We start from the raw sequence: 55986 nt of genomic DNA on the forward strand, positions 1-55986 counted from the left end.
CGTAGGTAAACCTTTTGCCTTGGTGATTTCAGGCATCAATGTTTCAACTGCATTGATCAACATTGGGTCATTTTCTGCTGGCATTTCACCTTGTGCCATTTTGTTGAACAAAGTCGCCGCCTCACCTAAAGCCTTGCCAGCATCACTACCAAGAATGTTGTTCACATCAAATTGAGGGTTTTTAGCTACATAATCTGCAAACTCCGGCGTCTCCATTAAGGAAAAATCGCCGCTGGCAATCGCCTTATCAATCGCTGGAAGGAAGATTGTTTGAAAACCTTCTTGGCGTTCCATAAGTGTTTTCTTATGGTTATATTCTTCCTGTTGCTGCTTAAATGTAAGCTCTGCTTGCGCCCACTGCTTTTCTTGTTGTTTTCGGCTTTTGGCTTGCCAATCTAGATCATCTTTACGCTGTAACTTTTGTTGTTCTCGATCTTCAAGCCCTTGCTGCCAACGAATATCTTCTCGCTGTTGCAAGATTTTCTTTCGTTCTCGGTCTTCGTTGTGCTCCTGTCTCCACAACTCACGATCTTGCTGGCGGTTGTGTAGGTCAATTAATCCTGCACCAACTCGAACGCCTTCATTAAAACTACCAATAACGTTTGCCATGAAAAAAACCTCTAAAAAAACGACGCAGCTAGACCACCAAGAACGGCACCAATTGCACCACCAGCAACAGTACCAACGACAGGTACAACACTACCAATTGTTGCACCTAGAGTTGCACCAGTACCGATACCTGACGCAATACCTTGCTTGTATTGCTGTTTAAGCTGCTCGTTCACTTGTTTGCGCTGTTGCTCCTGGTTAGAAAGATTTCTATAAGTATCAAGCGAACTTCTCGCGTTATTTCGACCAATATCAATTAGACCGTATCCCATATTAACCCCCTAAACTCCACCAACTGAGTTAATTAAGTTTCTGCTTCCTGACGAAACACCCGTCATCAATCCGACTTGTAAATCGTTTATAGCTTGGCGAGTGTTGTTATTAGTTGAAGCTAGCGCAAGCGCGTTATTCATTTCCAAGTTTCGTTTTTGCTGATCAGTTCGAAGATCACCTAAACCATACTTTCTAGTTGCATTTGCAGCATTGATATTGGCTTGTTCTAAGTTCTTCGTGGCATTTGCGTTATTTCTATCTAACTGCTTATTTAACAACTTATCGGTCATAGCAAGATCGATAAGTTGATTCTCATATTGCTGGAAGCGCTTTAGATAATCTTCGTACTGCTTTCTCGTAAGATTCGCGTATATGTATTCAGGATTACCAGAAGCGTTAACCATCATGTTTGAAAGATTATCGCTTTTAACACTGGCGGTTGGAGCGGTTGTGGCTGGCGCGGCTGAACTGCCAGTATTTGGATTGTAATAACCTAATTCACCCTCTTGAGGCATGATTATTTTCTCCTAACGTTTAACTTAAACCGTATGAACTAGCGCCGCCCATTGGCGCAAAGCCACCGTCTGATTTCATACTTTTGTAAGTATCTGGTTTGAAGTAATTACTTAATCCCTGTCCAGCGCTTGATAGCATCTCTTTGCCTGTATCGGTGCCAGTAAGTAAAGAGGCACCAGCGCCAGCAACCGCCGCCGGAATAGATACGGCGTTAGCTTCATCAATTGCAGCTTGGTTGGCCTTACGCGCTGACGCCGCCGCGATATCGTTAAGCCCTGCCGTGGCTTGAGTCGCCTGACCTCGCCCCATTGCAACTACGTTTTGAAGATTACCAGTAAAACGCTCGGTTACGTTGTGTTGGCCTTGCGCAGTAGTTTGTACCTCGTTGGCATTGGAGCCTGAGATTATGTCGTTTGAAGCGCTAGACGCCTTACCTGAACTTGGATTAAAGCCAGATGCCGACAATTGTTTTTGAGTCTGATTGACAGCCGAACTCGTTGCACTATTCGACGTTGTATTGGCCGCTCCTGCTATTTTCTCGTAGTTTGCCTCGTCCCCCATTTTTTCGGTGATACGCATATATTCGTTTTCAATTGGAACAAACACCTCTTGATATCTATTCCACTCTTTAGCCGCCACCTCTGCTGCTGCAATCTGATCGGCAGTTGGTTTTGCTTTTTCTGGCCCTTTACCCATTGTTTACCAGCCTTTTCTCAAACCTGATTAAACCTTGCTCATTGTACCCTACTTTTTTAAATCCGTGAGCGCGCCAAAGCCTGTACACACCTGCTCTTCGAGCCAATGAAACAATCTTTTCTGCTCCCACATCTTTAGCAAGTTGATAGTACGCATTGATGTAATCTGATATGCCATGCCCGTTATCAGACCATCCAAAAACCACATACATAACTATCTCGTTATCTTCGTGCGTCACCTCCAAAACTGCGCCACAACGCTCACCAACAAACAAGTGTGCATCACCACTATCCAACTTACTGATCACCTCTTTCGGCAAATCCGGCAAATCATCACGACCAGCCACGTAAACAAGCTTTCTCACAAGCATGTAGATATAATTGTTGTGATCAACTTTAGCGAACCGCACTTTTTACCCCTGAACGATCTAGAGCGCCTTAACAAAATGGCGCAATTCCAAAAGCACTAAACCTAAGCTTTGTAGGTGAGCACTAATCCAGATGAGTTCCACACATTCCAAGAATTGTTTTCGTAGTTTCTTATGCGCAAACTAACCTTATAAGCCTTACCAGCCGGAAGGCTATGCCGCCAGATCGGTGAGTTTTGAGCGCTCATACCACCAATATCTTGACTATGAACAACCTCATCATTAATTAAAAAATCAAACCATGCACCGAACGCAGTCGCATACACACTCCCCCAAACAACCTCGCGATCCCAAGTAGCCATTGGAACATTTACTGAGTAGAGCGTCTGAATTAGTCCTGCACTACTGTCTGTCTTCATAACCGAGTACGGATAAGGTTTTATTACATCACCAACGATCTGATTAACATTGAGACGACCTTGAATATCGCAAGAATCAGTAATCGTAACGTTCCTTAGCACGCCAGAAGTCGCGGTAATTTTCCCCGAAACATCGGCACCAACCATTTTTGCCACACCAGCCGCGCTCACATAGAACTTGCTGTTCGGGTCATTAATCGTTGACGCTCGTAGCGTTACGTTTGCGATCACTGTATTTGCTTGCACGCTTGTTGCCACTACATCACCAGCAACCAGATCTCTAATGTCTGCAACCTTGATTGATGCAGTGTCTATTGCGAGTACGTATTTTGGCGGAGCTGTACCAACTTGGCCGCCGTTAACCCAATCCTGATAGGCTGGGTTTTTGATAGTGCCAAACACCGGAACGATGCTGTTGCTACCTGTACCACCAGTATTCTTGTCGTAAGCGACCTTAAAACCTGCGTTCTTAACAACAAATTCTGCGTTTGCTGTGCTCGTATCAGTGGAAGACTTGGCTATAAGAGCAACACTAGCCGTCATTCCACCTATGCTTGTTTTAACGCCCCACAACGCAGAATAGCCATCATCAAGATCGGCCAATGCTTCACTAATCTGTGTGACTGAAGACGAAACGCCGTTAACCGTTGCATTAACTTTTCCAATCTCGGTACTAATCGCCTGATTGGTTTGCGTCTTTGTGTAGTAGTTCTTGGATAGATTCGAGCTAACACCATCAATTGATGATTGTAGCGTCAAAGCATATTTAGCAATGGCCTGATCGGTTTGCGCTTCAGTGTAATAGTTGTTGGCTAAGTTACTCTCAACCTCTCCAATTTTTGAAGACAATGAATTGGTTGCAATATTGATCGCCTTTTCAGTATCAACCCACGTTTTATAGTTGGTTGATAGATTGCTCTCAACTCCTTCAATTGACGCTGACAACGACGTATTTAATTGAGAAATTGCTGACGTTAGCTTGGCGTTCGTCGCGTAGTTTTGCTCAATGCCTGAAATCGAATCACCTAACTGAGTTTCGAGATCTAACTTGGCTGTAGATATAGCCTTATCAAGCTCAACTTGAGTCGCAAACTCTTGGTCTACCTGCGCAAGAATTGACTCCCCATTAGACTGAATTTCTGACTTAACAGACTCTCTTAATGCCGATAACGCGCTATCAACTTCAACCTTCGTCGCGTACTCTCGTTTGATCTGAGCAAGAATTGATGTCTCGTTTTCCTCGATCTGAGAAGTAACCGACTCTCTTAAAACCGCCATTGCCTTATCGGTTTCAACTGCTGTGTAGTAGTTGGTTTCAATCTCGGCCCTTAATGTCCGGTTCTCTTCTCTGCGAAATGCGCTTTCCTTATCAACGGTTACAGCGTTTTGCATAGCTGCTTCCGCTAATAATACGTCGATATTCTCAATAGTTTCTGCGTCTGGAATGGATGAAAAATCAATGCCTTCTAATGCCTCCGGTAAAGGAATTAGTTCGGGATGTTCTTCCATCTCCTTAATGATCAGGTCAAGGTAATATTGAGGGTCAACAACGCTCTTTGCATGAGTACCATTAATTGAGTTAATCGCTGAACGTTCGCCTTTTAGGTTTACGAACTTGATCCAATAGTAATAATCACCTGTAGGCTCAATCGGCAATGACGCAACGCTAGACGGAGTTGTTTGCACCACAATAGCATTTGCAAATACGTTATCTCTTGCTTGATAAATTTCGGTGTAAGCATGGCCTTTATATGGCGCGGTATCCCACGAAAGCAGTGCGATACCAAAGCCAGATTTAACCACTAAGTTTTGTGGTGTAGTTGGCGTCTGAACTTCCTCACCAACAATCGGATCACCACTACCGCCGTCCGAACTTGGGATACTAATTGTGCTCTGTAATTTGCCATTTCTGTAGTCAGCAAAACCAAGCTTTTTCATATCTTCCCAAAGGACGGCTTTTTTGCCGCCCTCGCCACGCATACCGATCAACTGTTCCAAGTTGTCGGCAACCGCATCCATTACAGCGTCACTTCCTTTCTTGTGGGGAATAGATTGGAATTTACCCTTTAGCTTTTTGCCGCCTTGTAATGTACGAACTGCCATTTACCCGTAAACCTCTGCCATACTAGAAGCAATGATCACCTCTTCTAATATTCCAGTGCCATAAACTTCAAATTGCCATGAGTTGCCCCTTGCTGGTGGAATGCGTATAGGTCGATCAGTTAACGTACCTATCTCGTAATCTTTGATGACGACTCCATCAACGATAATTTTCATTCCAACCAATGCCGGATCTTCCGCTCGGATATACAGCGTACTAAGTGTTGGATACATGGCGTAATACTCTTTAGAACGCCAAACATACGCTTTAGGTTGGCCCTTGTTCCATTCAGCCAATTTTGTTCCATCTTCGCTTCGAACATAAAGCGTACCTGTCACTAAGTCAGTAAATCCAAGGTTTGAACCTATAGAATGGAACGTAATACCACCCGTTTTAGGGTCGAATATGAACGACTTATCAAGCGCCTTTCCGTAAAAAGCCAAATACTTTCCATCGTAGTAGTAAGCTTCAATGGTTTCTGGCTCCAATGCTTCCCACTGCTTAGAGTCAATAATATCTTTGGTAATTAGCTCAACGTCTTGACCAGTGAACGCACAAAGGCCATGAGGAGACGCATAGATAATTAGGTTGTCGATATTTCTCATAGAGCGCTTGGAAACACACGCTTGCATAGACTCAAGCTTTCGCCCACTAATCGCATCACTGGTGATACCTTGGAACACCCAAGGGTAACCTTTCGTGCCAACCAATAGCATATTGCTCACTGATTCCATTGCTACGATTTCGTGCTCTGTTGTGAGCTGATAATCTACAGGCCATGCGTGAAGCAAATACGGCTCACTAAAACAAACAGTTCGGTCATAGCCACCAGCCATAATTCCGTTAGGCATTAGGGTTAAAAACCGTAGCTTTTTGTTAGGCATTTCGTATTTTTCACTTTCCAACGGGAACCCAAGATCATCGGCTGACTTATCATCCACAAACGTATTTTGTGAAATCGGAATTTCCCCAACCAGATAGAAGTCAGAAACACCACCCTCTGTTGACGTTCTATAGATTCGACGTTTAGTGATATTGCCGGATAAAGCACCTTCACTGTGAAATGTCAGCGTAACCGTACTCTCTGGGAACTTAATTTCAGCTTGATTGCTGATCGGAGATTGCGCCCCTTCCTCTTCTTGTTCGCTAACAAGCGTGTAGACATAAAAACGAGTTTCGTCGTCGGTTGCTTCGTCTTCTTCTGGCAGAGGATCTGGAGCATTTACTTTTGCTGTCACGCCATGCTCTGGCGCTGGCACTCCTAATGGATAAGAGTCAACGGGAAGATCACCAACACCATTAAATATCTGGTTATTGGTAACGCGAACTCCGGTATCACTTGTAAAATAAACACGATTCCAAGGGTCACCAACAATTGGCGACACAACCACATCAACATCAGTTTTCCACTTGAACCACCAATCTAAAAACTTATAAACCGTTTTATGGCTTTCCGTTAAGCCTTCAGTAGTGTCCTTCAAGCCAAGGTAAGGCTGAAGGTTTCCAACCGGAAACTGACAATCTACCGCTTTTGTGGCGTATTCATTTGGTAGGAGTCTCGGCGTCTGTTTTGGCCGTTCTCCAAAGAAAGTAGCGACGTTAATTCTAGGCATTATTTACCTGCTCTCTCTTTGTAATCAGCAACGGCTTTCAATCCGGCAACATCAGCCTGTAGAGCGCTGATATCTTGGCGAATATCTTTTACATCAGTGCCAATGTTTTGTTGAGTCGTCTCGATACTGTTCAAGCGATAATTCATCACATAGCCAGTCCCAACTATCGAAGCACACAACATCACAACGCCTAGTGGATTGTTGTTTAGTAACTTCTCTAACATCTTTCGCCCCCTTCCAATTCGGGGCACTTTCGCACCCCGTCATAAACTGCAATGCTTGACCAATAATAACTCGGAATAAAAACACTTTCTCGATTGAAAACAAAAATCACCAATCGAGAATCTTAGACTTCTAAAAATTCGAATGGAGTTTGCATATCCCCCTCTGTCCAAGTGGCATATTGATTAAATAGCTTTTCCAATCGAATCGCATAAGCATCTTTAATTTGTTGGATTTGATTGTACGTCAGTCTTACAGGTTCATTATTTGCTGCAATCCAGACCGTCTCTTTATCCAGCATATTATTGCGCTCTGCATACCATAGCGTTTCATCCATGTTGTTCCGGTCAACTTGGCGAACTTGGAATTCATATCCATGAATAAAGATGTTTGATAGTTTTATTTCATCTCGCAAAGCTTGCGCCTTGTTCCGATGAAACTCCGCGATCACATTGTCAGGCTTTCTCTCGACAACTGGCGTCTTGGTAACGGTAAATTCTTCGTCATTGACCAAATAATCGTATTCACCATTATGAGTGTAATAATTAGCGTCGTATGGCACTTCAATCACTTCATAAACGGCGCGGCGATTTTGCATATCGATCACTGGCCGCGCTGGTGGCAACGTGGCAACTTCTTCACCATCTTCACCAATAGTGATTTCAGGAACAAAGTTCTCTACATCCACCAGCCATTGAAGATACTGATCGTGGTTTACTTGAAAATCTTCCCAAGCAATTGCTCGTTCAAGCTCTGGCTTAACAACTTGCTCCCAAGACTTACGCTCACCGCGTCTTTGGTTTACATCATGAAAAGTAATCTCTTCAGGCTTATTAAGAACAATGACCGTGTATTGCTCGGTTATAGGGGAAGGTTCCTCCCCCTCTGTGTAGCCAATCACTCGTTCTCGAATATCTTCAGCATAGTAATGCCGGATATTCTCATCAATATCGGTTAAGGCCGTGTAGTCGGTATCAATGATCATAAATCCACCCCACTGACTTGAGAACCAGCACGAGCTTTATTCTTTGTGTAACCGTATGGAATGGCCAGCTCATGCGTACCATATAGACAAGTATCACCATTAAGGTTTATGAATGTTCCAGCACCGTCAATGATTCGAATTGTTGAATCGTCGCCCCAACCGTCACCTGTATATAGTTGAATTGTACTTACTGCATTTGAAGACTTACTTTTTATCATATTGTTTGCGTCAACATAGTAAGCAGTATAGTCCACTGGAATACTAGCCTCATTACCATTCCAAATAACGAGTCTGCCATTCAATGCACTTCCAGCAACGTCAACAAGATAAATAACACCACGCTTACGAAGCATTTGAGCACCAGTGTCAACAATTGGATTGGTGAACGGCTTGTAAACCAACTCATTCCAAGCAAAGTTTAATGAGCACTGTTGATTATTCGCAGTTTGATACCATAGAGCTTTAACTGCTGGAGAGTCATTGTTAGGGCGAGGTTTATCAAATGGCTCTACTTTTTTAAGGTCACCAACATGAATTTTACCATCATGCTGAATTGGTATATTAATCCAGTCAGATAAAGACATGCCGGCTCCACCAACACTTGAAGTTGGCACTTTGCCAATGAGAGATTCAACTAATAACGCCCCCCAAGTAATGGCATGAAACCCACCACTCTGTGCAACCGCACCTAATCCACCAGCACTATTCAACACAGGTTTGTTAGTAGAACCCTTAGTCTGTTTAGCAAAAGCTGTGTAAGTGAATGTGTATAGAATAGTTTTATCTGATGACCATCCACGGGTAGAGCCATTTAAGATTGAATTAAAGTTAGGCATTTCTCCAGAAGACCACGCGCCTGATGGAAGCTTATATATTCTAGTAGGAGTGCCTACTTTTACTTTGCGAGTAAAATCAATATCCCCAGCAGGTGCAGAGCTAGGCATGCCAGCCCAACCACCTAACCAACCATTTTTAAAAGAACCTTCATTCAAGATGACTGAAGGTTCAGCAAATAAATCTACTTGAGTGAAGTCACCTGATACAGGGATGTTAGATTCAATTGTTACGACTAAATGGGCATCACCCGCAAGACGGTTAAATGTATCTAGTACATCAATAGCACCATTACGTATACCAGTGATTGTAGTGGTAACTAAAACTTGCTTAGTAGCAATGTCATATAACGAAACTTTACCCCCTACTTTGTAGAGATCCATAGTGTTAATTTCAGTGGCAATACTTGTAGCTTGAGGGGATGGAGTCTGCGCAATAGCTGGACTAATCCAAGTCCGTACTGCCAGTTCCTCACCTCGGTAAGTACCATTCACTACTTTCTGGAATATCTTAGAAGCTTCTTCTTTAGAAGACACATCCCAAGCAGGTAAACGGTAGTCAATTACACCACCTTGACCTGAAGCATAGATAGCATCATAGAACTTACCATCAGGACGTTTATTCTTACCGTGACTAATACGACCTGAACCCGGTGTTTTAGCAATTTGAGTAGTTGCACTTACTTCAGTAAAACACTTACCGGCACTAGTAATTCCACTTACTACGCGAGAATCATACCAAGGTAAGTCAGCAGCAACTCCCCACTTATGCCAAGCAGCGGCACCCATAGGATTAAAGCTAGGATGATAAGCACCTTGGTTCAATCTAGGAACTACACCGCATACATCGAAGTAACATTCATAATCCACACAGTTAGATGCATGTCTTGCAGTAAATACACCAAGTTCGGGCTTATCGTTGTATTGTTTTAACTGGTAAGAAGTAAAGTAACCAGTAGAACCAGTCATTACAACATCACCACCTGCTTGTGCTTTAACACGAGTGCCACCATCCCAGTTAAGGATATTTTCAGCAGTAGTTACACCAATACCAACAGGATTAATATTTCTCCACTTACCATTGCCAATACCAGCAATAGTACGTTGACGTACACGCCATTGAACAAGTCGGCCATCATCAAGTAAATAAATGTTGTGATCAGTATTAGAGACCAAAGCTCTCTTTTGATCATCAGTTGCAGCCCAAAAATCAACGCCTTTACCCTTCGAGGTTGTATCTCCATCGAATACCGAATAGTAGGTAATAGGACGATTCGATTCTTTTGTTGCAATCCCTTCGATGCTTGTTAATTTTGACTGAATACAACCATAAGGATAAACAAATGGATTGGCCTTGCTGATTTCTTCTAAGAAGTACTCAAAACCAAACATATCTACACGGTTGATTACTACTTCTTCTGTTAGTGGCCGGATATCTACAAGATGAACCAACATACTTGCAGTAGTACTACCTTTTGGCTGAATCAACAAAGAACGTGCAGCAGTAAAATCTAGCTCTACTTCGTTAACACCTTCGTGTAAATCAATTGCCTTATATGTACCAGCTACTGGTTGGTACTGTACTACAGGTCTAGCACCACCCTGCAAATCACTAATGACTATAGTAGCTTTAACTTTAGTTCTAGGGGAATCTGTAGGCGTTTTAGGTGATAACTGACCGTTAATTGAACCATTATTAGTAATACGTAAAGCGCCATTTTCAGGCGTCAATACAGCGTAATTACCATAAGTCCATTCAGATGTACCATTACGGAAATCAGCATTTTTAAGCCACCCCTCAAAGGCACGAGCTACAGCTTCATTAACTGAACCAGCAACGTCACCATACTTAGGGTCTACATCTTTAGTTAGGTCTAGTGTAGCTTTGCCTGAACCACGACAATTACCAGTCGAGTCATAAACAACTGTACCGATAGGAGCTTCAGGGAACTTAATAGCTACTCGCTTGTCTAGTTCATTAATACCAATAAGTTTAGAAATAAAGCCAGCAATAGTAGTTACAGGGAATGGAGTCTTAGATGTACCTGTTTGACCGCCGTCTGTAACACTACGACCCATACGAACTTTATTGGCTTGGTCGGTAATGGCTTCAGTAGTCCACATACCTTCATTGATAATAAAGTTATTAACATTGTTGGTATAACCAGTACCATAATGAACAAAACCACTAGCAGCAAACTCATTAGAAGCTAATGCTCTTTGAGCTTTCATGTTTGCTTCGCTTTGGCAATAGATTTGCCAACCAACATAACTACCGGATTTAATCTCTTCCGCTACTTGCTTTGTTTCATTCGCTAAGGCTTCAGTTTGCGTTTTCAGGGTTTGAGCATCGGTTTTACTTTGTGCTGCGCTTGTAGCTGAAGCAGCCGCTTGAGTAGCCTTTTGTGTTGCCGTTGATGCAGCTTGTTCGGCGCTCTGTTTTAGTGAAGTCATTTCACTAATTGCTGTGGTTGATTGCTGCGAAATGGCTGCTTTTTCTGTGGTAGCTAGATCCGTGATTTCGTTTTTGCTTGCACCAACTAAGGTGTTAATTGCACCCTTGCTCGTATCGGTAAGTGACGTAATGCTATTAGTGCCACCAGCAACTAGCTCTGAAATTTCACTCTTAATCGTTGTTGTAAGAGTTGTAATATCTTTTTTGCTCTTAGTGGCAAGCGCAGTGATCTCCTGCTTGCTAGTGCTTGTTAAAGCTGTGATTTCACCCTTAACGGTAGTCGCTTGCGTATCAATAGCCTTACTAATAGCAGTAGCTTTGGCATCAATTTCAGTTTTTGACGTAGTGACAAACTGTTGAATGTCCGTCTTCGAAGTGCCTACGAACTGCTCAATATCAGTTTTGGTTTGCTGAACTTGAGAGGCTTTTAAATCCACATCGCTTTCTGCTTTGCTCACTAAAGCCAACGTGTCCGCTGCATCAGCCGCATAGCTCTTCGCTGAATACTTACCTGGTTCGACTTCGACACCTTGCGCCGCATTAGAGTATTGACGAACAAGGTCTAGAGCCGCCTGTGTATTATCTAGATCGTTTTTAATACTTTCAGACTGAGCGATCAGGTTTGTGATATCTGACACCAATGTTTGAAGTGGCACAACCTCAATAGTTGAGCCGTCATCGGTGTGAATAAGAACCTTGTCAGCCGTTGATGTGTAATAACCTCGAAGGTCATCAAGCAACACTTGTTTTGAGTTGATAGCCGCCGCGACCATTGCGGCCACACGAGTTGCAATAGTTACTGAAGTATTTCGAATGATCGCATACTCACCATTTGCTGGTGGAACGCCAGTAAATGGCCTGAACAGTGACAAATGTTCGTTATCGGTGATCGATTCGACCTCATAAATACTGCCAGCTATGAACATGATATCGCCAGCTAGCGGTTTATTTCCGGCATCAACCCATAACGTACCAACGCCTACAACCTCTTTTGAGCCGTCGGTTACAGTTACCGTACCTCTTCGATACCAGCTACTACTCATTGTGCTCTACTCCAATTAATTAGCGTGGTTGGTTTTTGATATCAGCGCTCTTTTGTTGAACGATGCTATCTGCTTGGCTCTTGTCGCCTAGCATTGTTCTAAAGGCGTTTAATGCTGTGGTTGCACGAGCGGCGTTAGCGGTAAACTCCGCATCCTCACTAAATGCTCGGTAGACAAGCCACTCAATGATCGCGTTGTCGTACATCGGGTTTAGTTCGCATTTGGTTTCAGAGTCGTAATCGCTTTCAGTTATTGGCGTAGGCACTTTTGCAAATACGCACTCAATGGTTGTTCCAGAAACAACCGGAGGATACATATAGAACGTGGTTGGATTTCTGTCATCGTAAAGCCACGCCTTGGCCGCGCTAGCAAGAGGCTCTGAACGCCATTCAGGGCGATAATCATCAAGCATCTTCAAATCTACATTGCCAGAAATGGCCGCGCCGCCTTTGTTTCGCAGAACATCAACAACAAAACGGGCACCTACTGGAATTGTCTGAGTTGAACCCTCAACACAAACAAAGTCCTCATTGGCCGTTAGCGCATCAGATCGAATTGCTAGGATTGCTCGAACTGCCGAGTTGAACGCATCTACCCAAAACGCTTTATCCCAACGGATCATGTTTTTATCGACAACGAGACGAGCTGCCTCATCGATCAAGTGTTTGACCGGAGTGTTATTAGCAGACATACACACCTCTAGTAGAAATTGTGCTTACGCACTTTGTTTTTGAATGAATTGAAGTTGTCTTTGCTTATTCGGTAAGCGCGGCGATAACCCTCGATAAATTCACGCTCGTACATCAACGCGAGATCAGGGTTAAACCAATTTGTGCCAACCTGTAGTCGGAGTCGGTAAGCAGCGCCAGCCGCTAGAGCCTCACCGTAGTTTTCAACTAGGTATGAATTAAGGTTGTTCTCATCGAAATTTAGCTTTGGTTTTAGTACCGCCGTAACGGTCACCGCATCAAAGTCATTCGTGAATGTGAACTCGTTGGTTACAGGATCAAAAACGTAGTCGTCATTGACGTAAAGCGGAGAACCGCAATTACTCACTACGCTGTCAATTTTTAGAATTGCTGAATCGGTAGGAATGCCAGCAACCGGAATTTGCACACCAGACACAACGGCGGTCAATTTGACCTTTGTTTTTAGGAACTCTGATTTCTCGCAAAACTCGCGGTAAGAGTCGCGCAAGGCGTCATCCATCATGATATCGACAACGCCAGCGCAACGCTGGCGCACTAACCGATATAAATCAGATAGTGCGCTCATCATTAAGCCTCTGGAATACCGTGTTTAGCGTGTAGCTTGTCACGCACTGCCATGCGTAGAGCTGACGCATGTGTTTCGCCTTCTGGAACTTCCAACGCTAGCGGATCAATTGGAAGCTCTTCTGCTAGGATAACGGTTTCAAGTTTCGCCTTGGTGTATTTGGAAATGTTGACGACTTCGCCATCGACCATAACAAGCCAAGTGTTTGCTTTCTCTTCTTCAGCTTTTAGTTGCGCCGCTCGTTCCGCTAGTTGCTGGCGCTTTTGCTCTTCAGCTTGTAGGCTCTCGATTAGAGACTGAGCACTTTCAGGAGTAGCAAAACAAGATTTGATTTGCAGTAATCGGTGCGCCACTTGTTCCGGTACGCTGGTTGGTTCGCCACGGTTAAAGTAGTAGTCACGGCCAAGCGTGTTTACTTTTTTAATTGGCTTTTCACCGATCCAAACAATTTTCTTTTCTGCTGTCATAGTCAATACCCTTATGTGTATTCGATGTGTTGAGCTGCGGCCATTGCCACGGAACATGTAAAAAAGGCCAGCCAATTATCTGACTGGCCTGTTTTTCAACAGAGTGGACTATCTTAGATAGTGCCGACTGAAGTGGTGTAAATCGCTAGACGGATCTTATCTTCCGTAACTGCGGCACCTGCGAACGTTAGAACAAGACACTTATCTTTTTCAGCAACATCTTCTGACGGGAAGTATCCAGCCTCATCAGACGACAACGCACCTTTCGGAACTTCCGTGGCCGTACCGATCACATCTTCTAGCTTGGTGCCAACTTGAGGCGCATGAATACCATCACCTAGCAGCACTTCATTAAGCGATGCTTGTGCAGTCAAACTAGTAACCGCGTCGCCTTTGGTAAGGATCTTCACTTCCACCAGCTTCACGCCAGCCTCAAGGCTTGCTGCGATAACCGAGTCACCATCAGCAAGTGCCGGAACTTCAGCGAACATCACTGAAAGGTTACCGTGAGTACCGTTATAGACGTTTTGCTTAACGGCTGGTGATACTTTAACTGCCATTGCAATTCTCCTTTGATTCCGATGAATAAAGGCTGGCTAGATAGCCAGCCAGTCACTTATTACTTAGATAGACCGCCAACGGCTGTATCTAGCACCATTACGCCGTAGTCATTGATTCGGCCATTCTTCTCTTGGAAGCGAACTTTCTTAACGCCGCTCATCCAAGCGATAGACGTTTCACGACCGTTGCCATGGTCAACCTTCTCGGTGTGCATAGAGAACTGAGCACCGCTTGAAGATTTACCGTAAGCCACTGCTAGCGCTTGGCCGCCAAGTAGGATTGCGCGGTCAATTACTGTTTTTGCTTCGACTTCAGTTTCAGTACCGTTGCCGCTTGCTGCGCCAACTTTCACTTTAGAGCCAGCATTGAAACGTACTGGTTTACGGTATTGACGAACCAAGATGTTGCGCCACATTAGGCGGTCACCTTGGAATAGTGGATGCTTAAAGCCTTGCGAACGGTTAACCGCATTCGCGATTAGCTCTTGCACTTTGCCAGCACCTTGAACGTCAGCCCATAAGTCGGCCCATTGGCGCGGAGTAACAAATAGAACGTAGAAAGGCGATTCGCCGTAAAGCTCATCTGCTTCGAAGCGGATAGGCTTGATTGGGTGTGCCATTTCTTCTAGGTAAAGCGCAATTTCATCGATCTTCGCTAGGGTTAGCGTGTCGGCTGCCACGATTTCCGCAATACCTGTTGCGTCACCACCGAAGAAGTGACGATCCGCTGTAGGAGCGGTAACAGGGTTAACCATGATTTCACCAAACATTGAATGATCCGCAGTTGGAACAATCATGTCGGAAGGCATGAAGTCACCACGCGCACCAGCTAGGTGATACGTTGCGATTTCATCTTGCAGATCGTTGAAGTAGTTACCAAGCATTGTACGAGCTACTTGAAGTAGGTTTTGCTTGGTGCGTTGTTGAGCCATCTTACCGCCTGAATCGACGTTATGACGGCCTTGGTTAATGACTAATTCAAACTCAACTTTTGATAGAGACTCGCCACGACCTTCGATTTTTTTATCGCCCATCGTTGGCATACCGCCCAAGTTGTGGAACAAATCCATTTCAACTGTGTCACCAGCTTGTTTTGTAAGGTCGGTGATCATTACAACTGGCGCACCAGCTTCAGTTTGAGTTTTGTTTCGGTTGCGGTCTGCTGGCACTGCCTTTGGAGCTTTACCAGTTAGCATGTTTACAAAAGTGTTTTGGCGGCGCGTATGAGTAAACAGCGCGGCACCAAACGCTTTAGCAGCTTGAGCTTTAGTGATAGTAGTCATTATGAAATCCTCGACTAATCTAGAGCTATCACCGCTTGAGCTAGGAACTCTTCAACCTTCTCTGGCGACATATTGGCAAGTGATTGCTCAAGCGCTAGTGCGTCTTGATTCAACAATGCCTGATTAGCTGCCGCCGTAGTGTCCAGTGAAGAACCACCTAGACTAGACGGTGAATTAGGTACAACGGTTTGTTTTTCTGCCGTTTGTTGAGGTTGCTGCTGGCCTTGCTCGGCTTGTTTCTGTGCCTTTTCAGCATCAATTGACGCTTGAACCGGATCACCGAAAGCGGCCTTCACTCGGCGTTGCACTTCTGCAAAGCGTTCTTTTAGTGGCATGGCTTGGAACGCTGGATCATTCTTGAGCTTGTTGTCGATAACTAGGGCCATATCCCAACGGTCACGGTCACTCGATTCCCAAGTGCGAAGTTCTGTTAGTTCGTCAGCGTTTAGCGCGTTAGTAACTTCGTTAACTCCGTCATTGGCTTCTTGTTGAGTGGTCGCAGCCTTACTTTGAAAACGCTTAACTAGCGCCGTTAGTAAATTTGCCGCCGTTTCTGGTAACTCATCACGCAGCGCATTGAGCGCATTTTCATCATTCAGCAATTCTTCAGGTAGCTTTTCAGGCGTAATGCCAGCTTCTTCTAATTGCTTGGTGTATAGCTGTAGTTTTTCCTTGGCGGTTGTAGCTTCACTTAACTGTTGCTCTAGCTCCTGCATACGGCTTGACGCTTCGCTCGCCTGATTGCGAGCCTTTTCTAGAACTGCATAAGGAATCGTATGTTTACCGTCCTTACTTGCTACCGCTGCATTGTCTGGATCAACTTCAATGTAGAGCTTGCCGTCAATCTCTCGAACCCCAATGCTATCTTTGGCCGCATTCGTTTTAGGCTCTTGGCCCTGTTCTGATTTATCTAGGTTGGCGTCACCTTTTGGCTGAGTAGTGTCAATAACACTTGGTAGTGCCTCATCTTCCTCGCCTACGCCCATTTCGTTATCAGTCGAATGGTTGTCTTGGTCATTTTCACCGCTGAGAACGCCCAAATCGTCATCTAGGTCAATTTCATCTAGCAGTGCGTCAATGTCTTCGACGTTGCCAGTTAATAGTGCTTGGTCAAGTTCTATAGTCATAATCCCCTCATGTGCGCTTATCGCTGCGCTTGCGTCTGGTTTGTGCTTATCGCCGCACTTGCGAACAAGAAAGCCAGCTAACGCAATCGCGCTAACTGGCTTTTTTATGTTCTCGTGTTGCGTTAGTTTTTCGCCGCACACTCAATTTGCTGATAAATGTACCACAAATTTACGAATGCAAACTAAAAATTAACGTTCGATGATTATCTAGGCGTAGCGAGTCTCACCTGATTTAGTAAACAACAGGATTGCATTCTCTGGTGCATCTTCTGGTAAGTTGAACACATCCAAGTGCAACCAGCTCACACCTTCTTCCATTCTCGTTAGATAAGGGAATCGGTCTTTGTGTTTAATAATCAAATCACGCAACTCTTGAGCCGTGTAATGATTACTAATTAAATCAACAGCTTGCCCTCTGCCATGCGCAGAGAATGGAGTGAAATGTTTGTCACTCGCAAGTCGCAAACCTGAGTAACCACGAGATCCACCAGCTTTCCAGTTGTTACAGATAAGCGCCGCTTTCTTCGGATCGATTTCACTAAGTAGCGTTCGCAGCTCATCAATGGTGATCAGCAATCGAGCATCCATACCAAGCATGGCCTTTTCACCACGCGCCTGATAAGCAGCTTTGCTCACAAGTTCCCAAGTCTTGAACCATTTAGGTCGATAGCTTCTTAGTCGTTTGTCATACATGGCTTTTCTCTCCAAACAATTACGTCTTATGCGCTCATCTTTCTGTAAGCTTCTAGCTTGTAGATCTCTTCGAATGTGTTGTTAAAACTCACTTGTCGGCCAATCTGGTCACGCCAGTTTTCAGGGTCGATACAAGTTGCTGGTTTACCAACAACAACAAAGCCGCCTTTCATCTTGATGCCGCAATACATGAATTTATTACCTGCAAGCGTGACGGTTTGAAAATCAATCTCTTCAATTCGATCAACAATGTCTTGAGGCTTTACACGTTTGCCAGTGCAACCTAGCTCTTCCATCATTTCTTGAATTTCAGTATTCGGCTTAAACTCGGCTGGTAATTTCATTTACTTACTTCCCCCACTTCATAAACTTCATTGGTTGCTTTGTTCGACCTAAGCCCTGCATCATCGTTGAGCCTAGCCAAAACACGATAGCCGTTGAGAACGCGCCCATTACCTGACCTGCGATCATGATAATTAGTTGCTCGTATGATTTTGGAACCGTCCACCAAAACAATGAGCAAAACATACCTGACACCATGACACACAAGATCAGAGTTAACGCTGAAGGCATCCAGTGATCGCCGTGTGCGTCTCTCGCGTCTTGTGTGTCTGTTAGCTGCATAGATAACTGGTTAAGCGCCATTTCTTGCAACTTAACTGCGTGTTGATTCTGAAACTCAATAATCTTTGTTAGAGCTTCAGGGTTTTCTATCAGCTCTTTGATAACGGCGTCCGGTGTATCTTTGACACCAAGAACGCCAGCGATCAGAGTACCTATTGTTTTACCAGTGGCACCGCCAAGTAATGAACCAACCAAAGGGGCGGATTCGCCCACGATGTTTTTAACTTGTTCCCACACTTCTAGTTACCTCTTACATTTAGATTTGAAGGTTTAGCAATTGCTGGTCGATGTTCGCTAATATTGCATTAACTGTGCTATCTGCTTGTGCTTTGACTTCTGCGACCTCCTGTAAAACTTTCGCAGTTTCGGCCTCAACCTTGTTGTCTTTAACGTCTTGGCTTTCTGCATCACGTTGTAGTTTGGCAATCTTGGCCTGTAGTTCTTCAACCTTGGCCGCGCCTAAAGCAACCTCGTTTTGTAGCTGCTGCATTTGAATTTCAGCCATTTCTTGCTGCTTGCGTTGTTCTTCCTGCATAGCTGCTTGTTCTTCTGGCGTCATATCTTCCGGCGCTTTTGGAATGTTTAGAGTTTGTCTGATACGGTTCAGGATCTCTTGCTTGTTAGGTACATCCATTAACTCGATAACCATATCTAGCGTTGCCATTTGAATTTGTGGTGGCAACTGAGCAACTAGCGCGGTTAGTTGTTGAGCCATTTGAGCGCGGAATGTAGCAGTTTGCTGGATTGGAGCTTGAGCAATATGACCTTTCCAACGCTTAACGTCGTTGGTCACTGTGCCGTCGTCATTGGTCACGTTTAGGTGAATGACTTTGCGCTTATGAGCGTCTTGCTTGTTGACCGTTACAGCGATATTGCTTTGCTTCGCTAGGTCTTCGATTAGGTAGGCCATCAACAGATCAGCCACTCGTGTTCTCGAATAGTGATAGTTGTCATTAATCTCTGCTAGCGTAGTCGCGCCTTGTTCTACTAGCGAGTTAATAGCAACTCCGCTGGTGGCTGAAGAGTCTTGGCCCAACATTGCATTGTAGATACCAGCAACGTCTTGGATTTGCTTCATTGAGTCCTGCATAACAGTAAACTGCTGACTCGCAATATTGAAATCTTGCTGAATCTGGATAGCTTCGCTTATTGATTTCTTGTTCTTGCGATCAGGGTTTAACTCAATGTAACCGTCTGCGCGTTCGACCTCTTCTAGCAAGTCCTCGCGGCTCATATTGGTTGCGTCTTGGTCTGCAATGACACGTTTAGCTTGTAGCAACCACGTAAGCTTCATACGACGATAGTTGATCTCATCTTGAGCACTAATCATTCGGCTTACAACACCATAAGGTTGGCCGGATTTATCCATTCGATAACCGAAGAACGGAACAATTGGAAAGTATCCGCTCGGTGCAACTGATTTACGATCAATGATTCTATGAATACCAACAAACCACGCTTCGCGTACTGCTGACCATGTAGCAATTCGTGGTTTAAATGTACCCATTTTTACGCCAACGGCTTGAGCGATATTATTTGGATTGTATTCAACTGTTCGGCCATTCTTTAGGTCGATGACATAACCGCGTCTAAATGTTCGGTAGTAGATAACCTGTAAGCAGATACGGCCACGCGCCTGATCTAACCATTCAGACGTATTTCGATCCCAACTCTCAAATTCATGGTAAGCAGCAAGCAAATCTTGGTCTTGCTCTTCGTAGCTTTCAAGGTTTGCAAAGTCTTCCCAATTATTCATTGCTTGGCGAATGATTTCGGCGTGTTCAGGGAAATGAGCAATAGCCTCGTCAACGTCTACCCAACGTTTACGCAGCAACCATCGAGCATCAGACAAATCGGCCTCTTGAGCGTTCCAGTCCCACCACATTTCCTGACGGCGAACTGGCTTGATGTTGTAGCCACCACCATAGAAAGGATCGTCATTTCTGGTAACTTCTACCCAACCAATACCAGCTTTAATTTGTGAAGCGTAAGCGTCGGCATTAGCGCGATCAGCTCGTGCAAGTCGCCACGCATCTTTAAACTTCTCCTGAAGTGCATCGCGTAGCTCTTCGCCGTCATCGTCATCGGCTGTAAGTACAAGATCAGTTCGTGTTCTTGCTTCCATACCTAAAACGGCGTCAATAGCTGGCGCTATTAGGTTATTGATAATGATCGGTTGTCCACGTTCTTCGTAAACTTGTTTTACTTCCGGCGCTAGTTGGTTGCCGTCGTAGTAATCACAACACTTTTGCGCTGGGTCGCGCCAGTTTGGTTGTGCTTCCACGTTTGAGACTAATCGGCGTAATTGAGCAAGGTTAAAGCCCTTGCCGTCATGCTCCGCATGGTCTTCATTCCAAGCCATAAATTCTCCCCTCACTTAGTACGCCAATCGCTTGATCGCTTGGTGCGTGGCTGTAACTTGGTCATGGTTCTAGGCATTCGAACAACCATTTCTAGCGCAATCGCATAGCTCATCACTTGGTCATCAAATGCGCCTTCAATTGCGTTCATGCTTCCTTTGGAGTCATAAACGTAGGTATTCAGCTCTGTAACTGTCCCGATCCATCGAATGCCCGACGTATTATTGCGCAATTGCTCATTTAAGTTTGAAATAATTATCGGCTTGGATTTACGAGTGGTAAGCCAGCCTAATCGTCCTGTTTCTTCGTCCTCGTCTTCCTTGTCGTGGTGTTCTTCTTGGTAGATTCTGGATATTGGATAGATATCGCGTAGAACGTTTAAAACGGCGTGGCCGTGGTTGTTTCGTTCTGGCGCAGCGTAGGCCGCTCTACCGTTTTTACCTGCGTACATCTTGCCAATGATTGCGATAATCTTTGCAAACTGATCTGTGTCGATATGACCAAACCAATGAGCAACTTGATTGCCAGTTTCGTCCAGCACATCAATTGAACCTCTGTCCCCATGTTCCAGACCTTCCGCAACGTCAGCGCCAAGGGCGTAATCCTTTTCTGGATCAGGCAATTCCCAAATAAGCAAATAGCCCTGTAGTCCGTTCTGCATGTTCTCGCTTTTACCTTCACGGTTTACGCTATCTCGAACATCAAACATTGCGCCTGTCTCTGGATTAACGTCATAGACAAGCAACGGCTTGGAGCAAGCTGACTCCGCAGCCATACAGGAAGGAGCGCTAAATACACGACGGCCTGACGTTAAGAACGCCTCTTGTGGTGTACTTGGATACTCTTGTTTTGTGTACTCTTCGTAGTGGTTATAGGTTTCGACATACCACTGCTTTTGCTCATCCGATAACGGTCTACCCAAGTGACGGATCACGAATGGCTCAATCGACTTAAAGTATTCAATAAAGTATTTGGATAACTTCAATCCGCCTAATGGCAATGGTGAGTAATATCTAGGATGAGTGAACCAAGGAATGAATCTAAAGTGAAAGTCTTTAGCACCCAACTTCACTCCGCTATGTGCTCGTTCCTCGGCTTTCTTACACAACTCAAAAAAGAGTCCTGCCGCGCCTTCTGCCGTCGATTCAATAAAGAGTTTGCAACCTTCGTGAACAGTAGGCATCGAACCTGTTTGGATCTCTTTGGCCTTTTGTGGGTAACCTGCACAAATACGGCCCAACTCTGAAATATGTAGAAACTGCAACGTACCGGAACGGAATGACGTTGCAACACGGATTCGTGAACCATTGGAAAAACTGAGTCGGCCACCGTTAGCGCCACCAGCTCGTTGAACTACACGAATGCGAGAACGCAAGTAATTAGGCAAATTGTTATATGGAAAGACAACCTTTGTCTGGAAGATAGCGCCAGCACTTTCCAAATCCTGCGCGATAATACCTGCGGCATAGTTCTTATTGAATAAACACGAGTCCAGCGCGTACAAGTCGATAAAGGTACTAAAGCCCAACTGACGCGCTTTAAGAATCAATTCAAAGGTATGGGCTGTTTCAAAGAGATCTCTCTGAGCGTCACGCATTCGAAACGTGACAACGCGACCTTTATCATTCTCTATCTTGTAAAGGTTGTTTAAGCGCCATTCCTTACAGGTCATATAGTTCCTGAAGTAACGGCGCTTCTCTGGCCGTGAAAGCGCTTTGAATTGCTGATCGGTAAGCGCTGGCATAACTAGGTTTATGCCACGGCCATTAATAGAATCCTTATACGGCTGAATACCATCATTCATCATCGTTCAACACTCCACCTTTATCTTTGAAGCGCTGAATGATTTCATCGTCATCCAAATCTTGAACTTCATCTAGCAACATACCTAGATCATCATCGTCGCCTAGACCTTCACGTTGTTTCTGGTCGAGATCATGACGAGCAAGCGCAGCTTGAGCCTTAGCCTTGTCAGTATTCGCTTCGGCCAACGCAATGCCTTTGCGTTTAAGGTTGGTATCAACTTCGACTTGTGTGGTTTGAGCGATAACCTTGCTTATTGCTCGATTGGTTAATCGACGGTTCGCCATTTGGCCCTCTAAATACTCAAGCTTTCCGGTGTGGTGGCAAACCATGCCAAAACTCGACTCGATTCGTTTCTCAAGTCGGTCAATAAACTCCTGCTCTAGTTCTGTAGGTTTATCGCCACGTTCTTCCAGCTCTTTGAGGAAGTCAGCTAATTCATCTTTGTATTGCGTGTAGCACTCAAGCGCCTGAAGAGCGGCAAGCTTATGCACTTCTAACTTAAATTCGTCATCGACTTGATGAGAGTATTTAACTAGGTTGCCAAATGCTTTAGTCATCAAGCCATGCACGAAAGCGTTGCTATTTCCCTTTGGAGCGCCAGCGCCAGCTCGACGGCCACCGTGTCCATTTTTGGCACTTGATTGATTCGCGGTTTTCTTGCGTTTGATTTTGGTTTTGGGCGGTGTGATCCCTTTGGGTTGTAATTTTTCGCCCTGAACTTCTTCGTTGTTCGCGTTCTGTTCGCTTGGTTTGTTCTCTTTTCTCTGTAACAGTTTGTTATTTAAGTATTTTCTTGCTGTGGAGTAGACTAAACCATTGCGAACACAAAACGTCTTAACGTCAACGCCAGTTTCTTCGTATTCGCTAAGGTATTGTTTTTTAATGCGTTCCCAATTAATTCTCGCCACTTCTCTAACTCCGAGTGTTCAATTGCGTCAACATATTATCACTGTTCAGTGTTCATTGTTTTCGTTCGGTGATCAAAGGCGCGTTCTAACCAGCCTCTAAGCTGGCCTAAGTTGTCCGATGCAATCTCAATAACAATCCAGCCTAAAAGCTGCGCTTCGTTCATCTTCTCTCTGTCGTTTGCAAAGCCAACGCCGCGAGTGTGACGCCCACTTGAATGAGTACCGCCGTGAACCTCCAAGGCAATCTTTAAGTCGGGCCAAGCGTAATCCATTCGCCATTTGCGAGTCGGATGAAATAGAACTTCAGTTTGATATGGTGGCAAGCCGATAAGGTTGCGCTGAACACGCGCATGTAGCTTCTGGTAAGCCTTGCTAATGTCCCTTTGCTGTTTGGTCGGTGTTTTGGCTTGGCTTTCGATAAAAGCCTTTCCTAAGTGTCTGACGGGGATATAAACGGCCATATCTGTTCTCACCTGTGAACTTTATGACACGAATGATAACAAAAAAAGCCAGCATTAAAGCTGACTTGTTTAGTTTAAATACATGATCGAGGATTATTTTTTACCTTTAAATACACCTCGTTTACGAGCGATGAATACACCCATAAAAAGAATGGCAAAGTATTCCACGGCTATTAAGATGCAATTGAACATTTCTTGAGTCATTGCTTCAGCCTTCATGCTAACAACCTCCCGAACAAATAATTACTCTACATCTACATGGTTCATGTGGAACTCAATCAGATATTCCTCATCTTCTTGGTAGAACTGCAAAGAGTAGTCTGAGCGTTCGATACATTTGAATTTGCTGTTCTCTTCCATATCCGGCGCGTAAAAGTCGTATTTCTTGTTTAGGAATGCTTTCACTCTTTCTTTGCTAGAGAAGTAATTAGTATGCGCTGATAGCGGTTCACCTCGCTTAGTAGAAACGCGCACCACTTCATAGATAGTAATGCCTTGGCGGTATTCTGGACGCTCACACTCAAACACTTCTAGGCGGTTTTGCTTCCAAGCAAGGGCTTTGATTGCGTTCCCCTTAACGGCTTCCAATGCTTCACGCGCTTCGTTCTCTGAATCCCAAGAACCACACCAGCAGTAAGCAATGTCTAAGCAATCTTGTTGGATTGGTGACGCTTCGTTGTAGAAGTTACAAACGGCCTTTGCAGTTGCCTCAACGCCAGATTTAGAAAGATTCATTAGTAGATTGCCTGTTTGCGCCACCAGCTCTTTAAGATCAGCAATAGCAGCAGTAGCCAGTTTGATTTGTTTTTCTTTTAAGTTGGTCATTTTGGTCATCCTCGTGTCGAAAGGTGCAATTTTGTTTGCATGTAAAATATAGCTCCGCCGTTTTCGTTTGTAAACAAAAAGACACGAACGAAAACAAAATATTTTTTGAGGATGATCAAAAAAGGCCGCTATTGCGACCTTTAGGCATAAAAAAACCGCCTCGAAAGGCGGCTTTTAATCATCAGTTTTATAAGAACCGGATGCAGTAGTCCACTAGGGTTTTCTGCAAATCTTGCTTATCACTAATCAAAACCATGGCGTAAACCGTATCTGTCGCATCGTCGTATTGATAGATAAGTTTGAACCCATCAAAACTAAACTGACGAAAGTGATACACTCCAAGCTGAGTTAGCTCATAACAAGCCGGATATATGGCCGGATTGCTCTCAACGTTCTGCTCGAACGTCTCAATCAAATTTTCAACTCTCTCTACTACGCTAGTGGAATCATTCCATTGTGAGTAGTAGTCAATACGTTCTTCTGCTGTGTTAGCGAACGTTTCCGTATAAACAACATTGGCCATCTTATGGTCACCTTATGATTTCTTGGCGGCCAATCTCTCCTTAAACGAACTCGATGACATTGTGCGACCTTGGGCTACGTCCTTGCTACTGATAGTAACAAGCTTCATCAAGGCTACTGCTTGATCGCGCTTTAGTCGTTCTTCGTATGATTCCACCACATAAATCGGCTTACCGTTTTGTGTGATCGTCATCGCTTCATCCAGTGGGAGATCGGCTGCATTTTTCTTTAAGTAGCTTACCGTCTCAGTGCGCATGGTTCTTCCTTCGGTATAAAAAATCATAGAACGCACCTAGATTTGGAGATATCAAAGTCTAGGTTCATTTGTTTGCGTTACTAACTATACACCAAAACCGAGATTAGTCCAAATTTAAACTAAATTTAGCTTGCACCCAACTCAGATTGAACGATTAAGTGCTCTTTATGCTTATTAACCATAAAAACGCCTATTTGAAAGAGCTTTTGCAATAGGTATTGCACACTCATTTATGCCTTATTTTTGGTTATCACTGATGCTAATTAACTTCATTTGGATAAAATTTTCCCTTACCGACAGTTATCCTAGGTAGTCGAAGTAAACTTTTTAAACTATCCGTCATTTTGTAATCCAATACCCATTACCTCTCATTAACCTATTGATTATCAATTGAACTGTAATTGGAAAGGTTGCATGATAGGAGTATGGAAGACGGAAAGCGTTATACGTAGTCAGAGGAAAATAACAAAGAATGAATTGGATACCAGGTAATACTAAACAGGGAACATTCACCATCGTGATTTTCATCCTACTGTTAGTATGTATCCGAGTTGGTTTCTACATAAACGAACCTGCGGAGTACTTTTCAGGAAACCTGTTGCCAGAATTGACTGGGATGCTGATCGAGCTATGCATTATATTGTTCATCGTAGATCGCTGGCAGGAACAAAACCGAATACAGCTTTTAATCATCAAAGAGAAGCGTCTACGTGAGTATCTGATTTTTTTCTTGCGACACGGATTTAAAACATTACCCCGCAAGTATCGTGTAGGTAACTTTTATGGTGAAGAACATAAGCAGAACATTGAGTACCTCGACAATTTGTTCGATTTTATCAAAGCAAATGGCCTAGCTACTCAAGAAATTGATGCCATTCGTTCTCAATGTGACATTGACCTAAATACTTTTGGTAACTTGCTTCCGGTCGCGTCTGAATTAACTGATGGCCACTTCAAAGCATGGTCTCGCATCGTGTATTTCATGGTACGTATATCTAAAGGTTTGGGTGATGATGAAGAGAGTATTAAATATATAATCACAAATATTAGACATTATGAAAACGCATCCCATGCAAGTGGTATATATGTGGGGTCAAAAAGCGTATAATAAAGCGCTTAAGACGGATTCCCATTGCTTGGTATTTTCGGTTTGGTTCAAATTCAACTTTAGTGTTTTCTGCACAATGGTTTAGGTAAGGTGGTAGCGTTGCTCACCACTTACGTTATGTTTATTAAGGAACTAGGTATGTATGAAGAAAAACTCAATATTCCAAAGGGCCATAAGCTTGTCAGAAAAAGTAGCAAAAGTGAGCAAAGAAAAGGTCGTGATACTGACATTTATGGTTATGACGAACTAGATCAAAACGGGCAGCTAATCGCCAAGTATATCGTAAGGGATAGTATGAGCATCTATCCTCCTCAAAGCACTATAGTATCATTCGTCAAATATGATATTGATGGAAAAGAAATTGAAAAAGGCACCTTATGAGAACTAAACAAATATTTTATAACGTTCGTGGGCATGATGATGAAACATATATCTTTCTAGATAGGTTAGATGATGGTACATATCAAGTAAGGCAAGGTACATCGAAACCTGTAAGTCATTTTAAATGGGAAGAAAACAGTACCACTATATCTCTAGATGAATTTCTTGCTCACAATGAGTTATATCGGCCCCGTGTAGAACAGTTGATAGCAGAATTTGAAACAGAATAAACATAAAAATCTGTTTAAGAGCAATTCGCAACGCGTGGCATTTTTCACTATGCGTTGAGTTTAGAGTTTAAGTTGGTATTCGGCAGCTTCGGTATTGCGTTGCTCACACCTTAACAGGACATTAGAGTCTAGGAGAATAAATGGAGGTCCAATTGGAATTCTCTGACTGGGTAGCTGGAGCTGCACTTTTAGTGTCTCTTCTCACACTCTATCGTAGTAGTTATTACTCTTCATTTGTGTTCGGTGCTCGATTAGTTGAGATTAATCGTCGATACAAAGAAAGTGCGGGAACTGTAGTAAAAGATGAGCTCGCTTGTAAGTTTATTATGTCAAATACAGGAAATACATCAGTATTTGTCGATAGGCTTGTTGTTCAACTTGGGGAACACGAAATTGTAAGTTCTACAGAGTTTTCCTATGACATTAAGCAATTACTGAGCCCGGGCGAAACCACATCTCAAACCATTGATTTAAAATCACTAAACTTTTCTGAAGGTCAGTCTTACACCTTTACATTTTCTATCTACAATGCTGCTGTATCAAGGTTTCATGCACAAGATACAATAAAAGTCATGAAGTCAGACCCAATGATGGCTAATGTTACTTTCAATAGGTTCTGTCGATTTAAATTCAAACTCACAAGTTTTTCATTTGTTAAACGTTGGAGAGTTTGGAGAAACAGTAAAAAGTACAACTTACAATCTGTTCAAGAGTGATTTGGCACAGGTGGCATTTTTGCTATGCGTTGCGTTTAGTATTGCGGTAACATCGGTATCGAGTTGCCCACATCTTAACAGGGCTTAAAAAATTTAGGTTGATGAACTGTTTTACAGAAGTAATATTCAAACAAAAGTGGTTAAAAATAAAGCTATGAATTTTGCAGGGCGTAATTGGTATTATAGTTATCGAGAGTTATTCTCAATAGGTACCGAGAAAAAATTCAATAAAGCGTCCAATGATATTGCTAGTCGCTATGCATTACTAACCAAGTCTTGGAATGAAGAGCTTAATTCACAATGGACCTCACGAACTTACTTGTCTACTAAAATGATCCTCAATGCGACTGTGCTGTTAAAGCAGCGAGAGTTTGCACAAGAGTCGAATCTACGTGTGGCTGTTCCATACCTTGAATATTATGCTATTTTGTCTTTGCTTCGTGGTGTGGTTTTTATGCTTCCTGATAAAGATTGGGAAGATGGTAAGCTCATTGAAATTTCTCACGCAAAAGCAATTAGTTTAACGTGTGATTGGGTTGCTAAGTTTGATCAAGAGAAAGCTAAAGAAGTTAAGAGCTTTTGTAACCAGCTAAAAGCTCAGCGAGAACTTATATCATATAGAGCACCAGCTAGTGGAGATGCTAACCTTGGATTTGATTATGATATTGAACACTTTGCAACGTTATTAGCTGAAGTTGCACAGTTTAGCTCTGAACTACTCGAGTCATCTATTAAGAAAAATACTTCCAAGGATGACCATGTTTTGCTAAACAAACATGCAGAGCAAGTATGTAATATAGAAATTGAAGGTTTCGAGTTCCATGATCGTGAAGATCGCCATCGTATGAACTATGTACGACGTAAGCAGCCGCATCCATTAAATTTAGAATTATTTATGACAGAAGGGCAGGTTGAAGATTTCATTGGTGCTTGGGATACTGACAATCATGAAGAAGGAACTGAAGAACAGATGTTTTACTCAGGTTCTCCGTTAAGCTGGCAAGATATATTCGACGTGCCATAAATCCTCTAATAAACTGTTCAAGATGGACTCCCAACGCGTGGTATTTCCGGTTTGCGTTGAGTTCAGTGATTAAGTCACTTTGCGTTAGCTTTTGTATAGCGATCCTGCCCCCTAATGCGTCGCTATATTATTTGGAGACTGTGGTGGGACATCAGTTTAAATTTCACATCGAAAGTCGCTTCACTTGATGGTCAGTATTGATGGTTTCACGCAGTGAGACCATCGCCTTACTAAGTCTACAGGGATAGAACAGCGTACACACCCGTATACACGGTATGTACGCTCTGCATGCATTCGTTCACACGCAAATAGACATGGTTTTACTGAATACTCAATCTCGGTGGCCGATATAACTATCGTTCCAACATGGAAAGTTTGTTTTCGATATCTTTGGCAATGACTTGCAGCTTGCTGGAAAGCCGTGATCGAATGATGCACATAAGAATCTGCTTATCTTTTTTGTACCAAGTGTAAAGCGTATTACGGCCTCGCCCCGACTCGTCCTCAAGGTCGGCAACTGTTAAACCAAACTGCTTTAAATACTCCGCTAGATCGTATCCCATAGGCTCAAACCGTCTTTAGATGCTCATTACACTCTTTAATAACGTCCACCAGCTTCTCTATCGTTAAAGAGCTGGCCGAACGCCCCTCAAATTCAGCAAATAACTCGTGCAATACCATGCACTTTGTTTGCTGCTTTAGAAACTTTGCTTCGTCTAGCATTCGGGTAAGGCGCTTGATTGCCTCTGCCTTGCGAATAACTAACTGAACCGCGCTTAACTTAGGCGCACTCAAATAACCGATCACGGCACCTAAATCGCGCTCTAATTGCTTAATCTCACTCACGCTCATCGGTTTTTGCCTCTTCTTCGATATATTCCGAAACAGTCTCGTTAAAGAACACCGTGAAATCCGCACGAAAATCACTAGGAACGTCGTAACCAAGCTCCATAACGTATTCGCAAGCTTCCGAGAACTTAGGGCAATCTGGATACATCAGAATGATTTTAGCCAGTTCAAAACACGTAATTTCTGCGTTTTTTTGACTGACGGCATGATTAACAAGCGATTGCCAAGCAATGTGATTCGTCACTGAGTAATTGCAAAACTGCGGCTTAGTTTGAATGGCCGCTTTAACTAGAGTCGGCAACGTTCCGGTGCGCTCTGCAATTACGTTCGCCAGAATGGTTTTCATTGAGTCGCAATTTAAGTCAAACCATAGGGCGTCAAGCTCCGCTTGGTCGCTGTAGGCTAGTTGGACGTAAGCGCTTGCAAATTCTGGATTATCAAAACCAAGTACGTCTTGAAAAACAATGGTCGCTGCGTCAATGGTATTCACTACTTTCTCCTTAGCTGTCTTGCTTACTAACTTCGCCTAGTTCGGCCTCTTCCGGTGTAACTGCGTCGATAACAGTTATCTGGCCGGACTCTTCAAGCAACTTACTGAGTCGGGCCACTTCTTCTTGTAGTTCTTTGATTTGGCTTTCTTGTTGCTTGGTTCGGAGTAAGTAATAATTCGAGTTAGCGATACCAAAAGAAATGTTTTCCATAACGATGTTCGATACATCCTCATGGTCATGTAGAAGAGCCAAGGCTTTAGCCGCTGCTAAGGAACAAAGCTCACTAACGCTAACAGGTTGCAGCGTGTTGGCTTCCATCTGTTTAAGTAGTGATCTTGATTTCGAAAGAATCCCCTCTGCTAGTAGCTGTTCTTGCGTTGACAGTACAATCTCGCGTGTCATAGCTGGATATTTCCTCGTTGTTCTCGTAGATAGTGACAGACTTGTACGAACCGACTAGCTTGGCTAGCCGGATCATAAACTCATCAAGGTTTAAGCGTTTCGCATCAGTGAATACGATTTGACGAGCTTGAAGTAGTTCGGATCTTTTCTGCTCCGTCGTCTTTTGATTCGTCGCTTTCATTGTGGTGTTCAGAATCCTTGCATTGGCAATCTTCACAATCGCACTCTGTAAGTTTCACGCTGCTCAAATCCACACCTGCCATCTTTGCAAGAGCAATAGCTGTTACCTTTGGAAGAAGTTGAGGCATAAGCTCTTTGATCACCTCGTTCAAAGCACAACCGATGTGATCAGCGAGATTATTGTTAACCGTAGGAAACTGTTCGTGTTTAATGCCTAGACCTACTCTTTCATCATCCTGAATCTCTGGATTAATGGTTAAGGCGATTTTAAAACCGTCCCTTTGCACAAACTCTTCAAGAAAGTTCATTAGTTCTGGTCGTGTTTTGCTGTTTAGCACTTTTTGGTCGGTCATTTGTTCATACCTATTTGTTGAATTAGCCACAAAGGGCTTAGAAGAAAGCCGCTCGTCATAAGCAGCGTTCCAATCAAAAAAATTATGGTCGATGTCTTACTTGTTAACTTTCGATTCATAGAATCATAGAACGACAACACCGAAATCATAAAAAGAGCGTGACCAACAGAGAAGATCACGAATCCAAACAAAACAACAATCAAGCCTATTTTCCCCTGTGTTTTGTCTGGTAATACCTTGCGTCACTTTGTGTTGCGCCATTGTGCCATAGCAATAATTTCTTTTGTTGGCGCTAGCTGGTGGCGGCCAAATGGGATTTTGTTTTGTCGCATTATCTCGATGACTTTAGGAACTAAGTGGATACTTAGCCCTACTACTCGGTAATGCTCAATCTGTGGAATTGCTCGGCCTAGCTCGAACGCTAGGTACTCAACTGCATCTTGCTCTGAGCAATGTCTATGGATAGAAAGGAGACGAATAGCTGCGTTAAATCCTATTGCCGCGATTTCATCTCTCGGTGAAACTTTGTTTTTGGTCATGTCAGTCATACCTTGCAATATTCATTGAACAAAAATAATTGTATCCGTTCGATGATTATACAAACAAACCTAAATATTGGAATTTATGTTTTCAAAAATGTTGCGTTGCTTCGCGTCCTCTCGCACCAACTCTTCAAAGCTCCATATTCCGGTAAGCTCTCCAATCTGATCGAGCGCTTCTAGTGGCAATTTAGACCACGCATATTCCACCAGCTCTAAATCTGTACCAACCTTGTTGAAGAATAATTGCTTGCGACTACCTAGCGGATCGTGTCGTACTGGTTCGCCTTCTGGTATTGGGTTGCCGCCAGTTGCGCCTCGATGGTGAACGGGACAAAGGCCATAACCAAAAAAGTGAGCTAGTGGCTTAACCGCACCTTTCTCACTCGAATGATGAAACTCAACGTATTCCAACGGTTCAGGCCAATCATTCGGGTGACCAAGCTTATCGCAAGCTATACAACCACAACGTTGAATCACGGCCTGTCCATAGATCTGTTCTGCCTTTGTCGGTTTGCGACCTTTCATTGCTCTTCTCCTGTTTTCTAGGCACAAAAAAAGCGCTGCATTCACTGAATGCAACGCTCTAACTCAAAAGCGATACTCTAAAGCGTCACTGTTAACGCCTCGGCTTGTTCTTTTAGATCTTCAATCATGGCTCTTGGATAGGAACCAAGCTCCTGAATGTTGATAGGCAGTAACGTATCTGCGTCAACTCCTAAGTGATCGGCTATAGCGGCCATTATTTTCTTAGTTGAGTAAGGCTTCATTCTCTGGCTCAAAGCAACTTGCTGATAGCCAGCTTGCGCAAACACGCCTTTTTTGTAGTAGTGATAAGTGATCAGGTAGTAGGTTAATACTTGGTTCGGATTACTCATCTAATGCGTTCCCCTAAATGACTGCTAATGTTTCTTGGTATTTTTTGAATAGTTCTAACACTCGCCCTTTGGCCGCAAATCGCCCTAACTGTCCACCAGCAAACCATAATCCGGTATCTGATAGTGAGAGAAGTTGAATTTCTTTCTTGAGCGCGGCTTTAAAGTCCTCAATGAGCACCATCTTAGTGAGAACGGGGAACGTCCCACTATTCACTGTGATTGGTCTAGTTGGAACGTCATAAGCTTCCACTAGCTCTTTAGCCTTTTGATTGGATAGCCCGTAGTGAATACCCAAACCGGAAACAATCGCATATCCAGCCGGAATAAAATTGCGCTCTAACTCGTCAATTCGTCGATGAGCGTCGTTGGCAGTTTCAATGGCCTGTTTGGTCTGCTTCTCCTGTTCAACTAGAGCCTTTGCTTGCTCAAGTAACCATTCCGCGCTTGTTCGCGGCTGTTCGGTCAATGAATAGGAGCCATGCTTTCGAATATTTGGTAACACTTCGTGAGTGATCCAACGCTGAAACGGCTTACCCTTTGGCGCTTGGCTGGAAAGAATCAAGTCATACATACCAGCCTCGTTTATTACCGTAAGCCGTTGATTTAACTCTAACGTCGAGCAGCTCGACGTTGGAAATTCGGCCATTAATTGCTTTAGCGGCTTCTTATCTTGTTCTGAAACATACCGATTAACCGCATCACGAGCGTTCACAAGGCCAAGCATTGCGCCGACCTCGTTCCCGATAAACCAAGGATCGTTATCCATATCAATGATGACGGTCAGATCCCCAAAAATAGGTTTGTTGAATTTGGTTATGTTCATCAACGTAATTCCTTAAAACATGGTTCTTTTGGTCATACCCTGCTTACACACGAACACGCACTATTGGCTTAACTTCAGTCATGCAATGAATATCAATAGAGTCGCCTTGCGGCGGCTCATAACACACGACTTTGAAATCATTCGGATCTACTGGCTTTTTAGGTCTAATGAATTGGCTATATCTCTTCCCGTTAAGCTTGAAATCGTACTGATAAGGCAAGTCTCGTAATTTCATGCCTACCTCACCAATTTGAGTGATTTCAATCTCGCAACGATTACGCCAGCTAGAAAGTAAATCATCACCGTAAATTCGATGCCGAACTTAGCCAGCATGTAGATCGCTAGTGCGCCGTGTATCGCTACTAGAACGGTTTCACTAAAACGCATAACTCACCTAGAAACGAAAACGATGCTTGATTTGTTGAATGTTGTGGAACACTGGCAAGTGAAGCTTCTTTGCGTAAGCAACTTCAGCGAATGCGCCAACGCTAGTTTTCCAGTTCGGCAAGCAATAAATCGCGTCAACTTCACGAATCATTGCCATTGCTATATCCATGTACCCTTGTTCGCTTAATCCTTCTGGCAACATCAGTGCGTGAACGGGAACGTGACCGATGCACTGAATCTTTAGGGCTGCGCGTTTAAATTGCGCTTCGCTATCAGGCACATCGGTAACGCCACCAGCGATATAAATCTTCATCCCTTAATGCTCTCCATTTCGCGTCTAAGGGCGTTGATTTTTAGCTCAATACGCTCAATTTCTTCGGTACTGGATTCTTTAGTGATTTGATGTTGCAGCTCGGAAATCTCGCGTGGGATCTCTCCTACTCGCCATAGATAAAAATCAAGCTTTTCGATTTTCTTATGTCGGATAGCTTCTAGCTGGTCTTTGTCTACGAGCTGGTAGATCTGCGCTAGCATGATTTCAACGTCAGCAATTTCTTCCATCACTTCAGTGATCGAGCCTTTGCCTTGTCGAAAGTGGTGGTACAGGGCAACGGCCAATTCATTTAGCTCTGAAATGGCTTGTTCAACTTGGCGTCTGCGCCCCATTGTTAACAATACTTGGCAAGCTTTTTGGTCTGGTAATTTGGTCATTGATTGTTACCTTTTGTTTTGTTTCGAAAACAAATATATGATCGAAATTTACGTTTGTAAATTTAACAGGCCGAAAATTTAGATTCTTCTTTTGCGCGGTGAAGAGCCTCTAAAGCAACATCAAACGCTTCAATTTCCATTCGCCCGTATGAGTTACACGTATTGCCGATCATGCTAGCCATGCCAGCTAGTGTTTTTAAGTCCTGTTCTAAGTTCTCACTCAATACTTTGAAGTCTCTTTGCTTCGCTAGCTTGTGAAGGCGATATACGCTCAAGAATGCGTTGCTGGTGGCTTCTAGGTAATTCACTAGCGCTTTAGCAAACTCCTGATCCATTGTTGGCACATCGTTGTTGATTGCGATTTCTTCAAAGCCGTACTCGTGCATTTTGGCGATCAAAATCTTCATTTGCTGCTTGATATCGTTCATCGTTTCATGGCCCTTAGTTGGTCAATTCGATCAGAAAACTCGTGTCGTTCTCCTGAACGTCGATACTCTTCTCGAACCTTGTCACTTACCGAAACTCGACTGTGTACTGGTAGCGCTTTTAGCTCATCCTCTGCAAGTCTCAAGCGGCCAGCTCGTTCTTTAGCGTCTGCATCCCGTAGATACTTGATGAAAAGTTCTAACTCTCCACCAGCTCTAGCTCGTTTCAAATCCCAATCACAATTTTGTGCTACCCATTTCTCGGCTCTCCCCATTGGCGCACGATTCAAAAATCGGTCATAGGCCTCGCGGTATTCCGCTTCGGTTCGCTGGTTAATCTGAGTCATCAACTCACCAAGCGATGGAGGGAAGCGGTTACCGTTGGATAGTCGGTCAAAACAGATCGCTAGTATCCGGTTAAGTTGCAAATCATTCAGGGTCGAAAGGAAGTTTTCCCATGCCGTAGTAATCACTGCGCCATTCATCGTGACCCATGTCTTGCCGTACATTTCCGTTAGCGTGTCCCATAGGGCTGTTAGCTTGGGATTCAATCCATTGGCGCTGTTGTTGTACTCGTGCAAATTTGATTGCTGGCGATTGGTTTGGGTAAATCCGCAACCATTCAGGGAAGATTGACTGATCGGCATTCTCGCCATAACCGATTCCATTGATTTCAAATTTCTGTCCATTGTCGATACCTCTTAGATTCGTGTCGTTAAGCAATTCATCTGTCCAGCGTTCGTACTTGATGTAACGTTCTGGATGTAAGCGATCAAAACCTTGTTGCTGCGCTGCATTGCGTCGCTTTACGTCTTCAGCGAGCATTCGTGCAAACTCGTAAGGCTCGGCCTTTAGGCGCTTGATAACTCGCTTAAACTCATTGAATGCTTGAATCTTCCCAACCTTTCTCATTCCGGCAGTCCAGAAAATTGCAAACGCATCAGAAAGCAATTGGTCTGAATCGTCAGATTCGGCCGAAGTATTTAGATCAGTATTTAGTTTAAGATCAGTATTTAGTAGTGTCGTATTAGCCGGATCTGGCTTTTCCGTAATACGGCTTTCACGGATTAGGCTTTTTGGATAGTCACTCACTTCATACCAGGTTGAACCGTCAGCCTCTTTGTGGCGAAGGCAAAAGCCACGCTCAATAAGCTCTTTTAGTATTACGTAAACACCATCACGCCCCGTTTTCTTCATGGTTCCGGTGGTTACTTTCTCTAAGTGGGACACTTTAACTTCCCAATCATCAGGTTTTGACAACAAGTAACTAAGCAATCCCATAGCTTGAAAACTCAAACAATGGTCTGCATAAACCTCGTTGCAAATCATGGTGAAGTTGCGACTTGCACGTTTACGCTTGATCGTTGCGTTCTTATTTGGTTGTGCCATATAATTACCTCGTCACAGCACTAACATTTGGTGCAAACTTAAAGACCGCCGCCTCACACGGCGGTTTTTTTTACTTAAAATTCACTATTTGTTCGAATGTCTTTGTAGATAGAACTTGCGCGTTCAGCCTGTTCTTCTTCGTTGTATTCGTCTTTAGGTTCAGTCAAACCACACTTTTCAACTAACGCTTGTCTGAGTGATTCAAGTTTCTCGACTGGCACTCCCAATGCGTTGCTGAGTTCATCGACATCTTTCCACCAGTTGAAACTTGTCGCGCTCAAAACGCAGTAAGCTCCTAACTCTTCAAGCGTCAAACCACGCTTAAAAATCATCGTTGGAACGACAGCCATGTTGTTTAGAACGAAAAAGCGATTTTCAGGAATGTTCATGGTTACCTCTCAATGTGCTTTGGTTGAGCGTGGCGACACTGAGCTATTAGCGCCACAAGTGGGTGGCTGATAGGAAATAGCTCCCACGCTCACCAAAACACACTTTTAGGTTATCTACTGTTGAGTGTCGTCAACATTCGATGAATGCAATCATTGATCGTAAACAGCAGAGTTGTCAAATAAAAAATTTTCGACCAATAATCGACCAAAAAAAAGAATTGGTTTATACTTGGTGTGTGAATTTCACATACATATACAAGCGTAATATTTAAACATCAAACAGGGGGCATTATGTCTATGTCTGTGCTTGCTCGGAACATTGAGCAGAGGAAACGGGATTTAAACATAACCAAAAGCATCGACTTGGCAAAGAGATCTGGTGTAAGTCGAGCGGTGTTAACCAACATCAAATTGAATCCAGAAAAAAGTATCATGCTCGATTCGGCTATCAGGCTAGCAGATGCCCTCGATTGCCGTCTTGAGTGGTTAGCTACTGGTGAAGGTTCGCCAACGGCTGATGAATACAAAGAGCTTTCTCGCATTGAACTAGGTGCTCCCCTAGTATCATTAAACTCGTTCGTTGACGTTGACCCAGATGAGTTTTTAAAAACGGGCGTTTCAGAGCGCACTCAACGATTCCCTTGCCCTAGTGGAAACTCAAAGAGTCAATTCGTTGTAAAGGTGAATGACCAAATCAAAAACTATCCTGCTGGTGGCTACTTGTACTTTGACATTGATAAATCACCTGTGTCTGGTCAATTGGTTGTAGCAAACACTGGTAACAACGTGGAGATCATGGAATACCAATCCGCACACGGTAGGCAGTTTTTGAAATCCATGAATGAAGAGTTACCTCTTGAATTGCGTCTTGTAGAAATCACTGGTCAGAAATTAATTGGCACTTTCGCTGCGTATGCGATATTCTAATTTTTGGTGATAGATATCACTCACAATCAGCTTTTAAAAGGATTTCCCTCGCTATGCGAGGGTTTTTTTGTCTAAAATCCCAAATCAATCAAAAGCGAAAACAATAATTTCATTTTTTACCGTTTTCGATCACTTCCAATATTTTCATCGTTAAGTTAATCTTTGCATCGTTCGGAAACAAGCGAACAAAAATAAAACCGCCCATTTCTGAGCGGCTTTATTCACAAGGTATGACCAGACCATTTAATGGTATGACCGTGTTGAAGCGGCGACCAAACCGCTGCAACGCCGTCATAGTATCACAAAAGATAAGTGAGTAAACATGACTATTGACGAAGCAAAAATGACTGGCGAAGGAACTGCCAAAAAAGACCCTCAAATGGAACGTGTGACTAACTTCCCTGAGTTTATCGAGCGTGTAGAGGCTGGCTCGATTGCTAACGTTCTTGGTTTAGCCACATCCAACGTGGCGCTAGCCGTATCTAACTCCGGTAAAGCTGGCGAGATCATCTTAAAGCTAAAACTTTCACCAGCATCTAAAACCGACCCGTCGATTATGAATGTAACCACGGCGATCACGGTTAAAGAACCGAAAGTAAATTACGGCTCGAAAGTCGAAGACTTCAAATATGAAACCGTGGCGTTTGCTGGCTTCGGTGGCAAGTTGAGTTATGACCGCCCAGCCGTTGGCGTCCACAACCAGCTAGAAATTCCGGCTGGCATTAGCAAACTAAGCGTTGGTAAATACTAAGGAGTAAAGAAGAATGTCATTTACTAAAGAATCAATTCAAGAACTTGTAAATAAGGGTAGCGTTCCTGAATTTATTAAAGCCATTGAAGCTAAAAATACGCTTTCCCAACTGATTCTAGTGCCTGACAACTGTTCCCTAAAAGATTTGGAACAGTACCAAGAACACCGCAATAACTTGCGTGGCGAGTTTAATACAATCTCGATCACTGAGTTTGCGAAGTATGCAAAAGACCACCAGCTAGAAGGCTCAAAGACTTTTATTGATGCTGATTCAATGAAAGCTAAAACAATCTTTGACGTTGGTACTAACGACAAAGCTGGTCATCAACTTCACAAGGCTTCAGTATCACTAAAACGCACTGCACCATTTAAAGCGCTGCTAAACATCGACGGCGAACGCATGGAACAACGCGATATGGCTGAGTTCTTGGAAGATTGGAAAGACTACATTTCTGCGTTTGACTCAAACGGCGAACAAATTGAAATGTTCAAAGCGATTGCGGCTGTTCGTGAACTTGATTTTGAACACACTCGCGGCTCAAACCGACAAGTTAGTGATTTCTCTCAATCACAAAGCGAATACGAACGTATTGCGACTAAAACTCGTGAAGATCTTGTGCTACCTGCGGCATTTGTATTCACTTGCGAACCATACTCTGGTTTAGGTGATTTCCGCTTTGAGTTGCGCCTATCAATAATTCGAAATGAGCTTTTAACCCTACGCATTAAACGCATGGAAGAGATTCAAGAGCAAATGGCTGAGAAGTTCCTTGAAGTCGTTAAAGAAGAGTTCGCAAACCAATCGGTAGCAATGCCGACTTACATCGGTACTTACTAATGAGTAATGGTTCCCTCACTCACGAGGGAACAAATCAGATAAGTTGTATTCACAAGGTAGACCAATGACCAACCAAACCCAACCTGTAGACGTTGCTGTTAATCACCTTCTAAACATGGTTCAAAACCAACTTGGTAACGTCCTTTCTCTTGTTGAAACCCAAGCACAATTAGTTTCTGAATCTCTAAACTACGAAACCGATCAGTACAACGAACTAATTGATCGAATTGAAAAGGCTGAGTCTGAACGCGACACGCTTGAACTGAAAGTTATTGAGCTGACCAAAGAGAACGAAGCAATTGAACTAGACCACCTAGACAAGCTCAACAAACTACGCAGCGAATTTAACTTACTAAAAGCAAGAACGGCTGATCTTCCTGCACTAAGAGAAGAAGTTAAGCGTTACCGTGAAATGAATCCAGACGCTTTAAAGCAACGCCTAGCTAAATCACGCGCAACTGCTGACGAGCGCTTAAACACAATCAACCGTTTAAAGAAAGAATCAAGCGACTACCGCAAAGAAAATATTCGCTTGAAAAAAGAAGTTACTCAACTAAGCGAAGCGGCATTAGAAGCAACGCACCTATGCGAAGAGTACAAAGCTCGATTGCATTTCATTGATGGTGACGTAGAAAAGCCATACGTTGGCAAAGACGGTTTAGAGCTATTTATCTACCGTTATGGCTACCCTCTTGCGTTCAAGCCGTTGGTTAAAAATCTAAGCGTAATTCGTGACTTAAACTTCCATATTGAATTGCGTTCCAATTGGGCTGTTTGTTGTGTGGTAAGTGTTTCTGACTGGCTTATCCCATTAATCCCAACAGTTCACGAGTTTGAAGGCCGTATTCCTACAGAGCTATATACAGACCTTCAAGAAATTTACACGAACGCTGCTGAAGTTAGCCACCAGCATCTAATTGCGCGTGTGGAACACTTTAAAGAAGTCACACTTGAATCTGTTTACGACGGTGCAATCACCGAACGAGAATTAAAGCTTCTGAACGATGCAAATTATTTCTCTGTTTACAGCGTAATGCACCCAACCGATGAACAAATAGCAAAATCAGTTAAGGGCATTAGCGAAGCAAGTGCGTCAAAAATCCGAGCAGCAATTGACGAAAAGATCGTTCAACCTTGGGAACGCGAGAACTGGACGAAAGAGCAAGTAAACGAGGTTCGTCGCAAGTGAAATACGATGTGATTTATGCCGATCCACCTTGGCAATTCAGCTCAAAAAGAACTGGCGGTTCAATGAAAAGCGGCGCTTCACAAAAGTATCCAACAATGACGATAGACGACTTAAAGAAAATGCCAGTTGGTGAACTGGCATCTGATAACTGTTATCTGATCATGTGGTACGTGAACGCCATGCCTAAAGAGGCCTGTGATCTTGCTGAAGCGTGGGGATTTACCGTTAAAAACATAAATGGATTGGTTTGGGGAAAAGAGACTGTTAACGGCTTGCCTTTCTTTGGTCTTGGTTACCACACAAGAGCTGGAACAGAATCGGCACTAATCGCGGTTAAAGGTAGGCCAAAACCAGCAAGTCGCTCCGTTCGCTCTTTCTTTACGGCACCAGTTGGCGAACATAGTGCCAAGCCACAAGAAGGCCGCAGCAAAGTAGAAAAAATCGCTGGACGGTTCGCTAGAAAGCTTGAGCTTTTCCATCGAGGCGAACCAAGAAATGGTTGGGATGTATTCGGCAACCAATCGGCACCAAGTTTAATTTTAGATGAGGTTGGATTCAGAAAACCATACTTAGCGGAAATTCAGCTTCAATATGAGGAATTAGAAAAGTGGAAGAAAAACTAATTAGTATTGAGCAGTTGCTTGTTAGATATCGCCCTTTTGCAATGCGCGATGGTGAGAACTTCACAAAGCGCGGCCTATACAACTGGCGTAAAACAAAAGGCTTCCCTGAACCTGTTATCTCATCGCCACGACTCATTTGGAAAACTAAAGATGTTCTCAAGTGGGAAAGTGATCAGGGTTACGACTTTTTGTAGGTGTTGTTGAAGGGCGTTATTTATGGAGGTCGATTAGAGAAAAACTTGACAACATATAGAAGTGAGCATGCCTTTCTGTAATGCTTGAAAGGCTATCATGGATGGGGTGCAGAACATGAGCAATCAATGATGCCCAATTTAGAGTTAGTCTAAACGCAATCTGTCAGTTTCTTTTCCAAGATGGACTATATCTGACAGATCTCTCTAAATCCGTCCTATCCTCAAAGCAATTCAGAACAAAAAATTCTTGCTCACTTCGCTCTTTATCATATTACATACCAAAAGTTATTCGAAAAAGTGTGGGGAACAACATATTTGAAGTTATCGGGGATGATGAAACCCAACCGCTGTTAACTTTCATTAGCCGATTGATTACACATTGATCAGGTATTAAAAAGGTTGCACACCCAATGGGTAAAAGGATACTTTTAGTGGTTAATTAATGTTTATAAATTTTTGAGGTTTGCTCATTTGGAAAAAGTTACAATTGCCATATCTGGTGTGTTAGTTGGGTTCCTTGTAAATCGAGTTTATGATTGGGTTTCATACATGCTTTGGCAAACTAAAATTCGTTCCAGCTTAGTTGAAGAGTTAACACTGGTTCATGATGACATTTTATTTGTTAAGTCAATCATCAAAACAAAAATTGAAGGTTCAGAAAGCATCGGGGCGGGTAGCTACCCAAGAAAGATAAGTTATCCAATATATGAGAAGTATTATGCCGATGTTTGCCTTAATTTTAACAATTCACAGCGTTCTTCTTTCCAGCAAATATATACCGGAATAGAAGAGTTAAATAGTTTTATCGTGGAGCTATATACAGAGTGCTCAAACGACGATTATTGTAGTAGTAATGGTACTCATCAACGTTTAGCTGGAAGTTACTCTACAGCAAATGACATATTGTTTTTAATCAAAAATCATGTTGAGCACCCAAGATTTCCACTAATTGGTGACCAAGTTAATGCTGAGCTGAAACTAAATAGAGAAAAAACAGACAGTTACCTTAGAAAGTATGGTTTTAAGTTCAACTAATGTTTATAGCAAAGTGCGACAGTTTCAATGATCGTTAGCGTTTTAAATGCAATAACTTAGATTTATTATTAGCGCAGATTACTACTTAACACATGTTATACAATCGGAGGTATTCGTTTGAAAGTTGGTATTGAGACACTTTACGAATTACATGAAAAATTAAAATTTGAACGGCAACGAGTTAGTCAAAGTTATCACCCTTACGATTTCTTCAACTTTGTGGTCACCGCATGGCACTTGCACCACGACTGGATTAATAACGATAAAGAAAATCGACCTAACCTGATTCACAAAAAAGTTCAACAGGCACCACCGCAAATGAAGGAACTAGTTCATGTCATGAAGGATCTCGCTAATGGTTCGAAGCATTTTCGATTGAACAAACGTAGTGATGAAGAAAAAGTTGTCACAGAAATACATAAACCAGAAATTAGGGATCATTTTACTTACGTGTTTGGTCCTCAGCCAGGAATTTCAGTAGCAAACGCATATTACACTATTGGAGAGTTGGTCGACATTCTTGATGAGTATTTTGAGTGGTTGTTTGATGATCTTGTTCCAGCCGATAGCTTTCCTGAAAAATTGCAAAAAAAACTTATGGCTAGAGTGATCTAAAAACTTCATACAAATTGATATAGCACATTGGAATATCATTTTGTATATTACATGGTTGATCTGGATATGCTGATTCTTAAGTATTTATTTTATAGCAGAAGTATCAAACCTTAGAAAATTAGCTAGTAGAGCTGAGAGACAACACATGAATAAAAAGCTATTAATTTTAGTGTCACTTATTCCGGCATTTAATTCGCTAGCCGAATGGAAGACATCTAGCAACATTGATCCAATGACTAATGAACAAACGTATTTTGCTCGGTCTCAAAATGTTAAAAGTATAGAGCCCATGCCTGCTCCGTACTCTGATACCAAGTCATGGGTTAGTGTCGGTTGCAATAATACTGGCTCTATATGGGTGAATTTTGGTTTTACAAAGGCACCCAACATGACAGATGACACTACAAAAAACGGTTTTTCTTCTGCAAACAGACGGGTTAAGTGGGATGAGGAAATCGAATTGGTATATATGACTCAAAAATGGGGTTCAAATTTCATCTACATTGCAGAGTCAGAAATAAACAAGATAAGCAAACTAATGAGCAGCTCATCAATCACATTAGACTTATCTTCTTGGTATGGTTCTCCAAATACTTATTTTAAGTACAGTTTGTCAGGTTCTAGTCGAGCCATCGAAAATATTCTAAATAAGTGTGGAATTTCGTTCAAAAAAAGTGCGTGTCAGAACATTGAAAATGAATTAGTAAAGTACAACATCTTTCGGGGGACATATGGACGAAAAGAAGAAATCAATTCATTGTTCGAGCAAGGGAAAATAAATAATACTGATTTTGCAAGGCTACATAAAGTAAATCAGGCTTGTATTGATGAAGTGGAAGCTAAAAATAATTAACAGTTTATATAGTTTTTCAGGCATCGGACTTTAGCAAAATCGTTTAAAACACTGTCCAAAAGCGATCAGTGTTTTCGTCGATTAGTACAAGTAAAGATACCGACCGCCTAAGAGAGTCAACACGCGACAAACTAGCTAAAGCGCTCGATATCAAATCTCATCAACTTTCTACTTTATAGTTAACTACGGCATTGTGATAAATTTTCATGGCGTCTAGTTGCTGACTCAAATACTGGCCTTTATTGTAGGTTTTCATTTCACCAGCCATTTCATGACCCAACATCTTTTCAGCGATGTAAGGCTCAATTTTCAAATCACCGAAGTGTGTGGCTAAGGTATGTCTAAATACGTGTGGCGACCAGCTTGGCAACGCTAACGCCGCTTGCAGCGGTCTAAAACGACTTTGAAAGCCTTGCACTCCTAACTCCCTACCCCTGTTCGAGATAATCAAGTTCTCAGAGCTTGGATGAAGGTCGTATAAAAACTCAAAGTAACCAATCAAGAAATCTGGAATTGGACGAACGATCAAACGCCCGTTCTTGCTGTTTTCTGGTGGCACTTTCCAAGTTCTACCTTTCAGGTCGATGTTAACTTTCTTGGCCGTTCTCAGTTCTCCGCTACGTGCTCCGGTAAACATGAGAATCAAACAAGCTGCCGCAAACTCAAGAGGATATTCACCAGAACGGCAATAGTCGTAAATCTGCTTGAGTTCTTTGAATGATAAAACCCTATCCCTTGGCTTCGACGGTGTACCAACAAAACGGCTTTGAATATTGATCAGTTTGTTCTCTTCAATAATGTCTACAGCCATTAGGTATTTGGCACACTGCTTTAATTCTGTCAGCAAGCGAACTGGAACAGTTTTACCTTCAATAGTCTTAATCACGTTGATCCAATCAACGGTTTTCATCTGCTCCCATTCATTAGAGCCAATCTTGCTAATTATGTGTGTATATAGCGCGTTGATAATTAGCTTTGGATATTTGCGTCTTGGGATCAATTCTTCATTAATCCAAAACTCAATACACTCTTGAACGGTTGCGATTTTCTTTTTGGCTTTGTTGTTTCGCGGATCTAAACCTTGCTCAAGCATCTTTTTAGCTTCTCGGTGAATATCCCTAGCTTCTTTTAAAGAAACTTGAGGATAAGTGCCGATTGTTAAGATTGCTTGTTTCCCCTGCCAGCGGAAGCGATAGCAAAAGCTAATTTTTCCGCTCTTATAGAAGCGCGCAAGTAGGCCGCCGCCGTCGGCTAAATCTTGGTGTGGTTTGTCTGTTGGAAAGTTATTTTTGGACTTTAAAGCCCGTTCGGTGATGGTCATAGTCTACCCTGTCATATACACAATATATACACACATTACGTTGCTTCAGGCATTTTTCCCATGTCACACCAGGAAACACCATGAAGCTCGCAGCCCCCGTATTTATTGGCTTTACATGATAAACGATGTAGATTCTGGAAGCTATTAGAAAGCCGATGAAACTAAAACATATTCCCTTTATATAATTCTGTTTTCATCTTGATTCTCAGGCTTTAAAAAGACAGGCAATACTAAGGAATTCGCTGCCAAGAGACAAGCGTTACCCCATACAAGCGTAGCAAAAACTTCCGCTAGTTCCCGGCCTCTTTGCTATCACTCACACCAAAGCGCCGTATTTCTGTCACGCGCCAAACATTTGATTACACAGCACTCACATCACAATTACATATCCCCAACATGTGTGGGGTCACAATCATTCATTTCGTTGTTCGCAGTGCGCATTTGTGCACATTAATATTGTGCAGTTCGTTCCAATTACACTTATAAATTTATGCGCTCAACTATCACTTTTAAGCTCTTACTGGCGTTAATTGCTGTCTTCAGCTGCGTTCTAGCTGCCTCTACGGCTTACCAATACCATCAACAAAAAACCTTAATCAATGATGTTCTTAGTGAACAACTCCATGATAAGGCTAGTAATTATTTCGACAGCCTAAATATGATGATGCTTACGGGCACCATGTCGCAAAAAGAAACCTTACGTCAAAAGGCCCTGGCCCAAGAAGGCATTGAAGCAGTTCGCGTGTTGCGAGCTGACGCTGTGACCAAACTTTACGGACCTGGGCAACAAAACCAGCAGCCTGTCGATGATATTGATCAACGAGCGTTGAATGGTGAACTGGTGATTGAACCAATCTCAGCCGATTGGGGCAAAGGGTTAGTAGTCGCGCTACCAATGAAATCGAGCGAAAATTACCGTGGCACCAACTGCGTTTCTTGCCACGTTGCACCAGCAGGAGAAGTGTTGGGCGCGATTCGCTTGGAATACAACATGAATCATGTCAATTCAATGATCAGTAAACAGGCAATGTTTGCGATGGGAATAATGGCCGTAATCGCATTTGTGGGCTTCATCATAACGATGAGTTTGATTCAAAAAATCATTGTACGACCAATTCAAAGAACGTCGAAATTCATGTCGAATGTGAGCCATAGCAAAGATCTATCTCAACGACTTATGCATCACCAACAGGATGAAGTGGGCCAACTTTCTACAGCAATCAATTCATTCATGGATACGGTCTCCGAAAGCTTAGAACGTGTGCAAGACACCTCTCACTCACTTGCCGACTCCGCGAGTAAACTAACTGCTGTCGCGCAGTCCACAGATAAAGCGGCCAATAACCAACAGCTAGAGACCAACGAAGTACAAAGTAATATCACCGATATGTTGCAGCAACAAACTGCGGTTGAGGACTCGACTAACAACGCTACTGTTTTGGTCAATCACACCGTTGATGTCGCCACTCATAGTGCAAGCCAAGCACACAACGTCAGTGAAGACATCAAACAACTAGTAAGTAACATTGATACCGTACGGGAAAAAATCAGCTCTCTAAATCAAAGAACCGAAGAAGTGTCGTCCATTCTTGTGGTTATTAAGGGTATTGCAGAACAAACCAATCTGCTCGCGTTGAATGCTGCTATCGAAGCCGCCCGTGCCGGAGAGCAAGGACGCGGTTTTGCGGTCGTCGCGGAAGAAGTGCGTAACCTGGCTTCTAGGACGGCTGAAGCCACTGGTAATATTGAACATATCATTTCTCAATTCCAGCAAGGAAGTGAAGAGTCATTAACTTCTGTTGATACCGTCTGCCAGTTTGCTCATCAACGCTCTGTCGATGTCGAGGCACTATCAGCCACAATGCATAACGTTGTTGACGAAATGCGCCAAGTGCTCAGACATGCAGAAGATATCCAAAACCAGACGCAAACCACATCTGATGTAAGTCAGCATATTCAATCTAAAATAGATGTGATCACACTGCATGCTAACGACACATCGCAATCGGCATCGCACACGCGTGATATTAGTGTTGATTTAGAGCATCTATCCGAACGTTTAGAGCAATTACTAAACCAATTCACACTTTCATAGCACAAAAGAATGAATAAATAGAGAGATTCTCCCCATCAAAACGAATATAAAGGTTGATGCGAGCGAATTGACAGGTAATATGTCTCGTTGAATCTGTAAAATGCTACCCAACTCAGCGCTTAGCTTGTTTTTTGAACAAAAATGTTATCAGACAAGTAGTTTAAGTAAGCGTTGAGTTGAATTTTTACCTCAATGGAGAATATTGAAAACATGACTTACGCGCCTGTATCAGACGTATTGAAAGGTCAGCTAGCAGTAGACAGCGAAGTGACTGTTCGTGGCTGGATCCGTTCACGTCGTGATTCCAAAGCTGGAATCTCTTTCCTTGCCATATATGACGGCTCTTGTTTCGACCCGATTCAGGCCGTGGTCCCAAATAATCTTAATAATTACGAAGACGAAGTATTAAAGCTAACGACTGGCTGCTCTGTTGAAGTAACTGGTAAGATTGTTGAATCTCCTGCAAAGGGTCAAGACTTCGAACTTGCTGCCACTGACGTTAAAGTGGTTGGTTGGGTTGAAGATGCTGAAACTTACCCAATGGCAAAAACTCGTCACTCAATCGAGTACCTACGTGAAGTTGCGCACCTACGTCCGCGCACAAACGTAATCGGTGCAGTAGCACGTGTACGTAACTGCCTATCTCAAGCAATCCACCGCTTCTACCACGAGCAAGGTTACTTCTGGGTATCTGCGCCGTTGATCACGGCTTCAGATGCTGAAGGCGCTGGTGAAATGTTCCGCGTATCTACGCTAGACATGGAAAACCTTCCTCGCACTGACGCTGGTAAAGTGGACTACAACGAAGACTTCTTCGGTAAAGAGACGTTCCTAACCGTATCTGGTCAGCTAAACGCAGAAGCTTACGCTTGTGCGCTAAGCAAAGTTTACACTTTCGGCCCTACTTTCCGAGCTGAAAACTCAAACACAAGCCGCCACCTAGCAGAATTCTGGATGGTTGAGCCTGAAGTTGCGTTCGCAGAACTGGATGATGTAGCGAAACTGGCTGAAGACATGCTCAAGTACGTGTTTAAAGCAGTGCTTGCAGAGTGTCGCGATGACCTTGAGTTCTTCGCTCAACGCATCGACAAAGAAGCAATCACTCGTCTAGAGCAGTTCGTTTCTTCTGACTTCGCGCAAGTTGACTACACTGACGCAATCCAGATCCTTCTTGATTCAGGTCGTGAGTTCGAATTCCCAGTTGAATGGGGTATCGATATGTCTTCTGAGCACGAGCGTTTCCTTGCTGAAGAACACTTCAAAGCACCTGTAATCGTTAAGAACTACCCGAAAGACATTAAAGCATTCTACATGCGTGCTAACGATGACGGTAAAACAGTTGCAGCGATGGACGTTCTAGCACCGGGCATCGGCGAAATCATCGGTGGTTCTCAGCGTGAAGAGCGCCTAGACATTCTAGATGCGCGTATGCGTGAAGTGGGTATCGATCCTGAACATATGAGCTGGTACCGCGACCTACGTAAATACGGTACAGTGCCACACGCAGGCTTCGGTCTAGGCTTCGAGCGCCTAGTATCTTACGTAACTGGTATGGGCAACGTTCGTGACGTGATCCCATTCCCACGTACTCCTCGCTCTGCGAACTTCTAATCACTTTTTAGTGATATTGAATTAAAAAGACCTCCCATGTGGAGGTCTTTTATTTTGTACGAATGATTTTCTAGCAACCGATGTATACACTCTAGTTGTTATTTTCGTCGTCATCCTCATCTGCTCGCGCTGCGTATTTTACTCCAACCACACACAAGCCAAACATCACAAATGGGATAACGGCAGCAGTGTATTCCGTCCAAACCATATGAGAGAAAGATTTCGCCAATATCAAGTGTGCAAACACCAACAAAAATGCGCTAAAAATAGCAACACCCATCAACCTAAGTTCATGCTTTACCAACTGCTTTTTCATTACGGCTCCTAACCTAAATGGTTGTCTGCCCATGATTGAAACACAGCTTCGGTATCGTCCACTGATACAGTTTGAGCAAAAAACAGGTAAACAGTTGGCTAATGAAGTAATTCTCCGACCGTCTTCACGGCTTGTTCTAATTCATCATTTACAAGTAACGATGTATTAAGCCTCAGGTAGTTCTCATAATTTGGAGCGATAGAAAACAACTGACCAAATGCTACAGTGATGTTCGCTTCCAATAACTTCTGATAAATCGCTTTTCCGCACTTTGTTTTCGGCAGTTCTATCCAAAGAAAATAGCCGCCTTCCGGTTCCGTGTAACGAATCGATTGGGGAAAGTACTTATCAACCAGTTCAATAAACGCCAATTGCCGCTGCTCAAGATTCTTTCGCAGTTTTCTAAGATGGCTATCATAACTATCGTTTTGCAAGTAATGCGCGATACCCTGCTGGATTGGTGCACTGCCTGACAACGTCGAGATAAGTTGCAGCTTTTGAAGTTGCTCATTGAAGCGTTTGTTTACCACCCAGCCCAGCCTATAGCCAGGGCAAAGGCTTTTTGAAAATGATCCACAATGCAACACGCGCTCTTGTGTATCAAAAGCTTTAAGTGAGCTTGGCTTTTTTTCAGAAAAATAAAGCTCTGAATACACATCATCTTCGATCAAGTACACATCGTATTTGTCAGCCAGTTCGACGATACGTTGCTTCTGCCCGTCACTTAATAAGGTTCCTGTTGGATTGTGAAAGTTAGTCATTAACCAACATGCGCGAACATCATTGCCGGCAAAAGTCGCTTCAATTTGATCCACTGAATGTCCAGTTAACGGATCCACCGTTATTTCTATCGCCTTTAGACCTAAACGTTCAATCGCTTGAAGTGCGCCATAAAACGTCGGTGATTCAACTACAACAGTATCTCCAGGCTGGGTCACGGCCTGAAGGCTCAAATTCAATGCTTCTAATGCGCCAGAAGTAACGACAATATCATCATGGGTAAACACCATACCTTGTTGGATGTACCGTTGAGCAATCAAACGGCGTAGAGACTCACAGCCCGGCGGCAAGTTATCCAATAACGTCTCTGCCCCCATCTTCCTGCCTGAGCTGGCTAGGTTGCGGTTTAGCGCTTCTAATGGGAACAATGCAGGGTCTGGAAACGCGGAGCCAAACTTCACCGCATTCGGTGAGGCCTGATTTTTGAGGTAGTCGTAAAGTTCATCGTTGATGCTGGAGCGATAAACGGAAGTGGCTGGAGAACTCGGTTCGAAGCGGTCCAACTCCGCAGTCACAAAGTATCCAGACTGAGGTTTCGCTGCGACCCAACCTTGTGCTTCGAGCAGCTGATAAGCTTGTAATACCGTACCTGCGCTGACAGAATGGTTTCGGCTTGTTACACGCACTGATGGCAGCTTTTCCCCTGCTCTCCATGTATTTTGCTGAATCTGCGTTTTGAACAGCTCAGCCAGTTGACGGTATCGGTTCATGTTTCCCTCATTTCACTTACAGCCGCACCATAGCATACTTCGCGCCAGCATTCTGATATGGGAGTATTCAATTTAGCAACGTAATTTATCAAGCTTATAATAGATATTTCAGCCACGAAGTGAGCGTTTATATCCCATACTTTGACTGTTACACACATATTGCCTTACATCTTTGCAATACCTAAAAGCCAAGGTTTTACGTTGGACTGAGTGCGTTAAACTCACTTCGAGCTACGGTCTTTAAATCAGGAGGAAGCGATGAAAGTTTTTACAATGGACGATCTCTCGTATCGCGGAAAACATAAAGGTGTACATAGTTGGGACCATCCTGGCAGTACCACCCCTTATTATTGGCATCCTGATTGGCTGCATATCGCTGAAGATGCTTTGGGTGAACACAAAAAGGCTGACCTTGAAGTCCCTGATGGAGAAACAGCGACAGAAGAGCATGCAAAAGCGGCGATTCTCAAACACTTGAATGACGAGTAGTTTAGGCTCTATCACCGTTCAAGAATAGCATTAGGTAGGCGAATCCATCGTTGTATGCTTTAAACACAAATAAAGCTAAAACCTGCCAAATAGTAAATTCTTCTGAATGAGAAGTACGCATCTTCTATAGCGTTCAAAGGGCAAAATAAGTCGATTGTTATCACATTAATTTTCATTACATCTGTTACATTTAAATAGTAATGGTGATGCACACCTCAACTCATGGATTATGAGAGAAAACAATAATGGCGAAATACAACGAAGAAGATATTAAATACAAAGGTGAATCCAACGGCGTACATTCTTGGAGCTCTCCTTCCGGCCAACCTTATTACTGGCACCCAGATTGGCTACACGTTGCGGAAGATGCGACGGGTACGCATCCGAAGCAAAAACTTGAAGTTGAAAAGACAGAAGTACCAACCGAAAAGCACGCATTAAAAGCGATCTTAAAGCATATGAACGACTGGGCGACTGAAAAACTTTCTTCTAACCCTGACATCGAAACCAATGCGGTTGAGTCGGAAATCAATCTGAAGAAATAACCCCAACCGATATCCATACTCTAACAGTAAACGCTCCACCTTTGGTGGGGCGTTTTTGTCTCAACAAATCCTCACTAGGCAATTATAAACGTGTTAACGCAAAGCACTGAATTGAAACGATTGGGATGTGTGCAAAACTTCTCCAACCATGGCATAAATGCCCTTCAAACTCTGTGCCTACCAAACGTTTTCATGGCAAAAACTTTAGTTATGTTAGAATTCTGTTTCAAATCGCAACTTTTTTAGGTTTTCTTTTCAGTAACGGTTGTAACCAATATTGCTGAAAGGTATAAATGTTAGCACACCCCTTCGATTAACATGGATGAAGATTATGTTTGAAAAAGTAGTTGCCGCTCCGGCTGACCCTATTCTTGGCCTTACTGAAGAGTTTAAAAAAGATGCTCGCGCAGACAAAATTAACCTTGGCGTAGGTATTTACAAAAACGAGCAAGGCGAAACTCCCGTTCTTGCGACAGTAAAGAAAGCTGAAGCAGCACTTGTTGAAACTGAAAAAACCAAATCTTACCTAACCATCGAAGGCACAGCAGAGTACGGTATTGCAGTGCAAAAACTGCTTTTCGGCTCTGATGCAGAAATTGTAAACGAAAAACGCGCTAAAACAGCTCAAGCTCCGGGTGGTACTGGTGCACTACGTGTTGCCGGCGAGTTCATTAAACGTCAACTAGGCGATGTAAAGATCTGGATCAGCAACCCAACATGGGCGAACCACAACGGCGTATTTACTGCTGCTGGTATCGAAACGGCACAATACAGCTACTACAATGCTGAAACAAAAGACAAAGACTTCGATGCGATGCTAAATGATCTGCAATCTGCATCTGAAGGCGACATCGTGCTTCTACACGGCTGCTGTCACAACCCTACAGGGATCGATCCTACGGCTGAAGAATGGGAAACATTGGCGAAACTTGTCGCAGAGAAGAAATTGCTTCCTCTGTTCGACTTCGCCTACCAAGGCTTTGCTAAAGGTGTGGAAGAAGATGCTGCAGGTCTTCGTACTTTTGCTAAGTACAACAAAGAAATCCTAGTCGCGAGCTCTTTCTCGAAAAACTTTGGCCTATACAATGAACGCGTAGGTGCCTTCACGTTAGTAGCTGAGTCAGAAGAAGTCGCAACAACCGCATTTTCTCAAGTTAAAGCCATTATTCGCTCTATCTACTCTAACCCACCTGCACACGGCAGTGCTGTCGTGACTCACATTCTTGGCAACGCCGAAATGCGTGCGGAATGGGAAGCTGAAGTAGCAGAAATGCGTGACCGTATTCAAGAAATGCGTGAACTATTTGTAGCGACACTAAAAGCAGAAGGTGTGGACGCAGACTTTAGTTTCATCGAACGTCAAAATGGTATGTTCTCTTTCTCTGGTCTTTCTAAAGAGCAAGTTAACCGCCTTAAAGAAGAGTTCGGTATTTACATTGTCGGTTCTGGCCGAATCAGTGTTGCTGGTATGACGAAGTCAAATATGGGCCCTCTGTGTAAAGGCATTGCAGCGGTTTTATAATCGACTGTCGCATACTTTGTTAAAAGGAAAGGTCAGCATAAGCTGACCTTTTTTGTTTTAACTTAACGCCAAAAACGAACCCGTCCGATCTAGTAGACAAACTTCAAACTCAGCCCAACTTCATTGACGTAATCTGAGCTTTCACCGCTGTAATCAGTATCTCTAAACTGATAAAAAAGACCAGTGCCGATGACTTTATGCCATTGGTAGTTAAGACCGATCTTAAAATTGTTCTCATCAACGATATCACTGCGGTTCAACTCCACTTCAGCTGTCGCAATAAGCTTTTCACTGAGCAAGTAATTCACCCCAACAGTTACAGCTTGAATCAATTCGCTATCGGAAGACAACGTATTATCCGTTTTGTCGTCCGTCGCTTTCGCTTTGATTGCGCCTATTCCATATATCCCGTAGATATCGAATTGCTCTGTAACTCCATAACGGTAACCACCACCAAACAAAAGGCGGTCAATGCGAAGAGTAAAATCATCCGGATGGAAAAACTGCGCTGAGTAATCAACATTAAACAACCAATTCTCAGTAAACAAATAGTTACCACCGAGTCCCACTGTGGTCGTATTAGAGTTATCTAACCATTCTTCGTTTGTCGTTCCGGCACCAACATCCAAATGAATGTGTTCGTACCCAAATTTTTCTGCTTGGTCCATGACCACTGCGCTTGATATCGCCGGCAAAGCAGCTAAAGAAACAAGCAATAAATTTCTCACCATTCGACTTCCTTTCATGAGAATTATCTAAACACTGTATTCCATCGCCTGAGCTACTTGGCTCAAGAAGAATAGCTTAATCTAAAGACGTGATAACGATCTGAAACAGCCAAAGATCTAATCAGTCATCACGAAGAAAACATATCGGCGACGTCTTTTTCAATTGAGGTGACCATATAGTAGTAAAAATGAAGCTCCCTTATCGTGCGATATGTCAGAATCTTATGACTGAGCACGAAAATCGCGGTTCAGATAAGACTCTGTTTTAAAACTAAGTTAAGATTACTTTATTATTTGCGAACTAAAAGGCGCCTTCGATGGATGCAGAACTTCTCGAGATTTACAACTTTCTCGCCAAGTATCCCCCGTTCAATGAACTCCCTGAAGAAACACTAAACAAGGTGACAGAGAGTATCGAAATCTCGTACTACCGAGAAGATACCCCCATCATCCATTTTGGAGACTATATCCAAGATTTATACGTGGTGCGAAGCGGTGTTGTTGAAGTTTATCGACGCAAAGGTGAGCTGTATAATCGCCTTGACGAAGGTGACCTATTTGGCCAGATGGGCATGCTCACCAATAACAAAGTCCGCTTTCCGGTAAAAGCCATTGAGGATACCCTGCTCTACTGTATTCCTGGTGACATTTTCCAAGAAATTTACGATAACTTTGATTCCTTTGCGGATTTTGTTGAAGTTGAAAATAGCGCTCGTTTACGCCAAGCCATTTCAGAAAACAAAGACGCCAATGACCTGACGACGTCGAAAGTGAAAACCTTGCTGACTGGCGATGCTCATACGATTGATCGTGGTCAGACAATCCAGCAAGCCGCGCAGCAAATGGCGAATGAGAACGTATCGGCTTTACTTATCGTCGACCCAGATTTCGTTCGTGACGAAGACGATCCACAGTCCCCAGTACTTGGTATCATTACCGACCGTGACTTGTGTACCCGTGTGTTAGCTGAAGGTTTGTCCCCACAGGACGATGTGTCCAGTGTGATGACCACGGAGGTCATGTCTCTTGACCACAACGCTTACATCTATGAAGCAATGTTAACGATGCTGCGTTACAACGTACATCACCTACCAGTGGTAAAAAACCAATTACCAATCGGTATTATCGAAACCACCGACATTGTTCGTTATGAATCTCAGAATTCGTTGTTGTTGGTGAGTAGTATTTTCCAACAACAGACTATCGAAGATTTAGCCGTTGTTGCCGAAGAAGTGAAAAGCAGCTTCGTGCGTCTGGTCAATGAAGATGCCAACTCTCACATGGTGGGTAGCGCGATGTCGGTCATTGGCCGAAGCTTCAAACAGCGTCTGCTAGAAATGGCAGAAGAAGAGCTTGGTCCACCGCCAATTCCTTATTGTTTCCTTGCACTTGGCTCAATGGGGCGAGATGAGCAACTGTTGGTGACTGACCAAGATAACGCCATCATTCTAGATGAAACTTATCAAGAAGAGAAACATGGTAAATACTTCGAAGCCCTAGCAAAATACGTCAGCGATGGGTTAGATGCCTGTGGCTACAAATATTGCACAGGCGATATTATGGCAACCAACCCACTGTGGCGCATGACTCGTTCAGAGTGGGAAGAGTGTTTTGCTGACTGGATTGATAACCCGAACCCGAAAGCACTACTCAACGCCTCCATCTTTTTCGACTTGGATGGCGTCTATGGCCGCTTAAAATGGGCAGAACAGTTAACTAGCTTTATTGTTCGTCGCGCTCGAAAGAACAACCGCTTCTTAGCGTGTTTGGCTCGTAACGCACTAAACAGAACACCACCTCTAGGCTTCTTTAAAGACTTCGTGATGGAAAAAGATGGCAGACACAACAACTCCATCAACCTCAAACGTCGCGGTACTGCTCCTCTGGTCGACTTAATTCGCGTTCACTCTCTGGCGGTTGGTTCACGAGCACAGAACTCGTTTGAGCGTCTTGACGACATTATTGATGCTGGCATTTTGCCAAAAGGTCGAGCACAAGACTTAAAAGACGCGTTAGAGTTTATTTCCATGGTGCGTATTCGTCACCAAGCGACGGATGTGGAACTAGGCATTGATCCTGATAACAATATCGAACCGGAAAACCTCTCTGAGTTTGAACGTCGCAACCTAAAGGATGCATTCCAGATCCTAAGCAATGGTCAAAATTTCCTTAAGTTCCGCTACCAAGCGAACAAGAGCTTTAAGTGAGGTTTAGCATGATTAAAAAGCTCTTTCAGAAGCCAACCATTCAGTGGCCAACGAAGTTTGAAC

At 43.3% G+C, this 55986-nt stretch carries 69 protein-coding genes (1 of these 69 cut by a window edge); 21 read left to right on the forward strand and 48 right to left on the reverse strand.

Going from position 1 to position 55986, the window contains the following annotated elements; translation table 11 throughout:
• From IQP38_RS23025 to IQP38_RS23150, 27 genes are all read right to left on the reverse strand, one after another.
• The coding region (locus IQP38_RS23025) for a hypothetical protein (protein WP_193838072.1) at positions 1-609 on the reverse strand (609 nt) is incomplete at its 3' end.
• An 11-nt stretch (positions 610-620) separates the two neighbouring features.
• Positions 621-881 (reverse strand): hypothetical protein, encoded by a 261-nt coding sequence (locus IQP38_RS23030; RefSeq protein ID WP_021454663.1) that lies wholly within the window; start codon positions 879-881, stop codon positions 621-623.
• A gap of 9 nt (positions 882-890) precedes the next feature.
• Positions 891-1397, reverse strand: coding sequence for a hypothetical protein (locus IQP38_RS23035; RefSeq protein WP_025558175.1), 507 nt, complete (start codon positions 1395-1397; stop codon positions 891-893).
• A 19-nt stretch (positions 1398-1416) separates the two neighbouring features.
• Positions 1417-2094, reverse strand: a complete 678-nt coding sequence (locus IQP38_RS23040) for a hypothetical protein (RefSeq protein WP_193838073.1) — start codon at positions 2092-2094, stop codon at positions 1417-1419.
• Positions 2087-2503 carry a hypothetical protein gene (locus tag IQP38_RS23045; RefSeq protein WP_025507223.1) on the reverse strand — a complete coding sequence of 139 codons (417 nt, stop codon included), beginning with the start codon at positions 2501-2503 and terminating at the stop codon, positions 2087-2089. The genes IQP38_RS23040 and IQP38_RS23045 overlap by 8 nt, the downstream gene beginning before the upstream one ends.
• Positions 2504-2565: 62 nt before the next feature.
• Entirely contained in the window at positions 2566-4983 is a 2418-nt protein-coding gene (locus IQP38_RS23050) for a phage tail tip protein (RefSeq protein ID WP_193838074.1), read from the reverse strand.
• Complete coding sequence (locus IQP38_RS23055) at positions 4984-6594, reverse strand: hypothetical protein (RefSeq protein ID WP_025558172.1); 1611 nt, start codon at positions 6592-6594, stop codon at positions 4984-4986.
• Positions 6594-6818 carry a hypothetical protein gene (locus tag IQP38_RS23060; RefSeq protein WP_020840883.1) on the reverse strand — a complete coding sequence of 75 codons (225 nt, stop codon included), beginning with the start codon at positions 6816-6818 and terminating at the stop codon, positions 6594-6596. The genes IQP38_RS23055 and IQP38_RS23060 overlap by 1 nt, the downstream gene beginning before the upstream one ends.
• Positions 6819-6940: 122 nt before the next feature.
• Positions 6941-7801 carry a DUF4376 domain-containing protein gene (locus IQP38_RS23065; RefSeq protein WP_029795217.1) on the reverse strand — a complete coding sequence of 287 codons (861 nt, stop codon included), beginning with the start codon at positions 7799-7801 and terminating at the stop codon, positions 6941-6943.
• A complete protein-coding gene (locus tag IQP38_RS23070) occupies positions 7798-12132 on the reverse strand; it encodes a methyl-accepting chemotaxis protein (protein WP_193838075.1) in 4335 nt (1444 codons plus the stop codon). Before IQP38_RS23070 ends, IQP38_RS23065 begins: the two co-directional genes overlap by 4 nt.
• Positions 12133-12151: 19 nt before the next feature.
• The gene (locus IQP38_RS23075; protein ID WP_029810711.1) at positions 12152-12823 is read right to left on the reverse strand and encodes a DUF6682 family protein; all 672 of its coding nucleotides are present in this window, start codon (positions 12821-12823) and stop codon (positions 12152-12154) included.
• Positions 12824-12831: 8 nt separating this feature from the next.
• Entirely contained in the window at positions 12832-13410 is a 579-nt protein-coding gene (locus IQP38_RS23080) for a hypothetical protein (protein WP_169628557.1), read from the reverse strand.
• Entirely contained in the window at positions 13410-13874 is a 465-nt protein-coding gene (locus IQP38_RS23085) for a hypothetical protein (RefSeq protein ID WP_020840888.1), read from the reverse strand. The genes IQP38_RS23080 and IQP38_RS23085 overlap by 1 nt, the downstream gene beginning before the upstream one ends.
• Before the next feature lie 113 nt (positions 13875-13987).
• Positions 13988-14434, reverse strand: a complete 447-nt coding sequence (locus tag IQP38_RS23090) for a hypothetical protein (RefSeq protein ID WP_046268180.1) — start codon at positions 14432-14434, stop codon at positions 13988-13990.
• A 59-nt stretch (positions 14435-14493) separates the two neighbouring features.
• Entirely contained in the window at positions 14494-15717 is a 1224-nt protein-coding gene (locus tag IQP38_RS23095) for a N4-gp56 family major capsid protein (protein ID WP_029810786.1), read from the reverse strand.
• A 14-nt stretch (positions 15718-15731) separates the two neighbouring features.
• On the reverse strand, positions 15732-16844 hold the full coding sequence (locus IQP38_RS23100; protein WP_127891399.1) for a hypothetical protein: 1113 nt from the start codon (positions 16842-16844) through the stop codon (positions 15732-15734).
• Between the two features lie 207 nt (positions 16845-17051).
• Complete coding sequence (locus IQP38_RS23105; protein ID WP_020840892.1) at positions 17052-17537, reverse strand: hypothetical protein; 486 nt, start codon at positions 17535-17537, stop codon at positions 17052-17054.
• A gap of 26 nt (positions 17538-17563) precedes the next feature.
• Positions 17564-17881, reverse strand: a complete 318-nt coding sequence (locus tag IQP38_RS23110; protein ID WP_021485000.1) for a Gp49 family protein — start codon at positions 17879-17881, stop codon at positions 17564-17566.
• A gap of 4 nt (positions 17882-17885) precedes the next feature.
• On the reverse strand, positions 17886-18398 hold the full coding sequence (locus IQP38_RS23115; protein WP_020840894.1) for a hypothetical protein: 513 nt from the start codon (positions 18396-18398) through the stop codon (positions 17886-17888).
• A 19-nt stretch (positions 18399-18417) separates the two neighbouring features.
• Positions 18418-20523, reverse strand: coding sequence for a phage portal protein (locus tag IQP38_RS23120; RefSeq protein ID WP_021453886.1), 2106 nt, complete (start codon positions 20521-20523; stop codon positions 18418-18420).
• Between the two features lie 11 nt (positions 20524-20534).
• Positions 20535-22328 (reverse strand): terminase, encoded by a 1794-nt coding sequence (locus tag IQP38_RS23125; protein ID WP_025562160.1) that lies wholly within the window; start codon positions 22326-22328, stop codon positions 20535-20537.
• Entirely contained in the window at positions 22318-23235 is a 918-nt protein-coding gene (locus IQP38_RS23130) for a hypothetical protein (RefSeq protein ID WP_021453543.1), read from the reverse strand. Before IQP38_RS23130 ends, IQP38_RS23125 begins: the two co-directional genes overlap by 11 nt.
• 38 nt (positions 23236-23273) lie before the next feature.
• Positions 23274-23696 carry a hypothetical protein gene (locus IQP38_RS23135; protein WP_193838076.1) on the reverse strand — a complete coding sequence of 141 codons (423 nt, stop codon included), beginning with the start codon at positions 23694-23696 and terminating at the stop codon, positions 23274-23276.
• A 93-nt stretch (positions 23697-23789) separates the two neighbouring features.
• Positions 23790-23915 (reverse strand): hypothetical protein, encoded by a 126-nt coding sequence (locus IQP38_RS26920; RefSeq protein ID WP_265575756.1) that lies wholly within the window; start codon positions 23913-23915, stop codon positions 23790-23792.
• Between the two features lie 24 nt (positions 23916-23939).
• Positions 23940-24521, reverse strand: coding sequence for a hypothetical protein (locus tag IQP38_RS23140; RefSeq protein WP_193838077.1), 582 nt, complete (start codon positions 24519-24521; stop codon positions 23940-23942).
• Positions 24522-24708: 187 nt separating this feature from the next.
• Positions 24709-25044 (reverse strand): type II toxin-antitoxin system RelE/ParE family toxin, encoded by a 336-nt coding sequence (locus IQP38_RS23145; protein WP_072875496.1) that lies wholly within the window; start codon positions 25042-25044, stop codon positions 24709-24711.
• A 12-nt stretch (positions 25045-25056) separates the two neighbouring features.
• Complete coding sequence (locus IQP38_RS23150) at positions 25057-25299, reverse strand: type II toxin-antitoxin system Phd/YefM family antitoxin (protein ID WP_020840902.1); 243 nt, start codon at positions 25297-25299, stop codon at positions 25057-25059.
• A 472-nt stretch (positions 25300-25771) separates the two neighbouring features.
• Here IQP38_RS23150 and IQP38_RS23155 point away from each other — a divergent pair, with 472 nt between their 5' ends.
• The 5 genes from IQP38_RS23155 (at position 25772) to IQP38_RS23180 (ending at position 28758) form a co-directional block, all read left to right on the forward strand.
• On the forward strand, positions 25772-26407 hold the full coding sequence (locus tag IQP38_RS23155; RefSeq protein ID WP_072875490.1) for a hypothetical protein: 636 nt from the start codon (positions 25772-25774) through the stop codon (positions 26405-26407).
• A gap of 138 nt (positions 26408-26545) precedes the next feature.
• Positions 26546-26788 carry a hypothetical protein gene (locus IQP38_RS23160; protein ID WP_072875488.1) on the forward strand — a complete coding sequence of 81 codons (243 nt, stop codon included), beginning with the start codon at positions 26546-26548 and terminating at the stop codon, positions 26786-26788.
• Positions 26785-27018, forward strand: a complete 234-nt coding sequence (locus IQP38_RS23165) for a hypothetical protein (RefSeq protein ID WP_193838104.1) — start codon at positions 26785-26787, stop codon at positions 27016-27018. Before IQP38_RS23160 ends, IQP38_RS23165 begins: the two co-directional genes overlap by 4 nt.
• Positions 27019-27170: 152 nt before the next feature.
• On the forward strand, positions 27171-27734 hold the full coding sequence (locus IQP38_RS23175) for a hypothetical protein (RefSeq protein ID WP_175547327.1): 564 nt from the start codon (positions 27171-27173) through the stop codon (positions 27732-27734).
• Between the two features lie 154 nt (positions 27735-27888).
• Positions 27889-28758, forward strand: coding sequence for a hypothetical protein (locus IQP38_RS23180; protein ID WP_072875480.1), 870 nt, complete (start codon positions 27889-27891; stop codon positions 28756-28758).
• Positions 28759-29111: 353 nt separating this feature from the next.
• On the opposite strand, the gene IQP38_RS23185 is transcribed toward IQP38_RS23180, so the two are convergent.
• From IQP38_RS23185 to IQP38_RS23265, 17 genes are all read right to left on the reverse strand, one after another.
• Positions 29112-29321 (reverse strand): hypothetical protein, encoded by a 210-nt coding sequence (locus tag IQP38_RS23185; protein WP_020840915.1) that lies wholly within the window; start codon positions 29319-29321, stop codon positions 29112-29114.
• 4 nt (positions 29322-29325) lie between these two features.
• Positions 29326-29610 carry a hypothetical protein gene (locus IQP38_RS23190; protein ID WP_021453067.1) on the reverse strand — a complete coding sequence of 95 codons (285 nt, stop codon included), beginning with the start codon at positions 29608-29610 and terminating at the stop codon, positions 29326-29328.
• Positions 29597-30097 carry a hypothetical protein gene (locus IQP38_RS23195; RefSeq protein WP_140326829.1) on the reverse strand — a complete coding sequence of 167 codons (501 nt, stop codon included), beginning with the start codon at positions 30095-30097 and terminating at the stop codon, positions 29597-29599. Before IQP38_RS23195 ends, IQP38_RS23190 begins: the two co-directional genes overlap by 14 nt.
• A 10-nt stretch (positions 30098-30107) precedes the next feature.
• On the reverse strand, positions 30108-30500 hold the full coding sequence (locus IQP38_RS23200) for a hypothetical protein (protein ID WP_020840918.1): 393 nt from the start codon (positions 30498-30500) through the stop codon (positions 30108-30110).
• A 104-nt stretch (positions 30501-30604) separates the two neighbouring features.
• On the reverse strand, positions 30605-31033 hold the full coding sequence (locus IQP38_RS23205; protein WP_029860343.1) for a hypothetical protein: 429 nt from the start codon (positions 31031-31033) through the stop codon (positions 30605-30607).
• A 242-nt stretch (positions 31034-31275) separates the two neighbouring features.
• Complete coding sequence (locus IQP38_RS23210) at positions 31276-31572, reverse strand: hypothetical protein (protein WP_029810961.1); 297 nt, start codon at positions 31570-31572, stop codon at positions 31276-31278.
• Between the two features lie 69 nt (positions 31573-31641).
• Entirely contained in the window at positions 31642-32100 is a 459-nt protein-coding gene (locus IQP38_RS23215) for a Ref family recombination enhancement nuclease (protein WP_020840922.1), read from the reverse strand.
• A gap of 77 nt (positions 32101-32177) precedes the next feature.
• Positions 32178-32450, reverse strand: coding sequence for a hypothetical protein (locus tag IQP38_RS23220; protein ID WP_020840923.1), 273 nt, complete (start codon positions 32448-32450; stop codon positions 32178-32180).
• A gap of 13 nt (positions 32451-32463) precedes the next feature.
• Positions 32464-33273: a Bro-N domain-containing protein gene (locus IQP38_RS23225; RefSeq protein WP_020840924.1), complete on the reverse strand. Its 810-nt coding sequence runs from the start codon at positions 33271-33273 to the stop codon at positions 32464-32466.
• A 43-nt stretch (positions 33274-33316) separates the two neighbouring features.
• Positions 33317-33508, reverse strand: a complete 192-nt coding sequence (locus IQP38_RS23230) for a hypothetical protein (protein WP_020840925.1) — start codon at positions 33506-33508, stop codon at positions 33317-33319.
• A 2-nt stretch (positions 33509-33510) separates the two neighbouring features.
• Complete coding sequence (locus IQP38_RS23235; RefSeq protein WP_021454738.1) at positions 33511-33660, reverse strand: hypothetical protein; 150 nt, start codon at positions 33658-33660, stop codon at positions 33511-33513.
• 7 nt (positions 33661-33667) lie between these two features.
• Positions 33668-33973 (reverse strand): DUF4406 domain-containing protein, encoded by a 306-nt coding sequence (locus IQP38_RS23240; protein ID WP_021453152.1) that lies wholly within the window; start codon positions 33971-33973, stop codon positions 33668-33670.
• Positions 33970-34371: a hypothetical protein gene (locus tag IQP38_RS23245; protein ID WP_021453894.1), complete on the reverse strand. Its 402-nt coding sequence runs from the start codon at positions 34369-34371 to the stop codon at positions 33970-33972. Before IQP38_RS23245 ends, IQP38_RS23240 begins: the two co-directional genes overlap by 4 nt.
• A 62-nt stretch (positions 34372-34433) precedes the next feature.
• Complete coding sequence (locus tag IQP38_RS23250) at positions 34434-34799, reverse strand: hypothetical protein (protein WP_193838078.1); 366 nt, start codon at positions 34797-34799, stop codon at positions 34434-34436.
• A complete protein-coding gene (locus IQP38_RS23255; RefSeq protein WP_029810963.1) occupies positions 34796-35305 on the reverse strand; it encodes a hypothetical protein in 510 nt (169 codons plus the stop codon). Before IQP38_RS23255 ends, IQP38_RS23250 begins: the two co-directional genes overlap by 4 nt.
• Positions 35226-36185 (reverse strand): hypothetical protein, encoded by a 960-nt coding sequence (locus tag IQP38_RS23260; protein ID WP_193838079.1) that lies wholly within the window; start codon positions 36183-36185, stop codon positions 35226-35228. The genes IQP38_RS23255 and IQP38_RS23260 overlap by 80 nt, the downstream gene beginning before the upstream one ends.
• A gap of 74 nt (positions 36186-36259) precedes the next feature.
• A complete protein-coding gene (locus IQP38_RS23265; RefSeq protein WP_020840932.1) occupies positions 36260-36574 on the reverse strand; it encodes a hypothetical protein in 315 nt (104 codons plus the stop codon).
• 291 nt (positions 36575-36865) lie between these two features.
• Here IQP38_RS23265 and IQP38_RS23270 point away from each other — a divergent pair, with 291 nt between their 5' ends.
• From IQP38_RS23270 to IQP38_RS23310, 9 genes are all read left to right on the forward strand, one after another.
• On the forward strand, positions 36866-37501 hold the full coding sequence (locus IQP38_RS23270; protein WP_025510299.1) for a helix-turn-helix domain-containing protein: 636 nt from the start codon (positions 36866-36868) through the stop codon (positions 37499-37501).
• Between the two features lie 322 nt (positions 37502-37823).
• Positions 37824-38252 (forward strand): hypothetical protein, encoded by a 429-nt coding sequence (locus IQP38_RS23275; RefSeq protein ID WP_020840934.1) that lies wholly within the window; start codon positions 37824-37826, stop codon positions 38250-38252.
• Between the two features lie 13 nt (positions 38253-38265).
• Complete coding sequence (locus IQP38_RS23280) at positions 38266-39090, forward strand: DUF2303 family protein (protein ID WP_021454722.1); 825 nt, start codon at positions 38266-38268, stop codon at positions 39088-39090.
• Between the two features lie 64 nt (positions 39091-39154).
• Positions 39155-40279, forward strand: coding sequence for a hypothetical protein (locus IQP38_RS23285; RefSeq protein WP_193838080.1), 1125 nt, complete (start codon positions 39155-39157; stop codon positions 40277-40279).
• Positions 40276-40902, forward strand: coding sequence for an MT-A70 family methyltransferase (locus IQP38_RS23290; protein ID WP_025627164.1), 627 nt, complete (start codon positions 40276-40278; stop codon positions 40900-40902). Before IQP38_RS23285 ends, IQP38_RS23290 begins: the two co-directional genes overlap by 4 nt.
• Complete coding sequence (locus IQP38_RS23295; protein WP_021453336.1) at positions 40887-41096, forward strand: hypothetical protein; 210 nt, start codon at positions 40887-40889, stop codon at positions 41094-41096. The genes IQP38_RS23290 and IQP38_RS23295 overlap by 16 nt, the downstream gene beginning before the upstream one ends.
• 471 nt (positions 41097-41567) lie before the next feature.
• Entirely contained in the window at positions 41568-42131 is a 564-nt protein-coding gene (locus tag IQP38_RS23300; RefSeq protein WP_140210702.1) for a hypothetical protein, read from the forward strand.
• A 117-nt stretch (positions 42132-42248) separates the two neighbouring features.
• Complete coding sequence (locus IQP38_RS23305; protein WP_021453046.1) at positions 42249-42746, forward strand: hypothetical protein; 498 nt, start codon at positions 42249-42251, stop codon at positions 42744-42746.
• 145 nt (positions 42747-42891) lie between these two features.
• Positions 42892-43599, forward strand: coding sequence for a hypothetical protein (locus IQP38_RS23310; protein ID WP_025627167.1), 708 nt, complete (start codon positions 42892-42894; stop codon positions 43597-43599).
• Positions 43600-43759: 160 nt separating this feature from the next.
• Here IQP38_RS23310 and IQP38_RS23315 read toward each other — a convergent pair whose 3' ends face one another.
• Positions 43760-44920, reverse strand: a complete 1161-nt coding sequence (locus IQP38_RS23315; RefSeq protein WP_025627169.1) for a tyrosine-type recombinase/integrase — start codon at positions 44918-44920, stop codon at positions 43760-43762.
• Between the two features lie 490 nt (positions 44921-45410).
• Here IQP38_RS23315 and IQP38_RS23320 point away from each other — a divergent pair, with 490 nt between their 5' ends.
• On the forward strand, positions 45411-47015 hold the full coding sequence (locus IQP38_RS23320) for a methyl-accepting chemotaxis protein (protein ID WP_193838081.1): 1605 nt from the start codon (positions 45411-45413) through the stop codon (positions 47013-47015).
• Positions 47016-47225: 210 nt separating this feature from the next.
• Positions 47226-48626 carry an asparagine--tRNA ligase gene (gene asnS / locus IQP38_RS23325; protein WP_017636101.1) on the forward strand — a complete coding sequence of 467 codons (1401 nt, stop codon included), beginning with the start codon at positions 47226-47228 and terminating at the stop codon, positions 48624-48626.
• 91 nt (positions 48627-48717) lie between these two features.
• Here asnS and IQP38_RS23330 read toward each other — a convergent pair whose 3' ends face one another.
• Together IQP38_RS23330 and IQP38_RS23335 are read right to left on the reverse strand one after the other, a co-directional pair.
• The gene (locus IQP38_RS23330; protein ID WP_017636102.1) at positions 48718-48942 is read right to left on the reverse strand and encodes a hypothetical protein; all 225 of its coding nucleotides are present in this window, start codon (positions 48940-48942) and stop codon (positions 48718-48720) included.
• Positions 48943-49040: 98 nt separating this feature from the next.
• Positions 49041-50432, reverse strand: a complete 1392-nt coding sequence (locus IQP38_RS23335) for a PLP-dependent aminotransferase family protein (protein WP_193838082.1) — start codon at positions 50430-50432, stop codon at positions 49041-49043.
• 258 nt (positions 50433-50690) lie between these two features.
• Here IQP38_RS23335 and IQP38_RS23340 point away from each other — a divergent pair, with 258 nt between their 5' ends.
• From IQP38_RS23340 to IQP38_RS23350, 3 genes are all read left to right on the forward strand, one after another.
• A complete protein-coding gene (locus IQP38_RS23340; protein WP_017636104.1) occupies positions 50691-50921 on the forward strand; it encodes a hypothetical protein in 231 nt (76 codons plus the stop codon).
• Between the two features lie 245 nt (positions 50922-51166).
• Positions 51167-51466, forward strand: coding sequence for a hypothetical protein (locus IQP38_RS23345; protein ID WP_005376885.1), 300 nt, complete (start codon positions 51167-51169; stop codon positions 51464-51466).
• A gap of 331 nt (positions 51467-51797) precedes the next feature.
• Positions 51798-52988, forward strand: coding sequence for an amino acid aminotransferase (locus IQP38_RS23350; protein ID WP_017636105.1), 1191 nt, complete (start codon positions 51798-51800; stop codon positions 52986-52988).
• Between the two features lie 89 nt (positions 52989-53077).
• On the opposite strand, the gene IQP38_RS23355 is transcribed toward IQP38_RS23350, so the two are convergent.
• Positions 53078-53719, reverse strand: coding sequence for an outer membrane beta-barrel protein (locus tag IQP38_RS23355; protein WP_005376883.1), 642 nt, complete (start codon positions 53717-53719; stop codon positions 53078-53080).
• Positions 53720-54033: 314 nt separating this feature from the next.
• Between IQP38_RS23355 and IQP38_RS23360 the strand changes: the two genes are divergently transcribed.
• The gene (locus IQP38_RS23360; protein WP_193838083.1) at positions 54034-55923 is read left to right on the forward strand and encodes a DUF294 nucleotidyltransferase-like domain-containing protein; all 1890 of its coding nucleotides are present in this window, start codon (positions 54034-54036) and stop codon (positions 55921-55923) included.
• An 8-nt stretch (positions 55924-55931) separates the two neighbouring features.
• On the forward strand, positions 55932-55986 hold the beginning of the coding sequence (locus IQP38_RS23365) for a 3'-5' exonuclease (RefSeq protein WP_005376881.1). The gene runs 665 nt beyond the window's last position; the window shows 55 of its 720 coding nt (coding positions 1-55); the start codon lies at positions 55932-55934; the stop codon falls past the right edge of the window.

Origin of the sequence: Vibrio sp. OPT41, from assembly GCF_015163595.1 — a bacterium.
GTDB classification, from domain to species: Bacteria; Pseudomonadota; Gammaproteobacteria; order Enterobacterales; family Vibrionaceae; genus Vibrio; species Vibrio alginolyticus.

Coding starts and splice junctions, on each gene's coding strand:
- IQP38_RS23075 (WP_029810711.1), bottom strand. CDS start 12,823: ATGTCTGCTAATAACACTCCGGTCAAACACTTGATCGATGAGGCAGCT.
- IQP38_RS23030 (WP_021454663.1), bottom strand. CDS start 881: ATGGGATACGGTCTAATTGATATTGGTCGAAATAACGCGAGAAGTTCG.
- IQP38_RS23190 (WP_021453067.1), bottom strand. CDS start 29,610: ATGAGCGTGAGTGAGATTAAGCAATTAGAGCGCGATTTAGGTGCCGTG.
- IQP38_RS23040 (WP_193838073.1), bottom strand. CDS start 2,094: ATGGGTAAAGGGCCAGAAAAAGCAAAACCAACTGCCGATCAGATTGCA.
- IQP38_RS23140 (WP_193838077.1), bottom strand. CDS start 24,521: ATGACCAACTTAAAAGAAAAACAAATCAAACTGGCTACTGCTGCTATT.
- IQP38_RS23215 (WP_020840922.1), bottom strand. CDS start 32,100: ATGAAAGGTCGCAAACCGACAAAGGCAGAACAGATCTATGGACAGGCC.
- IQP38_RS23100 (WP_127891399.1), bottom strand. CDS start 16,844: ATGACTATAGAACTTGACCAAGCACTATTAACTGGCAACGTCGAAGAC.
- IQP38_RS23350 (WP_017636105.1), top strand. CDS start 51,798: ATGTTTGAAAAAGTAGTTGCCGCTCCGGCTGACCCTATTCTTGGCCTT.
- IQP38_RS23360 (WP_193838083.1), top strand. CDS start 54,034: ATGGATGCAGAACTTCTCGAGATTTACAACTTTCTCGCCAAGTATCCC.
- IQP38_RS23200 (WP_020840918.1), bottom strand. CDS start 30,500: ATGACACGCGAGATTGTACTGTCAACGCAAGAACAGCTACTAGCAGAG.
- asnS (WP_017636101.1), top strand. CDS start 47,226: ATGACTTACGCGCCTGTATCAGACGTATTGAAAGGTCAGCTAGCAGTA.
- IQP38_RS23275 (WP_020840934.1), top strand. CDS start 37,824: ATGACTATTGACGAAGCAAAAATGACTGGCGAAGGAACTGCCAAAAAA.
- IQP38_RS23085 (WP_020840888.1), bottom strand. CDS start 13,874: ATGACAGCAGAAAAGAAAATTGTTTGGATCGGTGAAAAGCCAATTAAA.
- IQP38_RS23255 (WP_029810963.1), bottom strand. CDS start 35,305: ATGTACGGCAAGACATGGGTCACGATGAATGGCGCAGTGATTACTACG.
- IQP38_RS23210 (WP_029810961.1), bottom strand. CDS start 31,572: ATGACCAAAAACAAAGTTTCACCGAGAGATGAAATCGCGGCAATAGGA.
- IQP38_RS23165 (WP_193838104.1), top strand. CDS start 26,785: ATGAGAACTAAACAAATATTTTATAACGTTCGTGGGCATGATGATGAA.
- IQP38_RS23260 (WP_193838079.1), bottom strand. CDS start 36,185: ATGGCACAACCAAATAAGAACGCAACGATCAAGCGTAAACGTGCAAGT.
- IQP38_RS23220 (WP_020840923.1), bottom strand. CDS start 32,450: ATGAGTAATCCGAACCAAGTATTAACCTACTACCTGATCACTTATCAC.
- IQP38_RS23270 (WP_025510299.1), top strand. CDS start 36,866: ATGTCTATGTCTGTGCTTGCTCGGAACATTGAGCAGAGGAAACGGGAT.
- IQP38_RS23235 (WP_021454738.1), bottom strand. CDS start 33,660: ATGCGTTTTAGTGAAACCGTTCTAGTAGCGATACACGGCGCACTAGCG.
- IQP38_RS23070 (WP_193838075.1), bottom strand. CDS start 12,132: ATGAGTAGTAGCTGGTATCGAAGAGGTACGGTAACTGTAACCGACGGC.
- IQP38_RS23285 (WP_193838080.1), top strand. CDS start 39,155: ATGACCAACCAAACCCAACCTGTAGACGTTGCTGTTAATCACCTTCTA.
- IQP38_RS23110 (WP_021485000.1), bottom strand. CDS start 17,881: ATGAAATTACCAGCCGAGTTTAAGCCGAATACTGAAATTCAAGAAATG.
- IQP38_RS23145 (WP_072875496.1), bottom strand. CDS start 25,044: ATGGCCAATGTTGTTTATACGGAAACGTTCGCTAACACAGCAGAAGAA.
- IQP38_RS23060 (WP_020840883.1), bottom strand. CDS start 6,818: ATGTTAGAGAAGTTACTAAACAACAATCCACTAGGCGTTGTGATGTTG.
- IQP38_RS23180 (WP_072875480.1), top strand. CDS start 27,889: ATGAATTTTGCAGGGCGTAATTGGTATTATAGTTATCGAGAGTTATTC.
- IQP38_RS23035 (WP_025558175.1), bottom strand. CDS start 1,397: ATGCCTCAAGAGGGTGAATTAGGTTATTACAATCCAAATACTGGCAGT.
- IQP38_RS23320 (WP_193838081.1), top strand. CDS start 45,411: ATGCGCTCAACTATCACTTTTAAGCTCTTACTGGCGTTAATTGCTGTC.
- IQP38_RS23225 (WP_020840924.1), bottom strand. CDS start 33,273: ATGAACATAACCAAATTCAACAAACCTATTTTTGGGGATCTGACCGTC.
- IQP38_RS23355 (WP_005376883.1), bottom strand. CDS start 53,719: ATGGTGAGAAATTTATTGCTTGTTTCTTTAGCTGCTTTGCCGGCGATA.
- IQP38_RS23050 (WP_193838074.1), bottom strand. CDS start 4,983: ATGGCAGTTCGTACATTACAAGGCGGCAAAAAGCTAAAGGGTAAATTC.
- IQP38_RS23265 (WP_020840932.1), bottom strand. CDS start 36,574: ATGAACATTCCTGAAAATCGCTTTTTCGTTCTAAACAACATGGCTGTC.
- IQP38_RS23095 (WP_029810786.1), bottom strand. CDS start 15,717: ATGACTACTATCACTAAAGCTCAAGCTGCTAAAGCGTTTGGTGCCGCG.
- IQP38_RS23065 (WP_029795217.1), bottom strand. CDS start 7,801: ATGATCATTGATACCGACTACACGGCCTTAACCGATATTGATGAGAAT.
- IQP38_RS23055 (WP_025558172.1), bottom strand. CDS start 6,594: ATGCCTAGAATTAACGTCGCTACTTTCTTTGGAGAACGGCCAAAACAG.
- IQP38_RS23090 (WP_046268180.1), bottom strand. CDS start 14,434: ATGGCAGTTAAAGTATCACCAGCCGTTAAGCAAAACGTCTATAACGGT.
- IQP38_RS23330 (WP_017636102.1), bottom strand. CDS start 48,942: ATGAAAAAGCAGTTGGTAAAGCATGAACTTAGGTTGATGGGTGTTGCT.
- IQP38_RS23135 (WP_193838076.1), bottom strand. CDS start 23,696: ATGGCCGTTTATATCCCCGTCAGACACTTAGGAAAGGCTTTTATCGAA.
- IQP38_RS23310 (WP_025627167.1), top strand. CDS start 42,892: ATGAATAAAAAGCTATTAATTTTAGTGTCACTTATTCCGGCATTTAAT.
- IQP38_RS23205 (WP_029860343.1), bottom strand. CDS start 31,033: ATGACCGACCAAAAAGTGCTAAACAGCAAAACACGACCAGAACTAATG.
- IQP38_RS23245 (WP_021453894.1), bottom strand. CDS start 34,371: ATGACCAAATTACCAGACCAAAAAGCTTGCCAAGTATTGTTAACAATG.
- IQP38_RS23315 (WP_025627169.1), bottom strand. CDS start 44,920: ATGACCATCACCGAACGGGCTTTAAAGTCCAAAAATAACTTTCCAACA.
- IQP38_RS23155 (WP_072875490.1), top strand. CDS start 25,772: ATGAATTGGATACCAGGTAATACTAAACAGGGAACATTCACCATCGTG.
- IQP38_RS23335 (WP_193838082.1), bottom strand. CDS start 50,432: ATGAACCGATACCGTCAACTGGCTGAGCTGTTCAAAACGCAGATTCAG.
- IQP38_RS23340 (WP_017636104.1), top strand. CDS start 50,691: ATGAAAGTTTTTACAATGGACGATCTCTCGTATCGCGGAAAACATAAA.
- IQP38_RS23250 (WP_193838078.1), bottom strand. CDS start 34,799: ATGAACGATATCAAGCAGCAAATGAAGATTTTGATCGCCAAAATGCAC.
- IQP38_RS23120 (WP_021453886.1), bottom strand. CDS start 20,523: ATGGCTTGGAATGAAGACCATGCGGAGCATGACGGCAAGGGCTTTAAC.
- IQP38_RS23280 (WP_021454722.1), top strand. CDS start 38,266: ATGTCATTTACTAAAGAATCAATTCAAGAACTTGTAAATAAGGGTAGC.
- IQP38_RS23345 (WP_005376885.1), top strand. CDS start 51,167: ATGGCGAAATACAACGAAGAAGATATTAAATACAAAGGTGAATCCAAC.
- IQP38_RS23105 (WP_020840892.1), bottom strand. CDS start 17,537: ATGTATGACAAACGACTAAGAAGCTATCGACCTAAATGGTTCAAGACT.
- IQP38_RS23080 (WP_169628557.1), bottom strand. CDS start 13,410: ATGATGAGCGCACTATCTGATTTATATCGGTTAGTGCGCCAGCGTTGC.
- IQP38_RS23125 (WP_025562160.1), bottom strand. CDS start 22,328: ATGATGAATGATGGTATTCAGCCGTATAAGGATTCTATTAATGGCCGT.
- IQP38_RS23185 (WP_020840915.1), bottom strand. CDS start 29,321: ATGGGATACGATCTAGCGGAGTATTTAAAGCAGTTTGGTTTAACAGTT.
- IQP38_RS23230 (WP_020840925.1), bottom strand. CDS start 33,508: ATGAAATTACGAGACTTGCCTTATCAGTACGATTTCAAGCTTAACGGG.
- IQP38_RS23160 (WP_072875488.1), top strand. CDS start 26,546: ATGTATGAAGAAAAACTCAATATTCCAAAGGGCCATAAGCTTGTCAGA.
- IQP38_RS23150 (WP_020840902.1), bottom strand. CDS start 25,299: ATGCGCACTGAGACGGTAAGCTACTTAAAGAAAAATGCAGCCGATCTC.
- IQP38_RS26920 (WP_265575756.1), bottom strand. CDS start 23,915: ATGAAGGCTGAAGCAATGACTCAAGAAATGTTCAATTGCATCTTAATA.
- IQP38_RS23240 (WP_021453152.1), bottom strand. CDS start 33,973: ATGAAGATTTATATCGCTGGTGGCGTTACCGATGTGCCTGATAGCGAA.